Origin of the sequence: Pseudonocardia ailaonensis (assembly GCF_039531635.1) — a bacterium.
GTDB classification, from domain to species: Bacteria; Actinomycetota; Actinomycetes; order Mycobacteriales; family Pseudonocardiaceae; genus Pseudonocardia; species Pseudonocardia ailaonensis.
This window is the reverse complement of record NZ_BAAAQK010000011.1, coordinates 1-57,010: the sequence shown is the minus strand read 5'-3', so window position 1 is coordinate 57,010 and position 57,010 is coordinate 1. Positions and strand designations below refer to the sequence as shown.

General features: G+C 73.0%; 53 protein-coding genes, 1 tRNA gene and 1 pseudogene (1 of these 55 cut by a window edge). 34 read left to right on the top strand and 21 right to left on the bottom strand.

The window, feature by feature from the left end:
* Positions 1-547, bottom strand: the 5' portion of a protein-coding gene (locus ABD324_RS18695; RefSeq protein WP_344418401.1) for a hypothetical protein. Its footprint begins 20 nt before the window's first position; only the first 547 of its 567 coding nucleotides appear in the window; the start codon lies at positions 545-547; the stop codon falls past the left edge of the window.
* Positions 548-1,165: 618 nt separating this feature from the next.
* Here ABD324_RS18695 and ABD324_RS18690 point away from each other — a divergent pair.
* From ABD324_RS18690 to ABD324_RS18645, 10 genes are all read left to right on the top strand, one after another.
* A complete protein-coding gene (locus ABD324_RS18690) occupies positions 1,166-2,245 on the top strand; it encodes an ABC transporter substrate-binding protein (RefSeq protein WP_344418399.1) in 1,080 nt (359 codons plus the stop codon).
* 55 nt (positions 2,246-2,300) lie between these two features.
* Positions 2,301-3,281 carry an alpha/beta hydrolase gene (locus ABD324_RS18685; protein WP_344418397.1) on the top strand — a complete coding sequence of 327 codons (981 nt, stop codon included), beginning with the start codon at positions 2,301-2,303 and terminating at the stop codon, positions 3,279-3,281.
* 47 nt (positions 3,282-3,328) lie between these two features.
* On the top strand, positions 3,329-3,838 hold the full coding sequence (locus ABD324_RS18680) for a cupin domain-containing protein (protein ID WP_344418395.1): 510 nt from the start codon (positions 3,329-3,331) through the stop codon (positions 3,836-3,838).
* Positions 3,835-4,656 (top strand): ABC transporter ATP-binding protein, encoded by an 822-nt coding sequence (locus ABD324_RS18675; RefSeq protein WP_344418393.1) that lies wholly within the window; start codon positions 3,835-3,837, stop codon positions 4,654-4,656. Before ABD324_RS18680 ends, ABD324_RS18675 begins: the two co-directional genes overlap by 4 nt.
* A 42-nt stretch (positions 4,657-4,698) precedes the next feature.
* The gene (locus ABD324_RS18670; RefSeq protein WP_344418391.1) at positions 4,699-5,463 is read left to right on the top strand and encodes an ABC transporter permease; all 765 of its coding nucleotides are present in this window, start codon (positions 4,699-4,701) and stop codon (positions 5,461-5,463) included.
* Complete coding sequence (locus ABD324_RS18665; RefSeq protein ID WP_344418389.1) at positions 5,460-6,239, top strand: ABC transporter permease; 780 nt, start codon at positions 5,460-5,462, stop codon at positions 6,237-6,239. Before ABD324_RS18670 ends, ABD324_RS18665 begins: the two co-directional genes overlap by 4 nt.
* A 192-nt stretch (positions 6,240-6,431) precedes the next feature.
* Positions 6,432-7,604, top strand: a complete 1,173-nt coding sequence (locus tag ABD324_RS18660; protein WP_344418387.1) for an ABC transporter substrate-binding protein — start codon at positions 6,432-6,434, stop codon at positions 7,602-7,604.
* Positions 7,601-8,236, top strand: coding sequence for an ABC transporter ATP-binding protein (locus ABD324_RS18655; RefSeq protein WP_344418385.1), 636 nt, complete (start codon positions 7,601-7,603; stop codon positions 8,234-8,236). The genes ABD324_RS18660 and ABD324_RS18655 overlap by 4 nt, the downstream gene beginning before the upstream one ends.
* A gap of 42 nt (positions 8,237-8,278) precedes the next feature.
* Positions 8,279-9,154 carry a branched-chain amino acid ABC transporter permease gene (locus ABD324_RS18650; RefSeq protein WP_344418383.1) on the top strand — a complete coding sequence of 292 codons (876 nt, stop codon included), beginning with the start codon at positions 8,279-8,281 and terminating at the stop codon, positions 9,152-9,154.
* Positions 9,151-10,956: a branched-chain amino acid ABC transporter ATP-binding protein/permease gene (locus tag ABD324_RS18645; RefSeq protein WP_344418381.1), complete on the top strand. Its 1,806-nt coding sequence runs from the start codon at positions 9,151-9,153 to the stop codon at positions 10,954-10,956. The genes ABD324_RS18650 and ABD324_RS18645 overlap by 4 nt, the downstream gene beginning before the upstream one ends.
* Here the strand turns inward: ABD324_RS18645 and ABD324_RS18640 are convergent.
* The 10 genes from ABD324_RS18640 to ABD324_RS18595 form a co-directional block, all read right to left on the bottom strand.
* Positions 10,919-11,818 carry an amidohydrolase family protein gene (locus tag ABD324_RS18640; RefSeq protein WP_344418379.1) on the bottom strand — a complete coding sequence of 300 codons (900 nt, stop codon included), beginning with the start codon at positions 11,816-11,818 and terminating at the stop codon, positions 10,919-10,921. The genes ABD324_RS18645 and ABD324_RS18640 overlap by 38 nt on opposite strands.
* A 324-nt stretch (positions 11,819-12,142) precedes the next feature.
* Positions 12,143-13,345, bottom strand: coding sequence for an FAD-dependent monooxygenase (locus tag ABD324_RS18635; protein WP_344418377.1), 1,203 nt, complete (start codon positions 13,343-13,345; stop codon positions 12,143-12,145).
* Positions 13,342-13,833, bottom strand: a complete 492-nt coding sequence (locus ABD324_RS18630; protein ID WP_344418375.1) for a MarR family winged helix-turn-helix transcriptional regulator — start codon at positions 13,831-13,833, stop codon at positions 13,342-13,344. Before ABD324_RS18630 ends, ABD324_RS18635 begins: the two co-directional genes overlap by 4 nt.
* Before the next feature lie 53 nt (positions 13,834-13,886).
* A complete protein-coding gene (locus ABD324_RS18625; RefSeq protein ID WP_344418373.1) occupies positions 13,887-14,813 on the bottom strand; it encodes a nucleotidyl transferase AbiEii/AbiGii toxin family protein in 927 nt (308 codons plus the stop codon).
* Positions 14,813-15,970: a type IV toxin-antitoxin system AbiEi family antitoxin domain-containing protein gene (locus ABD324_RS18620; RefSeq protein ID WP_344418371.1), complete on the bottom strand. Its 1,158-nt coding sequence runs from the start codon at positions 15,968-15,970 to the stop codon at positions 14,813-14,815. Before ABD324_RS18620 ends, ABD324_RS18625 begins: the two co-directional genes overlap by 1 nt.
* Positions 15,971-16,375: 405 nt before the next feature.
* Positions 16,376-16,452 (bottom strand) — tRNA-Thr (locus ABD324_RS18615).
* A 176-nt stretch (positions 16,453-16,628) separates the two neighbouring features.
* A complete protein-coding gene (locus ABD324_RS18610) occupies positions 16,629-17,801 on the bottom strand; it encodes a DNA polymerase III subunit delta' (RefSeq protein ID WP_344418369.1) in 1,173 nt (390 codons plus the stop codon).
* Positions 17,802-17,825: 24 nt separating this feature from the next.
* Positions 17,826-19,787 (bottom strand): bifunctional MFS transporter/dTMP kinase, encoded by a 1,962-nt coding sequence (locus tag ABD324_RS18605; protein WP_344418367.1) that lies wholly within the window; start codon positions 19,785-19,787, stop codon positions 17,826-17,828.
* 231 nt (positions 19,788-20,018) lie between these two features.
* Entirely contained in the window at positions 20,019-20,663 is a 645-nt protein-coding gene (locus ABD324_RS18600; protein ID WP_344418365.1) for a hypothetical protein, read from the bottom strand.
* Positions 20,664-20,731: 68 nt separating this feature from the next.
* Complete coding sequence (locus ABD324_RS18595; protein ID WP_344418363.1) at positions 20,732-23,086, bottom strand: transglycosylase domain-containing protein; 2,355 nt, start codon at positions 23,084-23,086, stop codon at positions 20,732-20,734.
* Positions 23,087-23,254: 168 nt separating this feature from the next.
* On the opposite strand from ABD324_RS18595, the pseudogene ABD324_RS18590 reads away from it, so the two are divergent.
* Together ABD324_RS18590 and ABD324_RS18585 are read left to right on the top strand one after the other, a co-directional pair.
* Positions 23,255-23,524: pseudogene (locus tag ABD324_RS18590) on the top strand (WhiB family transcriptional regulator); the annotation flags it as partial.
* Positions 23,525-23,699: 175 nt separating this feature from the next.
* Positions 23,700-24,398, top strand: a complete 699-nt coding sequence (locus ABD324_RS18585; protein WP_344418361.1) for a class I SAM-dependent methyltransferase — start codon at positions 23,700-23,702, stop codon at positions 24,396-24,398.
* Here the strand turns inward: ABD324_RS18585 and ABD324_RS18580 are convergent.
* Complete coding sequence (locus ABD324_RS18580) at positions 24,395-25,045, bottom strand: FadR/GntR family transcriptional regulator (protein WP_344418420.1); 651 nt, start codon at positions 25,043-25,045, stop codon at positions 24,395-24,397. The genes ABD324_RS18585 and ABD324_RS18580 overlap by 4 nt on opposite strands.
* A gap of 47 nt (positions 25,046-25,092) precedes the next feature.
* Here ABD324_RS18580 and ABD324_RS18575 point away from each other — a divergent pair, with 47 nt between their 5' ends.
* A complete protein-coding gene (locus tag ABD324_RS18575; protein ID WP_344418359.1) occupies positions 25,093-26,322 on the top strand; it encodes an MFS transporter in 1,230 nt (409 codons plus the stop codon).
* Here ABD324_RS18575 and bagB read toward each other — a convergent pair.
* Together bagB and bagA are read right to left on the bottom strand one after the other, a co-directional pair.
* Positions 26,319-27,452: an ArsA family ATPase gene (gene bagB / locus ABD324_RS18570; RefSeq protein WP_344418357.1), complete on the bottom strand. Its 1,134-nt coding sequence runs from the start codon at positions 27,450-27,452 to the stop codon at positions 26,319-26,321. The genes ABD324_RS18575 and bagB overlap by 4 nt on opposite strands.
* Positions 27,449-28,432, bottom strand: coding sequence for an ATPase BagA (gene bagA, locus ABD324_RS18565; RefSeq protein ID WP_344418355.1), 984 nt, complete (start codon positions 28,430-28,432; stop codon positions 27,449-27,451). The genes bagB and bagA overlap by 4 nt, the downstream gene beginning before the upstream one ends.
* Before the next feature lie 145 nt (positions 28,433-28,577).
* On the opposite strand from bagA, the gene sp36 reads away from it, so the two are divergent.
* The 4 genes from sp36 to ABD324_RS18545 are packed head-to-tail and all read left to right on the top strand — an operon-like array spanning position 28,578 to position 34,533.
* Positions 28,578-28,751 (top strand): Sp36 family protein, encoded by a 174-nt coding sequence (gene sp36, locus ABD324_RS18560; protein ID WP_344418353.1) that lies wholly within the window; start codon positions 28,578-28,580, stop codon positions 28,749-28,751.
* Positions 28,748-29,206 carry a RidA family protein gene (locus ABD324_RS18555; RefSeq protein WP_344418351.1) on the top strand — a complete coding sequence of 153 codons (459 nt, stop codon included), beginning with the start codon at positions 28,748-28,750 and terminating at the stop codon, positions 29,204-29,206. Before sp36 ends, ABD324_RS18555 begins: the two co-directional genes overlap by 4 nt.
* Positions 29,207-29,788 (top strand): hypothetical protein, encoded by a 582-nt coding sequence (locus ABD324_RS18550; protein ID WP_344418349.1) that lies wholly within the window; start codon positions 29,207-29,209, stop codon positions 29,786-29,788.
* Positions 29,789-29,811: 23 nt separating this feature from the next.
* Complete coding sequence (locus ABD324_RS18545) at positions 29,812-34,533, top strand: hypothetical protein (RefSeq protein WP_344418347.1); 4,722 nt, start codon at positions 29,812-29,814, stop codon at positions 34,531-34,533.
* 38 nt (positions 34,534-34,571) lie between these two features.
* Here ABD324_RS18545 and ABD324_RS18540 read toward each other — a convergent pair whose 3' ends face one another.
* A complete protein-coding gene (locus ABD324_RS18540) occupies positions 34,572-35,456 on the bottom strand; it encodes a Gfo/Idh/MocA family protein (protein ID WP_344418345.1) in 885 nt (294 codons plus the stop codon).
* Positions 35,457-35,524: 68 nt separating this feature from the next.
* Between ABD324_RS18540 and ABD324_RS18535 the strand changes: the two genes are divergently transcribed.
* Entirely contained in the window at positions 35,525-36,361 is an 837-nt protein-coding gene (locus tag ABD324_RS18535; protein ID WP_344418344.1) for an NUDIX hydrolase, read from the top strand.
* Positions 36,358-37,149 (top strand): MBL fold metallo-hydrolase, encoded by a 792-nt coding sequence (locus ABD324_RS18530; protein WP_344418342.1) that lies wholly within the window; start codon positions 36,358-36,360, stop codon positions 37,147-37,149. The genes ABD324_RS18535 and ABD324_RS18530 overlap by 4 nt, the downstream gene beginning before the upstream one ends.
* Here ABD324_RS18530 and ABD324_RS18525 read toward each other — a convergent pair.
* Positions 37,146-38,108 (bottom strand): NADP-dependent oxidoreductase, encoded by a 963-nt coding sequence (locus ABD324_RS18525; protein WP_344418340.1) that lies wholly within the window; start codon positions 38,106-38,108, stop codon positions 37,146-37,148. The two genes, ABD324_RS18530 and ABD324_RS18525, sit on opposite strands and share 4 nt — an antisense overlap.
* Before the next feature lie 78 nt (positions 38,109-38,186).
* Here ABD324_RS18525 and ABD324_RS18520 point away from each other — a divergent pair, with 78 nt between their 5' ends.
* Positions 38,187-38,762, top strand: a complete 576-nt coding sequence (locus tag ABD324_RS18520; RefSeq protein ID WP_344418418.1) for a TetR/AcrR family transcriptional regulator — start codon at positions 38,187-38,189, stop codon at positions 38,760-38,762.
* On the opposite strand, the gene ABD324_RS18515 is transcribed toward ABD324_RS18520, so the two are convergent.
* The 3 genes from ABD324_RS18515 to ABD324_RS18505 form a co-directional block, all read right to left on the bottom strand.
* Positions 38,759-39,961: an MFS transporter gene (locus ABD324_RS18515; protein ID WP_344418338.1), complete on the bottom strand. Its 1,203-nt coding sequence runs from the start codon at positions 39,959-39,961 to the stop codon at positions 38,759-38,761. The two genes, ABD324_RS18520 and ABD324_RS18515, sit on opposite strands and share 4 nt — an antisense overlap.
* Positions 39,962-40,045: 84 nt before the next feature.
* Positions 40,046-40,720, bottom strand: coding sequence for a Crp/Fnr family transcriptional regulator (locus ABD324_RS18510; RefSeq protein WP_344418336.1), 675 nt, complete (start codon positions 40,718-40,720; stop codon positions 40,046-40,048).
* A 184-nt stretch (positions 40,721-40,904) separates the two neighbouring features.
* Positions 40,905-41,153 (bottom strand): hypothetical protein, encoded by a 249-nt coding sequence (locus ABD324_RS18505; RefSeq protein ID WP_344418333.1) that lies wholly within the window; start codon positions 41,151-41,153, stop codon positions 40,905-40,907.
* Positions 41,154-41,349: 196 nt separating this feature from the next.
* Between ABD324_RS18505 and nth the strand changes: the two genes are divergently transcribed.
* Genes nth through ABD324_RS18485 form a run of 4 tightly spaced genes read left to right on the top strand, consistent with a single transcriptional unit; the run spans position 41,350 to position 44,643 of the window.
* Positions 41,350-42,099 carry an endonuclease III gene (gene nth / locus ABD324_RS18500; protein ID WP_344418416.1) on the top strand — a complete coding sequence of 250 codons (750 nt, stop codon included), beginning with the start codon at positions 41,350-41,352 and terminating at the stop codon, positions 42,097-42,099.
* Positions 42,096-42,746 (top strand): TlpA family protein disulfide reductase, encoded by a 651-nt coding sequence (locus ABD324_RS18495; protein ID WP_344418331.1) that lies wholly within the window; start codon positions 42,096-42,098, stop codon positions 42,744-42,746. The genes nth and ABD324_RS18495 overlap by 4 nt, the downstream gene beginning before the upstream one ends.
* Positions 42,743-43,450, top strand: a complete 708-nt coding sequence (locus ABD324_RS18490) for an NUDIX hydrolase (protein ID WP_344418329.1) — start codon at positions 42,743-42,745, stop codon at positions 43,448-43,450. Before ABD324_RS18495 ends, ABD324_RS18490 begins: the two co-directional genes overlap by 4 nt.
* Positions 43,447-44,643 (top strand): MarP family serine protease, encoded by a 1,197-nt coding sequence (locus tag ABD324_RS18485; protein WP_344418327.1) that lies wholly within the window; start codon positions 43,447-43,449, stop codon positions 44,641-44,643. Before ABD324_RS18490 ends, ABD324_RS18485 begins: the two co-directional genes overlap by 4 nt.
* Positions 44,644-44,667: 24 nt before the next feature.
* Here the strand turns inward: ABD324_RS18485 and ABD324_RS18480 are convergent, their stop codons facing one another.
* A complete protein-coding gene (locus ABD324_RS18480) occupies positions 44,668-45,948 on the bottom strand; it encodes an adenylosuccinate synthase (protein WP_344418325.1) in 1,281 nt (426 codons plus the stop codon).
* A gap of 146 nt (positions 45,949-46,094) precedes the next feature.
* Between ABD324_RS18480 and ABD324_RS18475 the strand changes: the two genes are divergently transcribed.
* From ABD324_RS18475 to alc, 8 genes are all read left to right on the top strand, one after another.
* A complete protein-coding gene (locus tag ABD324_RS18475) occupies positions 46,095-46,679 on the top strand; it encodes a hypothetical protein (RefSeq protein WP_344418323.1) in 585 nt (194 codons plus the stop codon).
* Between the two features lie 66 nt (positions 46,680-46,745).
* Positions 46,746-47,048 carry an urease subunit gamma gene (locus ABD324_RS18470; RefSeq protein ID WP_344418321.1) on the top strand — a complete coding sequence of 101 codons (303 nt, stop codon included), beginning with the start codon at positions 46,746-46,748 and terminating at the stop codon, positions 47,046-47,048.
* A complete protein-coding gene (locus ABD324_RS18465; protein ID WP_344418319.1) occupies positions 47,045-47,362 on the top strand; it encodes an urease subunit beta in 318 nt (105 codons plus the stop codon). The genes ABD324_RS18470 and ABD324_RS18465 overlap by 4 nt, the downstream gene beginning before the upstream one ends.
* Complete coding sequence (locus tag ABD324_RS18460; protein WP_344418317.1) at positions 47,359-49,098, top strand: urease subunit alpha; 1,740 nt, start codon at positions 47,359-47,361, stop codon at positions 49,096-49,098. The genes ABD324_RS18465 and ABD324_RS18460 overlap by 4 nt, the downstream gene beginning before the upstream one ends.
* 13 nt (positions 49,099-49,111) lie before the next feature.
* A complete protein-coding gene (locus tag ABD324_RS18455) occupies positions 49,112-49,861 on the top strand; it encodes an urease accessory protein UreF (RefSeq protein WP_344418315.1) in 750 nt (249 codons plus the stop codon).
* Positions 49,862-49,881: 20 nt separating this feature from the next.
* A complete protein-coding gene (ureG, locus tag ABD324_RS18450) occupies positions 49,882-50,592 on the top strand; it encodes an urease accessory protein UreG (protein WP_344418313.1) in 711 nt (236 codons plus the stop codon).
* A complete protein-coding gene (locus ABD324_RS18445; RefSeq protein ID WP_344418311.1) occupies positions 50,571-51,494 on the top strand; it encodes an urease accessory protein UreD in 924 nt (307 codons plus the stop codon). The genes ureG and ABD324_RS18445 overlap by 22 nt, the downstream gene beginning before the upstream one ends.
* On the top strand, positions 51,491-52,714 hold the full coding sequence (gene alc, locus ABD324_RS18440; protein WP_344418309.1) for an allantoicase: 1,224 nt from the start codon (positions 51,491-51,493) through the stop codon (positions 52,712-52,714). The genes ABD324_RS18445 and alc overlap by 4 nt, the downstream gene beginning before the upstream one ends.
* A 96-nt stretch (positions 52,715-52,810) precedes the next feature.
* Here the strand turns inward: alc and ABD324_RS18435 are convergent, their stop codons facing one another.
* A complete protein-coding gene (locus ABD324_RS18435) occupies positions 52,811-54,127 on the bottom strand; it encodes a lysine N(6)-hydroxylase/L-ornithine N(5)-oxygenase family protein (RefSeq protein WP_344418307.1) in 1,317 nt (438 codons plus the stop codon).
* A 126-nt stretch (positions 54,128-54,253) separates the two neighbouring features.
* Between ABD324_RS18435 and ABD324_RS18430 the strand changes: the two genes are divergently transcribed.
* Positions 54,254-55,756 carry an amidohydrolase gene (locus ABD324_RS18430; RefSeq protein WP_344418305.1) on the top strand — a complete coding sequence of 501 codons (1,503 nt, stop codon included), beginning with the start codon at positions 54,254-54,256 and terminating at the stop codon, positions 55,754-55,756.
* Positions 55,757-56,108: 352 nt separating this feature from the next.
* Positions 56,109-56,951, top strand: coding sequence for a phytanoyl-CoA dioxygenase family protein (locus ABD324_RS18425; RefSeq protein ID WP_344418303.1), 843 nt, complete (start codon positions 56,109-56,111; stop codon positions 56,949-56,951).
* Positions 56,952-57,010 lie beyond the last annotated feature (59 nt).

The following is a 57,010-nucleotide window of genomic DNA, read 5'->3' as shown; positions in this document are numbered from 1 at the left end:
CCGGCTTCGTCCCCGCCGGGAGCTCGATGTAGATCGACTCGGACGGGTAGTAGTACTGGCGGACCGGCTGGAGCGCCCCCGGGATGATGTTCATGACCAGGGTGTCCTTGAGTGCCCGCAGGCCGTGGATGTCGTTCGGCGGCTCGGGCAGCACACTCACGTCCCCGTCGGTCATCAGCCGCTCCTCCCGGAGCGACAGCTCGGCCACATTGGGGACGTCACCGTTGTCCAGGCGGTTGTAGGTCCGGTACAGGATGCTGCCGCTGTACACCCCGACCACCTCGGGCAGGCCGTGGTTGTGGATCGGGATGATCGTCCCGCACTTCACCTCGTTGAACACCACCCCGAGGAACCCGTCGTAGTACAGGACGCGGGACCCGGAGGTGTGCGCGCTCTTGCGGAAGTAGGTCACCAGCGCCGGATCCTCGTCGGCGAGGAGCGGACGCAGGGCCGACATGCACGTCTTCATGGCGTCGGCGACCTCGTCGCCGTACCCACCGTGCTTCTTGGCCACGTCGACCAGTGCGAGGACCACGTCGTCATACATCGCGTATCTCCCTCGAGGGTGAACCGTCTGATCTGCCCGGGCACGAGAGCGCGGGCAGGGCATGCGTGACTTCATGAGGAGGTGTGCGCGGCCGGCGACCGCCCCGAACCACCCGACGACACGTCGGGCGACGCTCCGGCCTGCGCCTGATGCCGTCGATCGTGCATCGCCCGGGCGGTCGAGCAGCACCCGACGATCGTCGTCGATCTGCCGGACGAAGCGCGACGACCGTGCGCAGCCACCCGGCACGGCCGTGGCGAGGGCACGGAGAGCACACTCGTCGGTCTCCGATCCCGGGATCGCCGACGAGCGTCGGGTGCTCACCGTCGATCGCGTCCTGCCACCATTGATCCACCGCACGGGACCAGGACATCCCGGAGATCGCGGGGAACGGCCAGGGCGGCTGCACGACCCCGCCCGGTCCGCCTCGCCGAGCCGGACGCCGCCTCCCGGGTGGCACCGGCACGGCACCGGCCGCGCGACGACGCGTCGGCGCAGCCCGTCATTCTCTTCGGCCCCACGGCCGCAGCCGCACGCCAACGACGCCAGATGTGGAATGGAGAATCGATGCTGGGAAAGGCTGGAAGGAAAGCGAGAACGCACACTTCTGGACGGATCATGGGGGCGTGCGCCGCGCTCCTCGCGCTGACGGTCAGCGCATGCGGGAGCTCGGGCGCGGAATCGGCCGGAGGAAACGGCCAGAAGGCTCCCGAGACCGTCCGCATCGGCCTGTCCCAGGGCTTCATCCTCAACCAGATGACGACGATGCTGGCGCAGGGACTCGGCTACTACAAGGAGGTCGAGGACAAGTTCGGCACGAAGATCGACCTGGAGGTGCAGGCCACCAACACGGTCGGCCAGTCCGCGTTCTTCGGGGACAGCATCGACTTCTACCAGGGCAGCATCTCCGGCCTGCTCCCGCCGGCGGCCAAGGGCGAGGACGTGACCAGCATCTTCACCCATTACACGGGCACCGCCACGATCATGGTCGGCGCGACGAAGTACAAGGCCGACCGCGGCACGAACGTGGGCGCCTACGACCACGGCAACTGGTGCTTCACCACCCTCGGCAGCAACAGCGAGGTCACCTCCCGGTACGTCGCCAAGGATGCCGGGCTGGACTGGAGCAAGCAGTCGGCGATCGCCGTCGGCAACACGAGCGCCCTGCTGCCGACGCTGCAGGCAGGCCGCTGCGACATCGCCGCGATGGACACGGCCTCCGCGGCCGACGCGATCGACAAGGGAGTGGGCTACCTCGTGGAGAACCCGCTCACGCAGGCGAACCAGGAGCGCATCTTCGGTGGCTCGGTGCTCGGGCTGGTCACGTGGGCGTCGGCGAAGTTCACCTCGAAGTACCCCGAGCTGACCCAGGCGATCACCGAGGCCCAGCTGCGCGCCGTGCGGTTCCAGCAGGAACACGCGTCCGACCCGGGCCCGATCTATGCCGCTCTGCCGAAGACCTTCACGGAGCAGACCACCGCGGAACAGTTCGCCGCGGGCTGGAAGCTCTTCGCACCCGGCATCGACTCGAACACCGGTGGTGCCGACAAGACGCAGATCCAGACCTCCATCGCGCTCGGCAAGGCGATCGGGGCGGACGTCTCGTCCGTTCCGGACAAGACGTTCGACAACACCTACGTGCGGCAGGCATACGTGGACCTGAAGACTCAGGTGCCTGCCGCCATTGCTACCCAGTAGCGGACGAGTGGTGGGGCAGCAGCACGAGCGACCTCTGCTCTCGGAAGGGAATGGCATGAACCGGCGCTTCGACGGCCATCTGGCGGCGGCGATGAACTACGGGCTCGACGCGGAACTCGCAGCGGGACTGAGCTACATCGCCGATCTGGATTTCAACGACATCACCGCGGCGCGGGTACTCGAAGCGGAGATCATGGCCATGGCGCCGCCCGTCGACACGACCGGCGTCGACGTCCGCGATCTCCGGATTCCGCTGGACAACGGCGCCGGCACGATCGGCCTCCGGCTCACGACCCCGACGGCCGTCGAGCGACCGATGCCCGTGATCCTCAACCTGCACGGCGGAGGGTTCTGCTGCGGGAACGTCGACGCCGAGCACGGCCGGGACGTCGAGCTGGCCAAGGAGGTGGGCGCGATCGTGGCCACCGTCGCCTACCGGCTGGCGCCCGAACATCCCTATCCGGTCGCACTGGGCGACTGCTACACGGCCCTCTGCTGGATCGCCGAGAATGCCGACGAGATCGGCGCGGACACCGACCGGGTCGCCGTCCACGGCCGGTCGGCGGGCGGCGGCCTCGCCGCGGCACTCACCCTGCTGACGCGGGACCGCGGGGGGCCGCGGATCTGCTACCAGTTCCTCGCCGTTCCCGAGCTGGACGACCGGCTCGACACGCCGAGCATGCGGCGGTTCACCGACACGCCGCGCTGGAACCGGCCGAAGGCCATCCTCAGCTGGAAGTACTACCTGGCCGACTGCGGCACTCCGGGGTCCGCGGACATCCCGGCCTACGCGGCCCCCGCCCGGGAGACGAACTTCGCCGGGCTGCCCCCCACCTACATCTCGGTGATGCAGTTCGACCCGCTCCGGGACGAGGGTGTCGAGTACGCCCAGAAACTGCTGGCGGCCGATGTCGTCGTCGAGCTCCATCTGTATCCCGCGACGTTTCACGCGTCCCACATCATCACCGCCGCGGAAGTGTCACAGCGCGAGCTCGCCGAAGAGGTCGCCGTGCTGTCCCGGGCATTGAACGGGTAGTGCCCGCGGGGCCGGGGCCACCACACTCAATGGAGAGGAATGTTGACATGGCGACACACTGGAACGATTCCCAGGACGATGTCCGACCCGACCGCACCAGCTTCCGGCTCGCCGTCGGCAATGAATGCGCGCTCTACGCCATCCGCCGGGAGAGCGGTTACCACACGAAGCCGCACGCCCACGACTACGAGCAGATCAGCTACATCGTCGAGGGCGAGCTGTGGACGTTCGTGGGCGAGGAGCCGTACCACCTGAAGGCGGGTGACTTCCACCGCGTGCCCCGCAACGCCATCCACTGGTCGTGGAACCGGGGCGACGTGCCGTGCGTGACGATCGAGGCGGCGAGCCCGCCGCCCCCCACCGACATGCTCGACGACCAGGAGCTCGGCGCGAAGCTGGGGCTGGTCGCCAGGCGCCTCCACGGCGAGGACGAGATCCCGGCGGTGCGGCCGTCGAACGGGCTCTTCCAGATCGACGCGGCCCGGCACGGGATCGACGTGGCGAAGGTGGAGGAGCTGCCGCCGGTCAACCGTCCCCTTCCGGGCGAGGACACGTGACCCTCCGGGCCGACGGCCGCCTGCTCGAGTTCGACGGGGTGTCGCAGCGCTACCCGTCACCGACGGACCGGGCGGCGGACTTCGTCGCCGTCCGGGACATCACGCTGCAGATCCCGGCCGGCGAGTTCGTCTCGGTCGTGGGACCGACCGGGTGCGGGAAGTCGACGCTGCTGTCGGCGATCTCCGGCCTGCGACCGGCCTCCGAGGGCCAGGTCCGCATCGGCGGTGACGTGGTCACGGGGATCCGGAGCGACGTCGGGTTCATCTTCCAGCAGGACGCGCTCCTGCCCTGGCGGACCGCGCTGCAGAACGTCGAGCTGGGCCTGAGGTTCCGTGGACTCCCGCGGGCCGCAGCGCGCGACTGGCTCGCGCGGGTCGGGCTGGCGGAGTTCGAGGACCGGTATCCGCACCAGCTCTCCGGGGGTATGCGCAAACGGGTCGCCGTCGCGTCGACCCTGGTGTACGAGCCGGACATCCTGCTCATGGACGAGCCCTTCAGCGCACTCGACATCCAGACGCGGACGTTGATGGAGAACGACCTCCTGCACGTCTGGGAGGAGGCCGGGAAGAACACCGTGATCTTCGTGACGCACGACCTCGAGGAGGCGATCGGCATGTCCGACCGGATCCTGGTCATGACTGCGAGCCCGGGCCGGATCCTCGGCGACTACCGGGTCGATCTGCCGCGCCCGCGGGACCTGCTCGAGGTCAAGATGACGGACGAGTTCGCAGAGATCTACCGGGCCATCTGGAAGGACCTCTCGGGTGAGGTCATCGCGGCGAACAAGCTGCGGATCCCCGGCGCGGTCGGCACCTAGCCGCCGCCCCGTCGGAACGACGATGTCGACAGGGGACGAGAAATGCGGAAACCGTGGACGAGCCGTCTGGCCACGCTGGCCCTGGTGGCGGCCTTCTTCCTGGTCTGGCAGGTCGTCGGCTCCGCCGGCGTGACCAACGAGCTGACGATCGGGACTCCGGGCGACGTCTTCGCCTGGATCGGCGGCTGGGCGACCGGCCGGTACACCGCGGGCTGGTCGGACCTGGCGATCACCCTGCAGGAGGCCGTTCTGGGCTACCTGCTCGGCACCGTGCTCGGGGTGTGCCTGGCGGTGTTGATCGCCGGGTTCGAGCCCCTCGCGCGACTGGTGATGCCGTTCGTCGCCGCCGCGAACGCGGTACCGAAGATCGCGATGGCGCCGCTGTTCGTGCTGGCCTTCGGCACCACCGTCGCATGCAAGGCGTACTTCGTGTCGAGCCTGGTGGTCTTCATCAGCTTCTTCGCCGTCTTCAACGGGCTGCGGTCCATCGACCGGAAGTACCTGAACCACGTCCGCATCCTCGGGGCGAGCCGGATGTGGACGGTCCGGGAGGTGTACGTCCCGGCGATCACCGGCTGGCTGGTCACCAGTCTGCGCCTGAGCTGGTCGTGGTCGCTCGCCGCGGCCGTGTTCGTCGAGTACCTCAGCTCCAACAAGGGAATGGGCCACGTCGTGCAGGTCGGGCAGGAGAGCCTGGCCGCGGCGACGGTCATCGGGGCCCTCATGATCATCGCTGTCGTCGCGGTGTGCGTCGACGCCGGTCTCGTCCTCATGGAGAGGCGCGCCGAGGAATGGAGGCCGGCATGAGCACACGACGTTCTCGGGCGGGGAGCACGCGGCTGTTCCTCGCGCGGGCGCTCTTCGTCGTCGTCCTGGTGGGCCTGTGGCAGCTCGCCGCGGACCGGCGATGGGTCAACGCGAACTTCTTCTCCTCGCCGACCGACGTCTGGGACTCGCTGGGATCGCTGTCCGGGAGCGGCGAGCTGTGGCGCGGCCTGCAGAGCACCGTCCTGGTGCTGGTCGTCGGCTGGGTCATCGGCGAGCTGGCAGGTCTGGCACTCGGTATCGCGATCGGCCTGTCGAAGAGGCTCGACGACATCCTGGGGCCGATCATCGTCTTCGCCAACGCGGTCCCCCGGATCCTGCTCCTGCCGATCTTCGTCGTCTGGTACGGGTTCGGGCCCGAGCCGAAGGTGCTGCTCGTCGTCACGGTGATGGTGGTCTTCGTGGCACTCAACGTGGCGGCCGGGGTGCGCGACGTGGACGGCCTGCTCGTCCAGAACATGCGCGTCCACGGCGCGAACCGGCTCGACCTGATCCGCCACGTGTTCCTGCCGGCGGTGGCACTGTGGGTGACGAGCAGTGCGCGGGTGACGGTCGGGTACGCGCTGCAGGCGACGATCGGCTCCGAGCTGCTGGGCGCGGAGTCCGGGCTCGGTTCGCTGATCTCGCACGGTCAGGTCTCGTTCAAGTCCGACCAGATCATCGCCGTGCTCCTGGTCGCCGCCGTGCTCGCCGTGGCCATCGACCTGCTGCTCGCCGCGCTGGAGCGGCGCGCGGTCCGGTGGATGCCGGCGACGTAGGCAGTCTTCCGCGCGCTCGTCGTCCGCGCACCGGGGTATACCCGACAACTGTCGGGTGCTGTGGCCGGACGACGGCCGTGCATAGTTCTCCGCAGCGCGAAGAGGCGACAGCGAGGCCGTGGCCGCGCGCGGAGTCGGACCCACTCTATTCGGGCGGCGGTGCTCCGCCCCCTGTGGCTAAGGGGTAGGCAGATGAGGTCTCGAACATCACGCAGATCCGCCGTCGTCGCGGCCGCGCTCGCGCTCGCCACGCTGTCGGCGTGCGGCGCCGGCAGCGCGGGCGAGCCGGGCGGCGGCACGATCAAGATCGGCGAGCTGTACTCGCTCAGCGGATCGCTCGCCTCCCTCGGCGTACCGCTCGACCAGGGGTTCAGCCTCGCGATCGACGAGGTCAACACCGCCGGTGGCATCAACGGGAAGAAGCTGGAGCTGGTGCGCGCGGACTACAAGTCCGACACCACGCAGGCCGTGCCCAAGTTCCGGGAGCTCGTCGGCAAGGGCGTCGTCGCGATCGGTGGGCCGGAGTCGGCGGTCATCTCGAGCACGCTCGAACCGCTGGCCACCGCGACCAAGGTACCGATGGTCGCCGGTTCCGGTACCAGCCCGACGACCCCGTTCGCCTTCTCCGTCTATCCGACGACCGGATACTTCGACCTGATGGCGCAGTACGTGAAGGCGCAGGGCAAGGAACCGATGTGCGCCTTCGTGGTGCCGGGCGCCAGCCAGCAGATCCAGGAGAAGTCCGCGTTCCCCGTCTTCCAGCAGAACGGGGTCCCGGTCCGCAGCGTCATTCCCCACGAGCAGGCCGCGACGGATCTGACCCCGCAGATGTCGATCGTCCGGTCCGACGGGTGCAAGTCGGTCTACGAGGGATCCACCGGGGCGTCGGTCCTGGCGTCCGCGCAGGCCATGGCGAACCTGGGGATGAACGACTCCGTTCTCGTGACGGTGGGCTCCAATGCCAACTCCGAAGTGGTGAAGGCGTTGGGCGCCAACGCGAAGTACGTGTACTTCGCGCTCCCGAAGGCCGCGGTCGCCACGCAGCTGCCGGCGTCGGACCCGCAGCGGGCCCAGCTGATGCACTTCTACGACTCGTTCGTGGCGAAGTACCAGTCACCGCCGCCGCCCTCGAGCGTCATCGGCTACATCATCGGCACGCAGATCATCGCGGGGCTCCAGGCCGGCAACACGACGGGCGAGACCCTGCAGAAGTGGCTGGACACCGCGACGTTGCCGACGATCCTCGGCACCTACGCCCGCACCCCGCAGCAGCACAACGGCGCGGCGTCGGCCGGCTACTTCGTCATGGGCCGCTTCGATCCCGCGACGAGCACGTTCGTCCTGGGAGGGGCGTCGGCGCAGTGAGCCTGGTCGTGGAGGATCTCGCCGTCGGCCATCCCGGCCTGGCGCCCGTCCTGTCCGGTGTCGGCCTCACCGTCGAGCCCGGGACGATCGTCGGCGTCGTCGGCCCCAACGGCGCCGGCAAGACGACGCTGCTCGAGAGCATCGCCGGGCTGCTGGCCTGCCGCGGCGGGTCGATCACGCTCGACGGCAGGAAGGTCGACGGACGGTCCGCCGCCGACCGCCGCCACGACGGCATCGCCCTGGTGCGCGAAGGCCGGCGGATCTTCGCGAGCCTGTCGGTGGAGGAGAACCTGCTCGTCGCCCATCGCGGCCGCCGGAGCAGCCGCTCGCGGGAGCAGGTGCTCGAGCGTTCGTACGAGCAGTTCCCCCGGTTGACCGAACGCAAGCACCTGTCGGGGGCCCTGCTCAGCGGGGGCGAGCAGCAGATGCTGGCGATCGCCCGCGCCACCGCGGAGCCGGCGTCGGTGCTGCTGGCCGACGAGCCGTACATGGGGTTGTCCTGGAAGATCTGCGACGAGGTGACCCGGGCCCTGCATCGCATGCGCGAGCAGGGGATGGCGTTGCTCGTCGCGGACGAGAGCGAACGGTCGCTGCGCGATCTCGGAGTGGACCATGTCGTCCGGCTGCACTGAGCCGTCCCGCCGCCACAGCCCGTCACGAGGAAGGAGGGCGTCGTGCTCACGCTTCAGGCTCTGATCAACGGGCTGGCGATGGGAGTGACCTACGCGCTCATCGGCATCCCGGTCGTGTTGATCTACCGCTCCAGCAAGATCATCAATTTCGCCATCGGCGGGATGATGGTGTGGGCCGGCCTGATCGGCAACGTGCTGCCGGGCCTGCTGCCACTGCCGATCGCCTACATCCTGCTGCTGGTCATCTGCGTGGCCGCCAGCATCGGCTTCTCCCTGCTGGTGGCCAGGTTCGTCATCGGCGCCTCCGACGTGATCGGGGTGCTGGTCACCCTGGGTGTCGGCTTCGCGCTGAGCGGTCTGGCCGTCGTGTTCTTCGGTCCGGATCCGCGCACGATCGAGCGCGTGGTCCCGTTCGCGTCGTTCACCCTCGTCGACGGCAGGCTCTCGCTCAGCTCCGACGTCGTGGTGGCCCTCGCCATCCTGCTGGTCGTCGCCGCCGCGGTGGCCGTCGTCCTGACCAGGACGCAGTACGGACGCCGGGTGCGTGCCATCTCCGACGACCCGGTCACGGCGCGGTCGTTGGGGATCAGGATCGGCCCCGTCATGGTCGCCACGTACGTGATCCTCGGCGTCTGCATCTTCGCGGCCACGATCGCCGTCGTGCCCAGCCAGGGGATCAGCGGGGACAGCGGGCTGACGCTGCTGATCGGCACGATGACGGGCGTGACGATCGGCGGACCCGAGCGGATCGAGGGAGCCGTCGTGGGAGGGCTGATCGTGGGCATGATCGGATCATTGGGCACGACGCTGTTCTCGCCCTTCTACCAGGCGCTCGCCCTCGCCGTCCTGCTGATCCTCATCCTCATGGTGCGGCCGGCCGGGCTGTTCACCGGGCTCCGGGGCAGGGCCGTCGCGTGAGCACCACGTCGACCGAGGACGTCACCGCCGCCGCGGGGCCCGGGACCGGGGCGGGATCCGGCCGGGTCCACGGCCTGCTGCGCGACCGGCGCCTGCCGCTGTGGGTGCTCTGCGCGGTGCTGCTGGTCGGGGGCTCGCAGGTGGGCTCCAGCAGCCTCCAGCAGGCTCTCGTCCTCGCCGTGTTCTACGCGGCGATGGCGGGCACCTACTCGCTGGTGATCGGGCACGCCCGCATCCTGTCCTTCGGGCACGCGGCCTTCATCGGTCTCGGCGCGTACTCCTACGCGCTGCTCAACATGAGGGCCGGTTGGAGCGTGCCCGCGTCGATCGCCGGAGCACTGGTGATCACGTCCGTGGCCGCGGCGCTGCTCGGCCTGTTCACGATCCGGTTCGAGGGCTTCCAGTTCGCCATCATCTCGCTGTCGGTCGCGGTGGTGTTCAGCAGCGCGATCACCGGCTTCCCGTCGTTCACCGGCGGCGGCCTGGGACTGGTCGGCTACGACCTGCTGATCCCGGCCGCCTCGACGTTCGGGCCCCAGTACCTCATCGCGGTCGGCACGTGGGCGGTGGTCGCGGTCGTCGTCTGGGCGGTGTCGCGCAGCCGGCTCGGCGCACGCATCGTGGCGGTCGGCGACGACCCGTTCCTCGCCGCGGCCTCCGGGCTGAGCCCGGTCGTCGTCCGGATCCAGGCGCTGGCCATCTCCGGTGTGCTGGCCGGCCTCGTCGGCGCCGTCTACGCCTCGGTGCTGGTGGCCATCTCGCCGGAGAACTTCGACACCAACGTCGTGATCGACCTGCTCATCATCGTCTTCCTCGGTGGCTCGCGCTCCATCGTGGGCTGCCTGATCGCGGCGTTCCTGGTCCAGGGCATCCCGGCGGCGGTCGACGTCGACTCGAACTGGCTCCTGTTCGCCTTCGGGACGGCACTCGCGGCACTCCTCATCCTCCGGCCCGGGGGGCTGTACCCGGCGGCGTCGCGTCACCTCTCGCGGTGGACACAGCAGCTGCGGGACACGGCGGCGGCCGGGGCGGGCCGCGACCGGACACCGACGACGCTCCGCGCCGTCGGGCTGTCGAAGTCGTTCGGCGGCGTCCGGGCGCTCTCCGACGTGTCCACCGCCGTGCGGAGCGGCGAGATCCTGGGTGTGATCGGGCCGAACGGCTCCGGGAAGACGACCTTGCTCAACTGCCTGAGCGGCTATGTCCAGCCGACCTCGGGAGAGGTCGTCGTGAGCACGGACGGCCAGGAGCGCGGGCTGGGACGGCTGTCCGTGCACGGGAGGGCCCGAGCCGGTCTCGGCCGCGCGTTCCAGACTCCGCGGGCGTTCCACGGCCTGTCACTGTTGCAGAACATCGCGGTGGCCCGACGCGGCACGGCGGTTCCCGCGGCCGTCGGTCTCGACGACGTGGTGCGGCAGTACCCGTTGCCGGCCGAGGACAGCGCCGTGGACCGGCTGAGCCACGGGCAGCGGCGGTGGGTCGAGCTCGGCCGGCTGGAGTTCATGCAGTGCTCGGTCCTGCTGCTCGACGAGCCCGCGGCCGGACTGTCGGACGAGGAGCAGGAGGCCCTCGTGGCCAACCTGGTCCGCCTGCGCGCGACGGGGACCGCCATCGTCCTGGTCGAGCACAACCTGGAGCTCATCTCCAGGATCTGCGATCGCGTCGTCGTGATGAGCGAGGGCCGGGTCGTGGGCCAGGGCACGGGGCCCGAGCTGGCGGCGGACCCCGAGATCGTCTCGATCATCGGCGACCGGCTGGGCGACATCAGCCGCTTCGGGGAGGTCGAGCCGCGTCCCTCGTGACGCCGTCGTCGCCGGGAGGCAGGTCCAGCCCGTAGACCCGGGCGGCGGTGCCGCTCAGCACCTGCCGCAGGTTCTCGCCGGAGAGCGCCAGTGCGTCGAGCGTGGCGCGCAGGGTCTGCGCGTACGTCGCCCCGCTCGCGGTGGCCACCGGCCAGTTGCTGGCGACCATGATCCGCCGCGGTCCGAACGCACGGACGACGTGCTCGACGTAGGGCCGGACGAGCGCGGGATCGGGGGACGGCAGCCGGGTCGCCCAACCGCTGCACTTCACCACGACACGGGGGTGCTCGGCCATGACGTCGATCGCGGCACGCCACTCGCCGCACCGCGACGGCTCGAGGAGCTGGGGGTGAGCGAGGTGGTTGACCACGATCGAGAGCGTGGGGAAGGCCGTCGCGATGCGGACCACCTCCCCCGCGACGGCCGGATCGGACATGTGGACGTCGAGCACGAGACCGCGTTCGGCGAGCACCCCGGCCGAGTCCAGGGCCCCGCCGTCGGCCAGCACGGAGCCGTCGGGCTGCCAGCCGTGCAGATGCCGGATGCCGCACAGCAGGCTCGGCTCCGGCCAGCCGTCCAGGGCCTGCCGGGTGGCGGCCTCGGAGGTCATCGGCGCCCACCCCACGACCCCCAGCACCGACGGCGTGTGGTCGGCCAGGCGCAGGAGCGTCGCGGTCTCGCGGGAGTCCGTCGCCGCCTGGACGAGCACGGCGAAGGGAACGTCGTTGGCATCGAGCTGAGCCTGGAGATCCTCCACGAGGACATCGCGGTGGAGCCGGTGCAGGGTCTCGTCGGCCGTCAGCCACTCCATCCGCGGCTGATCGAGCTGCCAGATGTGCACATGGGAGTCGACGATCAGCATGTCGCGCGGTGCCCCTCTCCGGACGAGTCGCTCCGCGTCACCGGTGCGAGTTCTCCGTATCGTCCGCGCGGTGTCACCGCAGGGGCACCCGACGATCGTCGCCCATCAGCTGTCGGGCGAGCGACGATCGGGCGGGGCCCACGTCGCGGTGATCCGACCCGTGGGGCTGAGCCGCGGTGTGACCTGAGTCGGGACACCGCGTCGGACACCCTCGATCCCGACAAGGTGTCCGGCCACCGCCCGCAGCGCCGACCACCGGACTCGAGCCGTGCTCGGTGGCAGCACGGCAGCGGTCAGGGCTCGCGCCGGCGTTCGGCCGGCCGCTCAGCGCACCGTCGCGGGGTACTGGGGGAGCTCCAGCTTGTCGGCCGGGGGCGAGAACAGGGAGCCGCCCAGGCCGGCGAGGCGCTTCACCGGCGCGCTGCCCACCACCCTGATGCCCGCCCGCAGAAGGGCGACCCCGGCGCGCGTGCGGGGATGGGCGATGCGCGGCGTGCCCGGAGGAAGCTGCTGGGCGCCGTCGACGTAGGGGCGCATCACGGCCTCGTAGCGGGCGAAAGCCGCCCGGTGGTCGTCGTGCGTCGCCAGCTCACCCGCGAGCACGTACGCGCCGACCAGCGCGAGACTGGTGCCCATACCGCTCAGAGGAGAGGCGCAGTACGCGGCGTCGCCGACCATCACCCGCCGCCCGTTGCTCCAGGCGGGCAGCCGCATCTGACCGGTGAGGTCGAAGTAGAACGGCGTGCCGTCGAGCGCGTCCAGGATCCGGGGCGTCTCCCAGCCCGCGTCGGCGAAGGTGCGCCGCAGGACCCGCGCCTGATCGTCCGGCTCCAGGTCCTCGAGCCCGCCCACGTCGGACATGAACGACAGGGTGGCGCGCGTGGTGCCGAGGTTGTCGGGCCGCAGGGTGATGCTGCGTCCCCGGGGCGCGTTGTACCAGCGCCACCAGTCGGTGTCCGACGTGGACCGCGGGATCGTCAGGTAGGCCGTGTAGAGACCCAGCGAGGTGATCTCGGCCTGTGGGAACACCAGCGCACGCGTGCGCGAGGTGAGCCCCTCGGCGATGACGACCACGTCGAACGTCCGCTCCGGACCGTGCTCGAACGTCGCGGCCACCCCGTCGCCGTGGTCGTCGAGGGCCGTGATGCGGTCACCGAAGACGTACTCGGTCTCGCCGCAGGTGTGTTCGTACAGCAGCCGAGAGAGCTCACCGCGCAGGATCTCCATCTCGGCGGTGGCGCCGGAGGTGTCGGTCTCACCCGCCGGGAACTCGGCCAGCGCCCGTCCGTCCCGTCCGACGAACACTGTGCCCCGCTCGCCGGTCGTCGCCGCGAGCGCGGCGTCCTCCAGGCCCATCCGGCGCACCACCTCCCGGGCGGCGCCGCGGACGTCAATGTTCTGGCCGGTGTCGCGTAGCTCCCCGAACCGCTCGACGACCGTCGTGCGCCAGCCGGCCGCGTTCAGCCACCAGGCGAGGGCGGGTCCGGAGATGCTGGCTCCGGAGATCAGGACGCTGCGCGTGGTCATGTCACGCCTTCCGGGGCTGATGTGGTGTGGCGGTCGTAGATCGCGACCACGGTGTCGAGAAAGCTCTCGACCGCGCCGCGCTCCTGGTCGCCGAGCGCGCCGACGGCGGCCTCCAGCTCGTCGAGCAGGGGTCGGAGGAACTCGGTCGCCGCGGCCACCGACGCGGCCGACGGCGTGACGAGGATCTTGCGGCGGTCGGTGGCATGAGGGCGTCTGCTGGCGTGCCCCGCGCGTTCGAGGCGGTCGACGATCTGGGTGCCCGCAGCCGTCGAGACCTGCAGCCGGTCGGCCAGCTCGCGGGCCGTGAGAGCACCGTCGGTGCTGAGGTGCTCCATGGCGTGCAGGTCGGTGCCGTTGACCCCCAGCTCGGCGCCCAGCCTGCGTTCGACGAGCCGGGTCCGGACCGCGATGTCCTGGAGGCGCTGCAGCACGGCCGCGCGGTACGGACCCCCGCCGGGGCGCCGCTCGAAACCTGATCCCGATGACACACCACAACACTAACACACTTAGCAATCTAGAAACTTAGCGAGATGGTCCGACGCTAGCCCTCCCAGCGCAGGTTCGACGGACTCCACGTGGCGTCGTCGTTGATCTCGTTCGACAGGATCGGATTCAGGAACGCGCTCGCCAGTGCCGAGGCAGAGCTGAACGAGCGATGGTCACTGCACTCCACGACGTCGCGAGCGACCTTGGCATAGGAGGTGACCCACCCATCTGGGCAGCCCCACTGCCCGATCTCAGGGAGCGCGCGGTGCACGCGCTCGGCGTCGATGGCTACGCGAAGTGCGCCTGCGTCAACATGTTGGGTTCGAGCGATGACCACCAGGTCCACGAGATCACGAACGCGGCTGGATGGTAGCCGCGCGTGCCCGTAGAGCTCGAATGTCGCGCAGAGCTTGTCGGCGACATGGTCAGCGACCGGATAGATCAGGTAGGCGGGGCTCTCAATTCCGGCGAGCTCGATCGTCGGCTCGGGCTGCCGTGACTCGGGATCACCCGTGATCACCGCGTTGAGCACGATGTCCACGACGAACTCACTCACCAGCCTGACGCCCGCGTACGCGTCGATCTTCACCTTCGCCAGCTCGGTCCCCGGCTGGCCAGGACGCTCTTCGGCACGACTGGAAGCGCCCGGCACGAAGCGCAGGTGATCTCGAAGATCGACGGCCGCGGCTCGTTCCAGCTCATCGAGAGCGGAGTCGAGCGTCCCTCGCTCCCTCAGTAGGTCGATGTCGCGGCTGTGACGGGCGGTACGGACCCGCGCGAGCAGAGCGGTCCCTCCCTTGAGGACCCATTCTCCGCCGCCCGCGTGGGTGAACAGGCGCGCAAGGAAGCGGTCGTAGACGAACTGGCGAGTGAGGTTCGGGGCTGTAGATCCGGCCCTTTTCGCCGCTTTCTTGCTTCGAACTACGACGGCACTCCACATCGCGTCGGGAGTGGCGTATCCGGTCGGGTGGTCGCCACTCATCACTCGTCGCCCTCGTGGTCGTCGTCCTGCTGATCGTTGTCCTGGCTCTCGACGCCTGGCGACTGACGGATCCCGGCGAGCGCTCGGCGGGCGGCAGAGCTGATCCCTGCGGTGTGAGAGGCCAGCGCCTGCTCCACGATCGCACTTATGCCGCTAATCTCCGAAGCGCTGAGCTTGGGACCCACTGCAGCCAGGGTGCCCTGCGCAACAGCGGACATGTTGACGGTTTTCTGCAGTTCAGGATTCGACAGTGCCGTCGCCAGTGATTCGTAGGTAGCGGGGCCAAGAAGATTCGTCGGATCGACCTTGGGGACGGCTGCTGCGGCAAGCTTCTCGATCGCCGATGAGACCCCTGCGACCTCCAGGAGGTTCGCGGCTGCCTGGAGGTCGATCGCCTGCTGCGCAAGTCGCGCGTGGCCGGCCCGCGTCTCGCTCAGGGCATCAAGTATCGCGGAAACGGGCAGTCGAGCAGCTCGGGCGATCTCGGCGACCTTGTCGGCGTCAACCTGCTCACTGACACCCCCCAGCTCCTCGAGGTGTCGCATCAGAGCGTTCCCGTCACCTCGGGGTAGTCCGAACCGGGGCGCGAAGTGTCCGATCCGGCCGGCCAGTTCGTCAGGGTTGAGCATTCTCAGCCTCAGCGCGTCGGCAACCACGCCAGCGACATGCCCACCGTCGTGGCCGTCGGCGAGGAGATCCACGACGGTTCTGAGCGGGGTCGTGACCGGGAGCCCGCGGTACACAGTGACCTCGTCCGCCGCGAGAACCCCCCGGTGCAGTCTCAGGTCATCACGTCGGGTCTGCTTTCGCGACGGTGCGGTGAACTCGTGGCGATCTGCGTCGAGGTCACCCAGACCTCGGAATGCTGCAGCCGAGGCGTGGGACACGACGAGGCCGTGGGGACCATCGCCGAGACGGTCGGTGGCAAGCCGACGCGGGTCAAGCGCCAGCCAGGCAGCTCGCAGTTCGATGTTCTCGGTGCCCATCGCACCCCGAAGCGCGTACACACCATGAAGAAGCCTGATGAGCGCCCCGGCCTTGCAGAGCCGCGACAGCTGCACCCTGCTCAGACCAACCACAACGGCCTGCGGAGTGGTCACCAGCCCCCACTGACCGGCGGCGATGTCCGCGAGCGCTAGTTCTCCATCGCCAGTCATACTTCGATAGTATCACCTAGGCTGTAGCGATTGCAGTGCTTACCGCCATCGCCCGAGGCACATCTAGTACGATAGTCACACGTTAATTGCAACTATCGCAGCAGCATTTTCCTCCAGCACATCCCTGTCGATCGCTGACGCACACGACCAGACGGAGCTGGTTCGGGGCGCGACCCGCCCACCGCAAGACCCTCAGCCAGAAACGAGCCCGCCGGCGGAACGACGCTCGGCCCGGTCGCCATCGAGCGCCTGCGACCATGCCTCGACGTCGTGGTCAACACTGCTGGGCCACCGAACCGGATGCTTGCCCAGTCGACTCATGCCAGGGATGCACAGACTGAGCTACACGCAGAAGGCCGCAGGACTCTGACCAACTGCATGACACAAGGGCCTGACCTGCAAAAATGGAGCCGCCTTGGGGAGTCGAACCCCAGACCTACGCATTACGAGTGCGTCGCTCTAACCGACTGAGCTAAGGCGGCGTGGTGCGTGGCAAGCGTAGCAACCGCACCGCACCTTCCCGCTCACCCCCCACCCGTCGGACTGGCTGACCGCGATCCTGCGCTGAGCGCGCTCGGGGCGCCGAGATCAACGTGAGCCACGCGGGGACGGGGCCGAGGTTCATCTCGACCGGCGGGGCGGCGGGCGACTCGCGGGTTCAGCCTTGTTGGAGGGCGGTCATCATCGCCTCGACGGCGATTCTCGGCTTGACGTTGAGCTCCAGGGCCTCGCGGCAGGCCAGGACGGCCTCGAGGCGGCGGAGGGTGGATTCGGCGCTCCACTCCCGCGCGGCCTGGTGGATGTCCGCCTCGCGGTCCGGGTTGGACAGGGCGACCGGCGCCTGTGAGGCGGCGACGAGGACATCGCGATAGAAGCCGGCGAGGTCGACGAGGGCGCGGTCCAGGGCGTCGCGCTGGGTTCTCGTGTTGCGGGACTTCTGGCGGCGCTCGAGCTCGCGCTCGGCCGCCTTGGCGCCACGGGCCGCGGTGGCCGCGCCCTTGCCGGTGCCGCCGGCCCCCATCGCGACGGCGAGCTCCTCGCGTTCCGCGGCGTCCCGGGTCTCGCTGACGTCCGTGGCCTCGGCCTCGGCGGAGCGGACGATGTTGTCGGCGAATGCGAACGCGTCCCCGAGGTGGCGCAGGCGCAGCGGGACGCCAAGGATGCGCTCGCGACGGTCCCGGGCGTCGGAGTCCCTGGCCAGGCGGCGGGCCCGGCCGACGTGCCCGCCGGAGACCGCGGCGGCCCAGCTCGCCATGTCGGGCTCGATACCGTCCCGCTCGACCAGCACCGCGGCGACGGCCTCGGGGGCCGGGCTGCGGAGGGGCACGAGGCGGCAGCGGGACCGGATGGTGACGGGCACGTCCTCGGGATGGTCCGACGGCGCGCAGAGCAGGAAGACGGTCTGGGGCGCGGGCTCCTCCACCGCCTTGAGCAGCGCGTTCGCGGCGCCCTCGGTGAGCCGGTCCGCGTCCGTGATGATCAGGATCTGCCACTCGCCGGTGGAGGGACGGCGGGCGGCGAGCTGCACCAGGTTGCGCATCTCGGCCACGGAGATCGAGAGGCCCTCGGGGACGACCTCGCGGACATCCGCATGGGTGCGGTGCAGGACCGTGCGGCAGGCCTGGCACTCGCCGCAGCCACCGTCCGGGCACTGGAGCGCGGCGGCGAAGGCGCGGGCGGCGTTGGAGCGGCCGGAACCGGGCGGGCCTGTGAAGAGCCAGGCATGGGTCATCGCGGCCGGGTCCGCGGCGGCCTGGCTCAGCTCGGCGACGGCGGCGGGCTGGCCCACCACGTCCCGCCAGACACCACCGGCCAGGATCGGCGCGCTCACAGCTCGCCACTCACGGCTCGGTGCTCACGGCTCGGTCGCGGGCCGCGGGACGTCGACGGGCTGCTCGGGAGCCGGGGGGAGCTGGGGAAGCAGGCCCTCGAGGACCTTGCCGGCCACCGCCTCGGGCTCGCCGTCCGCCTCGACCACCACGTAGTCGTGGGGCTCGGCCGCGACCAGGCCCGTGAGCAGTCGCTGGACCCGCGCGTGCTCCTCGCCCGCGACCCCGCCGGAGTCGGCGGGCGCGCCCTCGCGGTCGAGCAGGATCGAGACGTCCGGGCGAAGGCCCCCGGTGGCCCACACCGCGAGCCGCTCCAGCTCACCGCGCTCGAGCTCGGCGTCCATCCGGTCCGCCGCCACCCCGAACTGGGCGATCGGGCTGGCCATGAAGCGGTCCACGACCACGACCGCGCCCTCGTCGAGCGCGGGGCGGATGACCCGCTCCACCAGGTCCGCCCGGATCGCGGCGGCCGCCAGCGCCTTGGCGCGCGCACCGGAGAGGTGCGCCTCGCGGGTGGCGGCGGCCCAGCGCAGCGCGTCCCGCTCGCCGTCCTCGGGCTGGACCACGACGTGACCCCGCGCCCGCAGCGCCTCGGCCAGCCGGCCGGCCTGGTCCGCGGTCTCCGCCGGAGTGGCGCCCTCGACGGCGACGAGCGTGCCGGAGCCCCGGCGCACCTCGCCCTGGCGCAGGGCGGACAGCAGGTCGCGCAGCAGCGGCTCGAGCCGGCGCTCGTCCATCTGCCGGTAGGCCAGCGTGCCGATCGCGGCCGCGATCACGCCGCCGCCCAGCAGGACGAAACGGGTGCCGTCGACCAGGAAGTGGGACTGGAAGAGGTTGATCTGCCGCGTGTTGACGAGCCCGACGACCAGCGGGACCAGCGACATCGAACCAAGCAGCACCACTCGCACGAGGGACTGGACGAAGGCGACGATGCGGCCGCGGATGTCGTCCGCCACCTGGGTGCCGATGATCGTGAGCCCGGTGAGGAACGCGATGCCCGCGAACCAGCCGACCAGTGCCACGGCCACGATCGCCATGAACAGGTGGGCGGACACGGCGACGATCAGCAGTGCGACGCCGGCGCCGACGATCGCGGTGCCGAAGAGCCGGTTGTGCGGGAGGCGATGGGCCAGCCGCGGCGCCGTGGCCATGCCGAGCGCGAGGCCGACGAACACCCCGATGAACAGGACGGAGTAGGCCGCATCGCCGCCGCCGAGGCTGACGGCGTACAGCCTGGCCGACGCGATCACGGCGCCACCCGCGGCGAAGGCGCCGATGATGCCCAGGACCAGGCCGCGGATCAGCGGGGTGGTCACCACGTAGGCGAAGCCCTCGCGCAGCAATGTCAGCAGGCTCGGGGACGCCTCGGCGGTGCGCGGCCCGGTGCGCCCCGAGATCTCCTTGATCCGGAACCACACGACGGCGGCGGAGAGGAGGAAGGCGCAGCCGTCGATCACCAGGGCGATGTAGACGGTGGTGAAGGTGTCCTGCTTCGGCAGGAGGTGTCCGATGCTCGACACCACGGCGAACAGGCCGGCCCCGGCGAGCACGGCGATGCCGTAGGTGACGACGAGGCCGAGCTGCTGCGCCGTCTCGATCTGGTCCTTGCGGCGCAGCAGGTTCGGGACCGAGGCCTCCTTGGCCGGGATCCAGAACAGCGCGCACACCTCGATCAGGAAGGTGGCGGCGAAGAGCCACCACAGCGACCCGACGATCGGGATGGAGATGAAGAGGCAGAAGCGCAGGATGTCGCACGTGACCATCACGCGGCGGCGGTCGAACCGGTCCGCCAGGGCACCGGCCAGCGGGCCCAGGAAGATCGCCGGCAGCAGCTTGGTGGCGACGACGCCGCCGAGCGCGAAGCTCTGCGCGGCGTACCCGGTGGTGAGCTGGGCGGCCAGCGAGCTGAGGGCGAGCAGGCTCAGCCACTCGCCGGTGGCGGTGATCGCGGTGACGCCCCAGAGCCGACGGAAGGCCGGGATGGCCATGACGCTGCGGACACGGTGCGACGTGGGGGCCGGGCTGCCCGTGGCGGAACCCGGCAGGGTCTCGGATCCGATCGCGGGTCACCTCCTCCCGGACGTGACCGGGCGCGAACGGTCACGAACAAGCTCCGACGAGCTCGGCGCCGGGACGGACCCGCGGGGAGCGACCGCCGCCGACCCGACCAGGGTAGCCGGGGGCACCGACAGTCTCCGCGCCGACGGTCCGCGGGGACCTCAGGACGTGATCAGCGCGACGATCAGCTGAACCAGGATCACCAGGTAGACGGCCACGCAGAGGAGCACGTACAGCCGCGTGCCGCGGCGCCCGGACAGCCGGCGGCCGAGTCCGGCCTGGTCCACCTCGGTGTGGACGGGTGGGCGGTGCTCGATCCCGTCGACGACCGCGCCGCGTCGCCGCGGGGGCGAGGGTGCGGGCGGGCGGGGGAAGAGCGGGCGCCGGGCCTCGGGAACCGCGACCGGGGCCTCGGCGGGGCGAGGCCCGGGCAGGGGCTCCGGGACGGGATGGAGCTCGCGGATCGGGACCCGGACGGCGCCGACGGTGCGGGGGCGGCGCGGCGCGGGCTCCGGTGGAGCGGGGGGTACAGGGCCAGCAGGTCCGGGGACAGAACCTCCGGGGACAGCAGGCTCAGGAACAGCGGCTTCAGGGGCGGGGCGCGGTTCCGCGTCCTCGGCGGGCTCCTCGCCGGACTCCGCATCCTCGGCGGGCTCCACGCCGGACTCCACGGCCTCGTCGGGGAGCGCCCGCCGCCGGCCCGCCTCCCACGGCCTGACCTCGCCCGGCCCGGGATCGGGCGAGGGCTCGGGGCTCCGGGTGAAGGGGAGCAGTCCCCGCCACCGGACGAGCTGCGCCTCCCCCATGACCCGTGATCGTAGGTGGCGGCGCGCCGGTGCACAGGGCCCGACGCGCCGTCACCCGGGCGGACGGGTCAGTTGGCGGGCGGAGGGGCGTTCGGGTCCGGCGGCGCGGACGGATCGCCCGGTGCGGGCGGCGGGGCCGGCACGGTACCGCTGCTGACCTGCAGGAGGATCGCCTCGCCGGGCAGCGCCGTGCCCCGCGGGTTCTGCCCCACGACCGTCCCGGCCTTCGCGAGGTTGTCCACCGTCCGCGTGCTGACCTGCCAGCCGCCCCGCTGCAGGACCGCTCGGGCGTCGTTCACGCCGCGCCCCACCACGTCCGGCACCCGGGTCTCGGCGCCGCCGGTGAGGTACCGGTCGTCCGTGGGCGGGAGCGGGAGCACCGGGGTGCCCTCGACCATCGGTTTCACCGCGCCGAACCAGGTCTCCGCCGGGGTCTTGCCGCCGAAGATGTTGCCGCTGCGGCAGGCGAACGGGGCGCCCGCGCCGTCGCACAGGGGCTTGGGCGAGCGGGAGTTGTCGAAGGTGATCACGGAGCCGGACAGGTTCGGCAGGATCCCGACGAAGGCGGCCGACTTGTGCTGCTGCGTGGTGCCGGTCTTGCCGCCCATCGGCCGGTCCCACCCGACCTGCCGGGCCGCGGAGGCGGACGTCCCGGACAGGTCGTCCTTGGACAGGCCGGTGAACAGCGTGTTCGCCAGTGCCGGCTCGACGGCCTGCTCGCAGGGCGCCTCGGTGACGGCGACCTTCTGCCCGGACGCGTCGGTGATCGAGTCGATCGGGGTGGGCGGGCACCATTTGCCGGCGCTCGCGATCGTGGCGCCGACGTTGGCCAGCTCGAGCACGCTCGTCGGCGACACGCCCAGGGTGAACGACGCCTGCTTCTGCGCCTTGGTGACCTCGGCGATGGAGCGGTCCGTGCGCCGGCCCGTCTGCGGGTCCACGAACGGCGTGGTGGCGAGGCTCTTCATGCCCATCCGGACCGCCATGTCGACGACGTCCGGGACGCCCGTGAACTCCTCCAGCTTGATGAACGCCGTGTTCGGGGACGTGGCGAGCGCGTCCTGCAGGCTCATCCGCTCGGGATAGTTGCCGGCGTTCTGCACCGGGATCGGGCGGCCAGCGCCGTCCAGGTAGATGGGCGACGCGTAGCCGCTCGGCGGCACCGACATCGTGTAGTTGATGCCGATGCCCTTCTCCAGGGCGGTGGCGGCGGTGAAGATCTTGTAGACGGACCCGGAGCCCAGGTTGACCGGCTCGTACGGCAGGCCGTAGCTCGTCTCCAGGGCCTCGGCGTTCAGCCCGAACGTGCGGCTGGAGGCCATCGCGAGCACCTTGTGCTTGTCCTGCCCCGGCTCGACCAGCGACATCACGTTCGCGACGTTGGGCTGGCCGGGCGGGACCTCCTCGTCGAGCGAGGCCTTCATCGCGGCGAGCTTGTCCCGGTCCAGCGTGGTGCGGATCGTGTAGCCGCCGCGGTTGAGCTGGTCCTGCGAGAACCCGGCCGTGTTCAGGTACTCCATGACGTACTTGCAGAAGTAGCCGGCGTCGCCCGCCCCGATGCAGCCGTTGGGCTGGGTGTTCAGCGGGCTGGCGATGCCGAGCGGCTGCGCCTGCGCCGCCCGGGCCTGCGCCGCGTCGATCATCCCCTGGTCCCGCATCTGGCCGATGACGACGTTGCGCCGGTCGAGCGCGGGCTGGGGGTTCTGCACCGGGTCCGTGGCCGTGGTGCTGCGGACCATGCCCGCGAGCAGGGCGGACTGGGCGACCGTCAGGTCCTTGGCCTGCACGCCGAAGTAGGTGCGTGCGGCGCTCTCGATGCCGTACGCGCCGTTGCCCCAGAAGACGATGTTGAGGTAGCGGGCGAGGATCTCCTCCTTGGTCAGCTGGCGTTCCAGCTGCAGGGCGATCCGCGCCTCCTTGAGCTTGCGCGCCGGCGTCTGCTCGGTGGCCTTGAGCCGCTCCGCCTCGGTCCGCGCCTCGACGTAGAGCGTGTAGTTCTTCACGTACTGCTGGGTGAGCGTGGAGGCGCCCTGCACCACGTCCCCGGACGCCGAGTTGGCCACGACCGCGCGGATCGTGCCCTGCCAGTCCACGCCCTGGTGCTCGTAGAAGCGCCGGTCCTCGATCGCGACCATCGCCGCCTTCATGGCGGGCGAGATCTGGTCCGCGGAGACCTGGGTGCGGTTCTGATCGAAGACCCAGGCGAAGGGCCGGCCGTTCGCGTCCGTGATCGTGGTGCGCAGCGGCAGGCCGCCCTCGACCAGGCTGCTCGACGTCGAGTTGACGCTGTCGCCCGCGTCGTTGCTGACCAGGCCCACGCCGGCGACGAACGGGAAGGCCATGCCCGCCCCGACCACACCGGCCAGCAGACACAGCCCGAGGAGCAGTCCGAGGGGCCGGGCCAGACGACGGGGAGGAGCCACGATCGAGGAGGGTACCGGGCGCTTCGTGAAGGTTGAGTAGTTCTGCGAGTGTCGCGACGGAACCGTGGGATCACAGAATCCGTCCCAGTTGTCGTGAGCGGGCCGCCGGGGCCCGCCGGGGGTGGAGGTGGAGCGGTGGGCGCGGTCGTCAGCACTGTCGTCAGCAGCATGTGGAACCGGTGGAACTGGCGGGTCGCCGCACGCTGCCGCACCACGGACGCGGACGCGCTGTTCGTCCGCGGCGCCGAGCAGCGGCAGGTCCGGGACTTCTGCGGATCGTGCCCGGTGCGCACGGAGTGCCTGGCGTACGCGCTCGACGAGCGCGTGGAGCACGGCGTGTGGGGCGGGATGACCGAGCGGGAGCGACGGGCGGTGCTGCGCTCCCGGCCGGACGTGGCCTCCTGGGCCGAGCTGCTCGGGGAGGCCCGCACCGAGCACTACTCGCGCTCGGCGGCCGAGCGGACCGCGGACGCCCTGCTCGACGTCGCCGAGCTGCACGCCAGGACGGACACCGGTATCGACGTGGTCGGGATGGCGCCCGAGGCCCGGCGCGACGCCTGCTGACGGCGGGGCACTAGCCTGGGTCACCGTCCGCGACCCCGGAGGAAGTCCCGTGATCTCGACCGGTCGGGTGGAGTACGTCTCCGCGCTGTACCGCAAGTACGGCAGCGAGCTCTCCGCCGTGATCGCGCAGCAGCGGGAGTTCCTCGCCGCGTCGAAGGGGTCGGTGACCCCACAGCTCGACGACCTCGAGGCCGAGATCACCTACCTGCTGGTGCGCGAGCTGCGCCCCGCGGACGTGGTGGAGATCGGCACGTTCTACGGCTGGTCCACGACGTGGCTGCTCAGCGCGCTGCGCGACAACGGCACCGGGCACCTGCACTCGTTCGACATGGTCGACCACGTGCGCACCACGGTGCCGGCGGAGCTGGCGGGCGACCGCTGGACCTTCACCCAGGGGGACGTCAAGGAGAAGCTCGACGAGCTCCCCCCGGCCACGGACTACCTGTTCATCGACGCGGACCACGGCAAGCGCTTCGGCGAGTGGTACACCGCGAACCTGTTCCCGCGCATGGCGTCCGGCACCCCGACCAGCGTGCACGACGTGTACCACGGGCGGAGCGCACGGATCTGGCACGAGGGCAAGGTCGTGGTCGGCTGGCTGGCCGAGCGCTCGGTCCCGCACTTCACGGTGGCCCGCAAGAACTCGCCGGAGGCCTTCGCCGCGGTCAACGAGGTGCGGGCGGAGCTGGGGATCGAGGGTGCGCGCGGGAGCACCACCAACCCGATGATCTGGTTCGAGCTGCCCTAACCGTTCAGGAGCGAGTCGAGGAAGTCCGCGGCGCGGGTGCCGGCCTCCTCCACGTCGCCCGCGTGGATGGCGGCGAGCAGGCCGGTGTGGCTCTCGCAGGCGCCGGCCTCGACCGCGGTCACCACGCTGGCGTGCACCACCTCGGTGAGGCCCCGGTAGAGCTCGGCGAGCACCGAGTTGTGGGCGGCGCGCAGGACCAGCTGATGGAACCGCAGGTCGGCGTCGACGAACGCCGCCCGGTCGGCGGCGGCCTCCGCGCGCTCGCACTCCGCCATCGCGGCGTCCAGGTCGGCGAGGTCCGCGGGCGTGCGGTTCCGGGCAGCCAGCCGGGCGCCCTCGCCCTCCACGAGCCGGCGGACCTCGAGGGTCTCGCGCAGCTCCGTGCCCGCCAGCCGGCGCAGGGCCCCGGAGATCTCGCTGGTGGCGCGGACGTAGGTGCCGTCGCCCTGGCGCACCTCGAGCAGGCCCGAGTGCGCGAGCGCCCGCACCGCCTCGCGCACCGTGTTGCGGCCGACCCCTAGCTGTTCGGACAGTTCGGGTTCGGGCGGGATCCGGGTGCCGACCGGCCACTCGCTCCCGACGGCGCCTCTGAGCTGCGCGATCACCTGATCGACCAGCCCGGTGCGGCGTGTGGTGGCCAACGGCATGTCTCGTCCCCTCATCCGAACATGGGATGTCTGTCAGAGTAGTGGGCATGGCAATGCGCGACGACGCGGCGGGGACCGCGCTGACGGCTCCGGTGTCCCGTCCAGGGACCAGCCGGGGGCCGTTGCTCGGGACGGCACTCCTGGCGGTCGCCGTGGTGCTCGTCGCGCTGAACCTGCGGGCCGCCGTGACCAGCGCGTCCTCCCTGCTGGGCGACGTCCGGCTGGGCGTCGGCGGATCGGCCGCCTGGGCGAGCGTGCTCACCACCGCCCCGACGCTGTGCTTCGCGGTGGCCGGGGTGGCGGCGCCGTGGCTCGCGCGGAAGGTCGGGCTGGCGCGGGCGATCGGGATCGCGCTGGCGGTGCTGGTCGCCGGGCTGCTGCTGCGGGTGCTCGGCGGCGCGGGCGTGATGCTGGGGCTGACCTTCGTGGCCTGCGCCGGCATCGCGGTGGCGAACGTGCTCGTGCCCGTCGTCGTCAAGGAGTCGTTCCCGCTGCGGATCGGGCTGATGACCGGGATCTACACGGCCGCCCTGCAGGGGTCCGGGGCGATCGGCTCGGCGCTCACCCCGCCGCTGGAGGGCCCGCTCGGCGGGTGGCGGCCGGTGCTCGCGCTGTGGGGCGGGGTGGCGCTGGTCGCGCTGCTGATCTGGGCGGTGGCCGCGCGCCACGGATCGCCGGTGGCCTCACGCGACGCGCGCCGGACCTCGTTCCGGACCGTGCTGCACAGCCGGACGGCCTGGGCCGTCATGGCGTTCATGGGGCTGCAGTCGTTCCTGGCCTACGTGGTGATGGGCTGGTTGCCGCAGGTCTACATCGGTGCCGGGCTCGACAAGGGCACCGCCGGACTGATGCTGAGCATCGCGACGCTGGTCCCGGTGCCGCTCAGCCTGGTCGTCCCCGCGATCGTCGCGCGCCGGCGCAGCCAGTCCGGCTGGATCGTGGTGCTCACCGTGCCGCCGATGCTCGGCGCGATCGGGCTGATGCTGGCCCCGGCGACGTTGCCCTGGCTGTGGGCGCTGCTGCTCGGCTCCGGTTTCGCGGCGTTCTCCGTGGCCATGACCCTGATCGCCCTGCGCTCGCGCGACCCGGAGACGGCGGCGACCCTGTCCGCGTTCGCCCAGGGCGCCGGGTACCTCATCGCGTCCTTCGGGCCGCTGCTGTTCGGCCTGCTCCACGACGCGACGGGCGGCTGGACGGTCTCGCTGCTCCTGCTGCTCGGGGCGCTCTGCGGGCAGCTGATCGCGGGATCTCTCGCGGGCCGGCCCCGCTTCGTCTAACGGAGCTGGTGGACGCTGCCCGCGGGCGGCGGCTCGGGCGCGGCGGCCAGGCGTTCGCCGACCTCCCGCAACCCGTCGAGATCGGCGATGTCCGCGGCCACCGCGGGCACCCGCACCACCGGCACCGTGGGGTGCGCGCCGGAGAACCGGGCGAGCAGCCGCTCCTCGCGTTCGGCCAGGTCCACGCGGTCCGCGTGCAGCCGCAGGACCGCCGCGGCCAGCCGCGACGAGCCGGCGTTCTCCGCCGCGGTGCGCGCCCGCGCCGCCGAGAGCGGCGCGAGCACGGGATGGGTCCGGTTGAGGACGAGCCCGGCGAGCGGCATCTTCTCCCCGGCCAGCCGGTCGACGAAGTAGGCGGCCTCGCGCAGCGCGTCCGGCTCCGGCGCGGCGACGACGAGGAACGCGGTGCCGGGCGAGCGCAGCAGCTCGTAGGTCTTGGTGGCGCGCTCGCGGAAACCGCCGAACATGGTGTCGAAGGCCTGCACGAAGGCGGACGCGTCGGCCAGCATCTGCCCGCCGAGGATCGTCGAGACGCCCTTCGCGAACAGCCCGAACCCGGCCCCGATGAGCTTGCGCAGCCCCGCGCCGCCGGCCCGCGCGGGCGAGCTGAGCAGCCGGATCATCCGGCCGTCGAGGAAGGTCGACATGCGCTGCGGGGCGTCGAGGAAGTCCAGCGCCGAGCGCGACGGCGGGGTGTCGACGACGATCAGGTCCCACTCGCCGCGGGCGCACAGCTGCCCCAGCTTCTCCATCGCCATGTACTCCTGCGTGCCGGAGAACGAAGTGGAGATCGTCTGGTAGAAGGGGTTGGCGATGATCTTCGCCGCCCGGTCCGGGGTCGAGTGCGCGTGCACCATCTCGTCGAAGGTTCGGCGCATGTCCAGCATCATCGCGTCGAGGCTCGTGCCGGGGACGGCGCTGGGCTCGTTCGAGAGCTCGTCGAGGCCGAGGGCCTGGGCGAGGCGGCGGGCGGGGTCGATCGTCAGCACCACCACGCGGCGGCCGCGCTCCGCCGCGCGCAGGGCCAGGGCGGCCGACGTGGTCGTCTTGCCCACACCGCCCGAGCCGCAGCAGACGACGATCCGGGTCGCCGGGTCGTCGATCACGGGATCGAGCTCGAGCGTGCTCACAGGTGCACCTTCAGCTGCTCGGCCAGCTCGTAGAGGGCACCGAGGTCCACGCCGCCGTTGCACTGGGGCAGCTCCAGGCGCGGGATGTCGCCGATCTCCTCGACGAGCCGCTCACCGGCCGCGGCCTCCGCGGCCACCCGGACCGCGTGCTCGACGGTCTCGGCCACCAGCCCGTCGATCACCTCGGGCGCCAGGTCCAGGCCCGCGGACAGCAGGCCGGTGCGGACCCGGCCGGCGTCCACCCGCCCGGACGCGGCCGACGCCACCGAACGGTCCGGCAGCCACTGCTCACGCACCCGGTTGACCAGTACCGATCCGACCCGGAGATCGGCCTCGCCGAGCTCGCGCACGGCGTCGAGGGTCTCGGTGACGGGCAGGTCCTCCAGCAGCGTGACGAGATGGACGAGCGTGCGCTCGGAGTGCAACAGCGCCACCACCCCCTCGGCCTGGCTGTGGATCGGGCCGGTGCGGGCCAGCTCGGACATCGCCTTCGTCACGTCGAGGAACCGGACGAGCCGGCCGGTGGGTGGGGCGTCGAGGATCACGGCGTCGTAGACCGGCGTGCCGTCCTCGGTGCGCGAGACGCACTCCTTGACCTTGCCGGTGAGCAGCACGTCCCGCAGGCCGGGGGCCAGGGTCGTGGCGAACTCGACCGCGCCCATCCGCTTGAGCGTGCGGCCCGCGACGCCCAGCTTGTAGAACATCTCGAAGTACTCGAGCAGCGCGGCCTCGGCGTCGACCGCCAGGGCGCGGACCTCGCCGCCACCGGGGGCGACGGCGATCCGGCGCTCCTCGTACGGCAGCGGCGCGGTGTCGAAGACCTGGGCGATGCCCTGGCGGCCCTCCACCTCGACCAGCAGCGTGCGCTTTCCGCCACGGGCCAGGGCCAGGGCCAGCGCGGCGGCGACGGTCGTCTTGCCGGTGCCACCCTTGCCGGAGACCACGTGCAGCCGGGCGGCACCGATTCCGGGGAGGGTCACTCGTCCAGGGTACGAACCGCGACGAACGGCCGCGCTCTCGCCCGTCCCGCCCGGCTCCCCACCGCTCGCACCTGCACGCCCGCTCGCCGCAGGGGCCCGCCTCCGGCACGCAATCGGGTGAGGGCGCCCGGTTACGCTCGCGGCCATGAGCACTCCCGGCGTCACCAGGTGGGAATACCTGAACGCACCCCTGTTGATCCACAACACGAAGGCGATCCTGGACAACTTCGGCCGGGACGGCTGGGAGCTGGTCTCCGTGGTGCCGGGAGCCACCGCCGAGAACCTGATCGCCTTCTTCAAGCGGCCGGTGCAGTCGTGACGACCCCCACCGAGCGGCTCGCCGAGCTCGGGCTCACGCTGCCCGCCGTCGCCACGCCGGCCGGGTCGTACATCCCGGCCAAGGCCTCCGGCTCGCTCGTGTTCACGGCCGGTCAGGTTCCGTTCGTCGACGGCAAGCTGGCCCGGACCGGCAAGGTCGGCGCCGAGGTCACGGCCGAGGAGGCGAAGGAGCTCGCGAAGATCTGCACGCTGAACGCGCTCGCCGCGATCGACGCGCTGGTCGGGCTGGACAACGTCAAGGGCGTGGTCAAGGTCGTCGGGTTCGTGGCGTCCGCGCCCGGGTTCGGCGGCCAGCCCGGTGTGGTCAACGGAGCGTCGGACCTGCTCGGCGAGGTGTTCGGCGAGTCCGGGGCGCACGCGCGGTCCGCCGTCGGCGTCGCGGAGCTGCCGATCGACGCGCCGGTCGAGGTCGAACTGGTCGTCGAGGTCGCCTAGATGTCCGAACCCGCGGCGGCGCACGAACTGCTCCTCCGGCTCGCCGGCCGGCTACCGGACGACGTCGTATGGCGGCTGCGGGACTGGCTCGCCGCGGGCGCGGCCGAGCAGAACCTCGCTCCGGTCGCCGCGCTGCTCCCCCGGGCCCTGCTCCGCAACCGGGTGGGGGTGACGGACGCCGAACGCGCCCTGCTCACCGCCACCTGCGGGGACAACCGCCTGGTCGACGCCGTCCTCCCGCTCCACACGCCGGACGCTCCCCATCCGGCGTTCGTGGCGGGGCCGGAGCTGCCGGATCTCGCGGTGCTCGGCGCGCTCGCGGTCGTCCGCGGGCACGCCGGCACCCTCGAGCTGCGGCACGCCCGCCGCGGGCCGCACGGCGAGCAGCGGATCCTGCTCGTCCACGGCGCCGAGCGGGCGTGGGAGCTCACCGGCACGCTGCAGCGGCTGCTGCGGGTGCACGGCGACCGCACCCCGTGCGTCGAGGTGCTCCCCGACGGGCTCGAACCGCCCACCTACCACCAGGCCGCCATCGTCGGCTCCCGGTCCGTGTGGACGCGGACCCCCGAATACGCGAGCTGAACTCCCGAGAAGGAGGGCCTCCCATGACGGCCCCACCTGCCCCGACCACCCACCATCTGCTGCTGGCGCTGGCCGGCCGGGTGGACGACGACCTGCTGGGCACGGCCCGGGAGCTCGTCGCCGTCGGTGAGGAGCCGCAGGCCGTCGAGCTGCTGCTCGCGACGCTCGTCGCCGACCGGACGCCGCTGCCGGCCCCGCTGCGCGCGGAGCTCGCGGACCTCGCCCGGGCCCGGCACGTGGAGCTCGACGCCGGGCTGCTCGCGCCGCCCGGACCGGAGGGTCCCCCACACGTCTTCGCAGCCGAGGCAGGGCCCGCGGCCGCCACGGCGCGGCTGGCCGAGCTGCTGGTCGCGCCCGAGCCGGGGGTCGGGGCGATCCGGCTGACCTGGCGGATCACGCCTGCCGGGGCCGCGCCGGGGCCTCTGCCGCACCCGATCGTGCTGGTGGAGCTCGCCGGGCCGGGGGTGGCGCCGGAGGTGCTGTCCTACCGGATCGCCGCGCACCTGGCCCGGGCCGGGCTGCCGGCGGCCGTCGAGGCGTACACGCCCGCCGACGCGCTGCCCGGCTACCAGGCCGCGGCGCTGGAGAAGGCGCGCGAGGTCGGCGCACTGACGCGGCGGGGGTTCGCGCCGGTGGGCGGTGTGCGGCCGCCGATGCCCGGACCGCAGGACCCGACGCCCCTGCGGCCGGGGTTCGAACCGGGGCGGTCCGCCGCCGCGGCGGGCCCGGGTCCCGAGGCGGCTCCGATCGGGTCGTCCCGGCACTCCGAGCCGCTCGCCGCAAGCGACCTCTCCGCTGGTCGCCGCCTGGATTCCGACGTCCGGAACGACGGTCGTCCCGCCGCGTCCGGATCCCCCGAGGGCGCTCCGTTCGATCCGGCGCCGCGCCCGCACGACGGGCCTCCGGCCGACGCGGATCCGTCGGCCTCCGGTCCCCGTCCCGCGGACCCGGGCGGGCCCTCGAACCGTTCCGGATCCGCCGCGCCGACGGCCGGACCGCCTCTGGCGGAGCAGGGCTCGTTCCCGCCTGCGGCACAAGGCTTGTCCACGCCCGCGACGCCTGGCGCCGTCCTGCCTGCGGAGCACGGCTCCTCCCACCCCGGGGAGCACGGCTCCGTCCAGCCCGCGGAGCACGGATCCCCTCTGCCCGGGGAGCACGGCTCCTTTCCGGCCACGGAACGGGGCTCCTTCCTGCCCGCCGACCCGGGCGCGGTCTCGTCCGGGGGCCCCGGCCACCGGCAGGCCGGCCCCACCGAGCCGTCCGGCCGGCCGGACGGCCAGGTGGGCCCGGGCACCGGGCAGGGGCTGCGGCCGGTCGGGCCCGGGCGGGCCGCGGACGGGCTCGGCCCGGATCCCTCCGGCGGTGTCCGCCCCGGGCAGCCGATCGATCCCCCCGGACGTCCTGCTCCGACCCCGTCCCCGCGGCCGGTGCCCGGCCACGGCGGGCCGCGTCCGCCGGCCGGCCCGGAGGCGTCCCGTCCCACGGGTTCCGGCTCGTTCCGGACGGGTGAGCGCGACGCGTCGTGGCCGACCGATCCCGACTCCTCGCGGCCGTCCGGCACGGGCGCACCTCGTCCGAATGGGGTCGACCGCCCCCGGCCGGCCGGGGGCGACCTGTCCCGGCCCGGCCCCGATCGGTTCGGAGCGCAGGCCGGCTCCGATCGGCTCGGTTCGACGGCCGGGCCCGATCAGCTCGGCACGCCCGCCCGGCCCGATCAGCTCGGCACGCCCGCGGGGCCCGGTCGGCTCGGCACGCCCGCCGGGTCCGATCAGCTCGGCCCCCACACCCACACCGGGCCGGATCAGCCCGGTTCAGCCGCCGGGCAGGACCAGCTCGGTCGGCCGGTGGAGGGGCGACGTCCCGGTCCGCTGCCCGTCCAGGGGCAGGGACCCGATCCTCGGGAGTCGTCCTCGGGGCCGCGGGCCGTGCGTCCCGCCGTCCCCGTCCAGCCCTCCGACCAGCGCGATCACCCCGGTTCCTTCGCGGGAGGCGATCCGCGCCGCCCCGACCAGAACGGTGCCTCCCGGCACCGGAGCGACCCGGACCAGGGCGCGTCCCTCCACGCATCCGGGGCGGACCCGTTCCACACTGCTCCCGGGCACGGTGGCGGGCCCGACCACGGTGCCGGAGACCATCGCGGTTCGCCCCTCGACCACGGCGCAGCCCCTCAGCACGGCGCAGCCCCTCAGCACGGCGCAGCCCCTCAGCACGGCGCAGCCCCTCAGCACGGCGCAGCCCCTCAGCACGGCGCAGCCCCTCAGCACGGCGCAGCCCCTCAGCACGGCGCCGCGCCCCGTCACGGCTTCATCTCCGACGACGAGGGTGGGCCCGAGCACGCGGCGCCCGACCAGCGGGAGCGTTCCGGCGGCGGCCGGGGCCCGTCGCCGGCCGCACCGCGCATGTCCGCCGTGCCGCTCGCCCCGGCACCGCTCCGACCGGCCGAGCCGCGCACGGCCCCGTTCGACCAGGCTGGGCGGCCGCCGCTGAAGGTCGTGCCGCCGCCCCCGGGCGAGGACCGGCCGCACCCCGGTCCGCGACCGACCCCGCTCACCCGGCCGACCCCCGTGGTCACGGGTGTGCCCACGCCGCAGTCCCCCTGGCCGGTCGCGGAGCCGGACGCCGCGGCGGCACGCCACGACGACCCGCCCGTCCTGGCCTCGATGCACGATCCCCTGAGCGGCCCCCTGCGCGAGCCGCTGCTGGGCACCCTCCTCGACCCCACCGACACCGGACCGTTGAACACCGACCGGCCCCTGTCCGACCGGCTCCCGCTCACCGGCGCCCCGGAGATCCCGATGTCGGAGGAGCCGCCGACGACCCCCGGCACCGGGCCCGACCAGGCGACGAGCGAGTCGTCCGCGGGCACCGGGAGTAGGGCGGACGCCGTCGGGGAGTCCGACGTCCCGCTCGACCTCGACCCGCCGACCCGCTCGGGCCCGCTCACCGAGGAGAACGCGGCATCGTCCGCGGACCCCGCCGCGAACGGCCAGCCGGAGAGCGCCGACAACCGTGTCGCCGTCGACCCGCTCGGTGAGCGCCGACCGGCGCGGGAGTGGCTGGACGACTGGTCGTCGGGCGCCTGGGCGATGCCCAAGGAGGAGACGCGGCCCGCCGCGCCCGGCTCGAACGGGTCCTACCCCGTCGGCCTTCCCGGGAGCAACGGCCACTCGGGCGGCCCGAACGGTTCGGGGCCGCTCTCCGGGGGTGCGCCGCCGAACGGTCTGCTCGGCTCCCGGTCGCCGTCCGAGGCGTCCGACCTCGCCGTTCCGGACGATCCGCTCGAGCCCCTCTCCGGTGCGCCCCGCCCAGCGCCGGCGGACGACCGGGTCACCGGCTCGAACGGCCGGACCTCGCCCGTCGGCGATCCGGTCACGGATCTCCCGGGCGCGCCCGGCACCGGAGCCGAGACCGATCGTGGCCCCGGCGGTCGCGAGCAGGCAGGGGACGCACCCGGCCTCCTCGGCCCGGCCGACAGCGACCCGCCCGCATCCACCTCCCTCGACGCCCCGCACCAGGCGGACGCCGGGGACCCGTTCGCACCGGCGCCGTCCGGCAGCGAGGATCGCGGCCCGGGCGATCCTGACGGTCATGATCCGAGCCCCTCGGAGCCGCGCAGCGACGCCGCGGCGAGCCCCGAGGAGCACGGGGGCGACCCGACCTGGTCGGACGAGCCCACCCCGCTCGGCCACGGCTCTCCCGCGCCGCGCCGGGACGGTGAGCACGCCTCCGCGCGGAGCATCTCCGATCACTCCAGCCCGACGAACTCCACTGTGGACGATCCCGAGCACCGGCCTCTCGACGGCTCGGCGCCGAGAGACACGCCACTCGACGGCCCGATGCCCGACAGCTCTGCGCCCGACAGCTCTGCGCCCGACAGCTCTGCGCCCGGCACCTCTGCGCCCGACACCTCTGCGCCCGTCGGCTCGGTGCTCGACGGCTCGGTGCTCGACGGCTCGGTGCTCGACGGCTCGGTGCTCGACGGCTCCGGGCTCGACAGCTCGCTCGACAGCTCCAGGCCCGCCGACATTTCCGGGCTCGACGACTCCGGGCTCGACGACTCCGGGCTCGACGACTCCGGGCTCGGCTCCCCCTCCCGGGCCCTCGATCCGGATCCGCTCGGGATCGGCCCGCTCGTCCACGATCCCGAGGCCGCCGGCCGCCACCTCGACGAGACCGACCCGGCGGACCGGCTCGCGGCGGACGCGGACCTCACGGTTCCCGATCTCCGGCCCCCGCCGGAGCCGGAGGCCGACGAGCCGGCACCCACCGGCCGCCGGGCCGCGCGCGACGGCGTCCCCACCTTCCGGCCCACCCCCGGGACCGGAGGGCGCCGGCGCGCCCGGCACCGCCCGGACGACGTCGGCGCCGGAGACGACGGGGACACCCGGTCGACGGCTGCCGACGAGCCGACCGACGATCCCGGCTCGTGGAGCTTCGGGGCCGACTCGGGCTCCGAGGGCCTCCCCCCGCCCCGCCCCGTGCCGCGGACCGTCGCGCGGGTGCGGCGGGACCGCGACCGCGAGCCCAGCGGCCTGTTCGGGGGCGCCGGCGACGTGCCGCCCGTCAGCGCCGACGGCCCGTTCGGCAGCACCACCGGCCTGGGCGAGCCCTCGCGGAACGCGGACCCGTCCCCGGAGGCGCTGGCGTCGCTGTCCAGCCGCGAACAGGACCTGCTGCGGATGCTGCTGCAGGAGCAGGCCGTCCGCGACGGCGGTCCGGGCCCGGACCGCCGCAACGGCTCCTGACCACCCGTGCCCGCCCGGGACCCGGGCGGGCGCGGTGGTCACCGGAGGCGGGCCTCCGCCTCGGCCAGCACCTTCTGCAGCCGCAGTCCTCGCGCGGCGGAGTACGGCCCGGTCGTCTCCCCGGCGGCGATCGCGGCGAGGAACTCGTCGAGGAGCACGCCGTAGCAGCGGGCCGGGTCCTCCGGCCGGTCCGTGAGGACGTGCCGACCGACCGTCCCGAAGGCGGCCACCTCCATCTCGGTGGGGTCGACCGGCAGGCCGATGGTGAGCACGAGTGTGCTGCGCGCCCCGCCGACGTGCCGCAGCCCGAGCTGCCACAGGTCGCCGTCACCCCTGCGGGCCCATTCGACCTCGGCGACCTCCCCGAGCGCCGCCTCCAGGAGGTCGATCAGGTGCGGACCGATGTCGAGCAGGGCGCCGCGGTCTCCGCGCCACGACGAGTCGGCGTACGGACCGCCGAGCGTCGCGCCGGAGAGCCAGCGGGCGGTGGCGGTCGTCCCGGCGTCCGCGGGGCCCTCCGGGAAGCCGGCCAGCCACTGCCGGGTCGCGGGGGCGAAGCGCAGGGTGAACATCGTCGTCGAGCAGACGCCGGCGGCCTCGACCGCGGCCGCCGCCCGTTCGGCCGCCGGGACCGAGTCCGCGAGCGGCTTGTCGAGGATCACGTGCCTGCCCGCCGCGACGACCTCCGGCAGGAGGGCCCCCTGCACCGAGGGTGGCACCGCGAACGCGACCGCGTCGACCGCCTCCACCAGCGCGGACAGGGACCCGAAGGCCTCTCCGCCGTACGAGGCGACGATGTCCCGGGCGGGTTCGGGACGGCGCGTCCACACCCCCACGAGATCGACGCCGCGGTGCGCGGCGAGGGCGGGCGCGTGCACCCCGCGCGCCCAGGGACCACCACCGACGAGTCCGATGCGAAGCATGCCGCCATCCTGCCGGGTGGCGCTCTTCACGTGAGCCTTCGCCGCCTCGATGACCTAGGGTCCGAAGGGTGAGCGTCGCCGAGGACAACACACCGCGGACCCCGGTGGAGCCGAAACCGGCGGCCACCGTCCTGCTGCTGCGTGACCACCCGTCGCCCCCGGAGGGCAGGTCCGCGCTGCAGGTCTTCCTGCAGCGCCGGGTGAAGCAGATGGCCTTCGCGGGCGGCATGACCGTGTTCCCCGGCGGCAGCGTCGATCCGTCGGACGTGCCGGACGCCGAGCGCTGGGCCGGCCCGGACCCGCAGGAATGGGCCGAGCGCATCGGCCTCTCCACCGCGCTGGCCGGGGCCGCAATTACCGCCGCCGTGCGCGAGGTGTTCGAGGAGACCGGCGTCCTCCTCGCCGGGCCGCCCGGGGGCCAGCCCGGATCGCTGACCGCGCAGGCCCCGCTGTGGCGCAAGCGCCTCACCGACCACTCGATCTCGATGACCGAGGTCCTCGCCACCTCCGGCTACGTGCTGCGCTCGGACCTGCTGCGCACCTGGGCCCGGTGGGTCACCCCGCCGATCGAGAAGCGTCGCTACGACACCGTGTTCCTGGTGGCGGCCATGCCCGCCGGTCAGGAGGCGGACGCCCAGACCACCGAGGCCGTCGAGGCCGAGTGGTGGTTCCCCGAGCAGGCCCTGGAGGCGCACGCCGAGAGCCGGATGGCGCTGATGCCGCCGACCCTGGTGTCCCTGCGCGAGCTCGCCGGGTTCGCCACCGCGGCCGAGGCGCTCGCCAGCTGCGCGGGCCGGGACATGACGGCCATCCATCCGACGCCACGCGTGACCGAGGACGGCATCCCCGAACTCGTGCTGCCGGACGGTTCGGTGCACCGGCTGCCGACGGAGCTGCTGGCGTGAGCGACCCGGCCTACGGGCTGCTCCGCCAGGTCACGCCGCTGGCGTCCGTCCTGCTGGAGAACAACCCGGGCCCGATGACCCTGGAGGGCACCAACACCTGGGTGCTGCGGGCGCCGGGCGTCGAGGAGTGCGTGATCGTCGATCCCGGCGAGGAGAAGGACGAGGAGCACCTCGAGCGCGTCGCCGCCCAGGGTCCCGTCGCCCAGATCCTGATCACCCACCACCACCTGGACCACTGCGGTTCCGCCCGGCGGCTCTCCGAGCTCACCGGCGCCCCGGTCCGGGCCCTGGACCCCACCCTGGTCCTGGGCTCCGAGGGCCTGGCGCCGGGTGAGGTCGTGGCGGCGGCCGGCGTGGAGCTGCGCGTCGTCGCCACGCCCGGGCACTCGTCGGACTCCACGTCGTTCCTTCTCGACGGGCCCGCCGACGGTCCGCCGCCGCTCCTGGCCGGCGACATGATCCTCGGCCACGGCACCACCGTGATCGCGCACCCGGACGGTTCGCTCGCCCCGTACCTGGAGTCGCTCGACTGGTACGCGGACCTGCCCGAGGGCACCGTGGTGCTCACCGGCCACGGCCCCGAGCACGCCGACGCCGCGACGATCGCGAAGCATTACCGCACCCACCGCCACGAGCGGCTCGACCAGGTCCGGGAGGCGCTGCGCACCATGCCGGAGGACGTCACACCGCGGCAGGTCGTCGAGGTCGTCTACGCGGACGTCGACGAGAAGCTGTGGGAGGCCGCCGAACGCAGCGTCCGCGCCCAGCTGGACTACCTGCGCGCCTAGGGAGCGTCTGACAGCTCCACGACGACCTTCCCCCGCACGTGCCGCCCGGCCTGCAGCTCGACCGCGGCGCGGACCTGCTCGACAGGGAAGCTCGCGGCGATGGGCACCTGCAGCCGGCCCGCCGCGACCAGGCCGGCGATCTCCTCGAGGGCCCCGGGGGCGGCGTGGGCTCCGTTCGCCGGCCGGACCCCGTCGACCTGGGTGGCGATGGTGCAGATCCGGCCGTCCGGGACGCCCAGTGCCCGGGCCGCGTGCACCGTCTCGGTGCCGTGGAGGTCCAGCGCCGCCGTCACGCCCCCGGGTGCGAGGGCGCGGACCCGATCGACCAGGCCGTCGCCGTAGGTGACCGGCTCGGCCCCGAGGCCGGCCAGGAAGCCGGACGACGACGCCGATCCCGTTCCGATCACCCGCGCCCCCGCGAGCCGGGCCAGCTGGACGGCGAACACCCCCACCCCACCACCCGCGCCGCCGACCAGCACCGTGTCGTCCGGGCCGAGGTCGAGAACGGCGAGGGCGGCGGCGGCCGTGGAGCCCGCGATGGCGAGGGTGGCGGCGGTGCGGTCGTCGCCGCCGTCGGGCGTGTGGTGGGCGACGCCGGAGGCGATGTGGCCGGGCACGTCGATCACCACGAAGTCGGCGACCGCGCGGGACAGGGCCCCGCCGAACACCCGGTCGCCGGCGGCGAACCCGGTGACACCCGTGCCGACCTGGTCCACCACCCCCGCGTAGTCGGTCGCGAACCCGGCCGGCAGGCTCAGGCCGAACCGGGCGGCGGTGTCCGCGTCGGCCGTCATGATCCAGTCCATCGGGTTCAGCCCGGACGCGGTGACCCGCACGCGGATCTGTCCGTCGCCGGCCTCCGGCGACGGCACCTCGCGGAGGTCCAGGACCTCGGGGCCGCCGAACGAGTCGAGCATTACCGCCCTGCTCGTCGCCGCCGGGCCGCTCTGTCCCTGCATCGCACGTCTCCTTCTCCGCGGCGAAACGGACTATGCTCCGTTTCATCCCGACACTATCACAACCGGAGCGTGATCCGTTTGGCCGGAGCGGAGGCCCGTGCACCGCGGGCGGACGCGGCCCGCAACCGCGAGCAGCTGCTGGCGGTCGCGACCCGCGTGTTCGCCTCGGCCGAGGCGGAGCCGTCGATGCGCGCCATCGCCCGCGAGGCCGGCGTCGGCATCGCGACGCTCTACCGGCACTTCCCCGACCGCGAGTCGCTCGTCGACGCCGTCTACCGGGACCAGGTCGAGCGGCTCACGGCCGGCGCCCGCGCGCTGCTCGACCGGCTGGAGCCGGCCGCGGCGATGCGACGCTGGATGGATCTGTTCGGGACCTGGATCGCGACGAAGAACGGCATGCTCGACACGCTGCTCGCGATGATCGAGTCCGGCGAGATCGCCCACGACGGGACCCGCACCGAGCTGCTGGCGGCGATCACCACGATCCTCGACGCCGGACGGACGAGCGGCGAGCTCCGCACCGACGTCACCGCCGACGACATCGCGGCCGCCCTCATCGGCATCTTCACGGTCGCCCCCCGGCTCGGAGAGGACCCCAGGACCGCGCGCCTGCTCGATCTCCTGATGGACGGCCTCCGGCCTCCGGCTCCTTAGGCCTCGAGCGTCCGGCGCCGCGCCCAGAGCAGCGCGCCGAGCGCGATCCCGGCCACGCCGCCGACCACGAACGCCGCCGGTGCGCCCGCCGCGTCGACCACCACGCCGGCCACGGACTGCCCGGCCGCGGCGCCGACCGTGATGGCGGTGACCACCCAGCCGAACGCCTCGGCCGCGGCACCGGGCGGCGCCACGGCCTCCACGAGCAGCGAGTGCCCGGTCGTCTGCGGCGTGATCAGCCCACCCGCCACCACCATGACGACGACGAGCAGGGCGAGCGACCCGACGGCCCCCGCCGCCCACATCACCAGGACGAGCGCACCGAACGCGGCCACCAGGACGGGCATCCGCACGTGCAGCGCCCGCGGCCAGGGCCGCATCCCGTAGAACACACCGACCAGCACGGACGTGACGGACCAGGCCGAGAGCAGCAGACCGCCGAGCGCCGGCGAGCCGGTTCCGGCGGTGAAGGCGGGCACCCCGACCTCGACCGCACCGACGACGACGCCGAAGCCGAGCCCGGCCAGCGCCACGGACCGCATGCCCGGGGTACCGAGCGCCCCGAGCAGCGAGCTCCGCCGCTCGGCGGGAGCGCCGCGGTCCGCCCGGGCGGCCCCGCTCAGCGCGAACCCGACGGCCCCGACGACCGCCGCCACCACGGCGACGGCGGTGCCCGTCCCCGGCCACGGTGCGGCCGCCAGGAGCGCGGCCAGGCCCGGCCCGAGCACGAAGAAGACCTCGAGACTGATCGCCTCGTAGCCGTACGCGGCCTCGCGGCGCGGGCCGGCGGGCACCAGCCGCGCCCACAGGGCCCGGGACGCGCCGGGCATGGCCGGCATCGCCGCGCCCGTCAACAGGGCGGCGAGCACGATCCACGGCAGCCCCGCGCCCGTCTCGACCGCCGCGACCAGGGCCAGGGCGAACAGCGCGAACAGCGCCGCCGCCACGACCAGCACCCGGGTGGGCCCGCGCCGGTCCATCACGCGGCCCTGCCCCACCGAACCGACGGCGACACCGATCAGCGTCCCCGCCGACACCGCACCCGCCACCGCGAACGAGCCGCTGGCCCGCTGCACGTAGAGCAGCGTGGCCAGGCTGAACATCGCGACCGGCAGCCGGCCCACCGCGGAGGCGAGCACGGGCACGGTCGCGCCGGGCGCGGAGACGGCAGCGCGGTAGTCGGAGAGCGTGACGGACACGCCTCCGAGAGTCGCACACTCTGGTACGGGCGTACCAGTTATTTCGTGGAGACCGCAGTCACCGCGCGCGGCGCACTCCCCCGATCACCGCGCGCGGCGCGCCAGCCGCTCCGGCTCCAGGATCAGCACGCTCTTGCCCTCGAGCCGCAGCCAGCCCCGGTGCGCGAAGTCCGCGAGGGCCTTGTTGACGGTCTCGCGGGAGGCGCCCACGAGCTGGGCGATCTCCTCCTGGGTCAGGTCGTGCGTCACCCGCAGCAGGCCGGACTCCTGCGACCCGAACTGGCGGGCCAGCTGGAGCAGCGACTTCGCGACGCGGCCGGGCACGTCCGTGAAGATCAGGTCGGCCAGCATGTTGTTGGTCCGGCGCAGCCGCCGGGCCAGCACGCGCAGCAGCTGCTCCGCGATCTCGGGGCGCTTGCCGATCCACTCACGCAGCGCGGCCCGGTCCATCGAGAAGGCCCGCACCTCGGTGACGGTGGTGGCCGACGACGTGCGCGGACCCGGGTCGAAGATGGACAGCTCGCCGAACATGTCCGACGGGCCCGCGACCATCAGCAGGTTCTCGCGGCCGTCCGGGGACTTGCGGCCGATCTTCACCTTGCCGCTCGCGATGATGTACAGGCGATCCCCGGGCTCACCCTCACTGAAGATGACGTGCCCACGCGGGAAGTCCACGGGCTCCAGGGCCTGGGCCAGCACCTCGGCGGCGTGCGGCTCCACTCCCTGGAAAATCCCGGCCCGAATCAGAACATCGTCCACAACAACTGCTCCTCGTCCACCCCGCCGCGGCCCCGCGGCGGATCATCGGCGCGCCAGTCTAGGGGGTTGCTCCGCACAATGTGACGAGACAAAGCGTGAACAGCAAGCCCGAATGGAGCATCCGTGCTCGCCGGACCGACACGTTCGGCCCCCTACCCGGTCGGCCAGGGGAGCCGATCGGGGGTCAGCTCGACACTTTACTCCGCCGTTGCGCGCGCCTGCTCCCCCGGTTGCGCAGCCGGAAGAGCTCGAGGGCGCGGACCGTTCCCTGACGGAACAGCGCACGCACCTCGTCGGGACGCGGACGCTCGAGCAGCTCGTCGAGCTCGTCCTGACGCACGGTGGACTCCTGCAGGCGGGCCTCGACGCGCTCCATACCCAGCGCGAAGAACATCACCAGCAGCGGCACGAGAACAGCTAACCAGGCAGTCATGACCGCCGGATCATCTCGCACGGGGCCCCGGGATCACCCACCGGGGGCCCGGCGCGGCGGCACCGATACCCGTTCGTGATCTCGGACGGGTCAGCGCGGCCCGCGGGCGTGCGGCGGAACTGTCGGACCCCGGTCGTAGTCTCGCGGGGTGACCACCACACCCCTGCGGCGCCCCACCCGCCGTGAGGTCGCGAAGCTGAGCGCCCGGATCGGCGCCGGCGAGAGCGACATCGGCCGCGCCCGCCGGGTCGGGCGGATCCTGCGGGCCCTCGCGGAGGCGTACCCGGACGCGCACTGCGAGCTCGACTTCCGCGATCCCCTCGAGCTCGCCGTCGCCACCATCCTGTCGGCGCAGTCCACCGACAAGAAGGTCAACGAGATCAGCCCGGCCCTGTTCGCCCGCTACCGCACGGCGGCGGACTACGCGGGGGCCGACCGCGCCGAGCTCGAGGAGTACGTGCGGCAGACCGGCTTCTACCGCAACAAGTCGAGCTCCCTGATGGGGCTGGGCGCGGCACTGGTCGAGCGGTTCGGCGGCGAGCTCCCCGGCAACCTGGACGATCTCGTCACGCTGCCGGGAATCGGCCGCAAGACGGCGAACGTCATCCTCGGGAACGCGTTCGGCGTCCCCGGCATCACGGTCGACACGCACTTCGGTCGGCTGGTCCGCCGCTGGGGCTGGACGACCGAGGAGGACCCGGTCAAGGTCGAGCACGAGATCGGCGCCCTGATCCCGAAGAAGGACTGGACCATGGCGTCGCACTACGTGATCTTCCACGGGCGCCGGGTCTGCCACGCCAAGAAGCCCGCCTGCGGCGCCTGCACCCTCGCGATGGACTGCCCGTCGTTCGGCCTCGGCCCGGAGGACCCGGCCGCGGCCGCCGCGCTGGTCAAGGGCCCGGAGCGGCCCCACCTCCTCGAGCTGGCGGGGCTGGGCGGGGCGTGAACCTCGCCGGGCTGCGGGAGCACCGCGCCGAGCTGGTCAGCACGGTCGTGGTGCTGGCGCTCGTCGTCGTCGGGGTCGTGGCCCTGTGGCCGCGCGATCCCGCGCCGCGCACCGGCACCAGCACCGGATCCACCGCCGGATCCACCGCCGCCCCGGCGGACGCGGCGCAGCTCGCGCCGCTGCGCGAGGCGGCCGCCCTGCCCGCGTGTCCCTCCGGTTCCGGGGGGAGCGCGCCGCTGGCGGGCGTGGCGGTGCCCTGCCTGGCCGGCGGCCCGACGGTCGATGTCGGGGCGGCGCTGGCCGGGAAACCCGCGCTGGTGAACGTGTGGGCCTCGTGGTGCGTCCCGTGCCGCACCGAGCTGCCCGCGATCGCCGAGTACGCGGCCCGGCCCGGCGCGGTCCCCGTGCTGCTGGTCGACGTGCAGGACACCGACGCGGCGGCGCTGCGCCTGCTCACCGACCTGCGGGTGCGGCTGCCCGCCGTCACGGATCCGGACGGGGCGCTGCGGTCCGCGCTCGCCGTCCCCCCGGCGCTGCCGGCGAGCTTCGTGATCCGGGCGGACGGCGGCGTCCGGCGCGTCGACCCGCCCACGCCGTTCGCCTCGGCGGACGAGGTCGCGGCCGCGGTGGGGAGACTGGTCCCGTGAGCATTCCCGGGCTCCGTCCCGAACGCACCCCTCCGTTCCTGCGACCCCTGCTCGCGCGGGTCGAGGCCGGGGACGGCATCGACATGTTCCCGCGCCGGACCCCGCCGCCCACCGGTGGCCGCCGCGCCGCGGTGCTCATGCTCTTCGCCGAGGGCCCGTCGGGGCCGGATGTCCTGCTCGTCGAGCGTGCCTCGACCCTGCGCAACCATGCCGGTCAGATCGCCTTCCCCGGTGGCGGGACGGACCCGGAGGACGGCGGCAGCCCGATCACGACGGCGCTGCGCGAGGCCGAGGAGGAGACCGGCCTCGATCCCGCCGGCGTCGTCCCGCTGGCCACGCTGCCGGAGCTGTTCCTGCCGCCGTCCGGGTTCGTGGTCACCCCGGTGCTCGCCCACTGGGCCCGGCCGAGCCCCGTGCGGGCCGTGGACCTGGCCGAGACGGCGCGCGTCGGGAGGACCCCGGTCGCCGCGCTCGCCGACCCCGCGAACCGGATCAACGTGTCCGGCCCCAGCGGGCACATCGGCCACGGCTTCCTCGTGTCGGGGGTGCTCGTGTGGGGTTTCACGGGGGGCATATTGTCCGCGCTGTTGGATCGCGCGGGTTGGGCGCATCCCTGGGACGAGTCCCGGGTCATGGACCTGGGTGAGGCGTGGTCGGCCGCCCGTTCCGCGTACACGGACGAGCAGGAGGCTTCGGGCACGTGAGCTGGGTCGATGTCGTGGTCGTCGTGCTGGCGCTGATCGCGGCGGTGTCCGGCTGGCGGCACGGCCTGGCGGTGGCGCTGCTGTCCTTCGTGGGTGTGCTCGGCGGCGCGATCATCGGCGTCCGGGTGGCCCCGCTGCTGGTCAGCGGCATCGAGGCGCCCACCACCCGGATCATCGTCAGCATCGTCGTGGTGGTGCTGCTGGTCGCCCTGGGCGAGACGCTGGGGGTGTACCTCGGCCGCAAGATCCGGGACCGGATCCACGGCGAGCGCTTCCTCGCCGTGGACTCCACACTCGGCGCGATCGTGCAGGCCGTCACGGTGGTGGTGGCGGCCTGGCTGGTCGCGCTGCCGCTGGCCTCGGCGAGCTTCCCCGGGCTGGCCGCCAGCGTGCGCGGTTCGGAGGTGCTCAAGGGCGTCGACTCGGTGATGCCGGGCGGCGCCCGCTCGCTCCCCGAGGACCTGCGCACCCTGCTCGACCGCTCCGGCTTCCCGGACGTGCTGAGCCCCTTCCAGGCCACCCCGATCCAGCAGGTCGGCCCGCCGGACCCGGCGCTGCTCAACCTGCCGATCGTCTCCGAGGTGCGGGACAGCGTGCTGAAGGTCCACGGCCGCGCACCCTCGTGCCAGCGCCAGCTGGAGGGCACCGGGTTCGTGATCGCCCCCCAGCGCGTGATGACGAACGCGCACGTCGTCGCCGGCACCACGGACACGACCGTCGAGGTCGTCACCTCGTCGAACCGCATCCGCCAGCTCGACGCCAAGGTGATCAGCTACGACCCCGAGGTCGACGTCGCGATCCTCTCGGTGCCCCAGCTCGACGCCCCGCCGCTGCGGTTCGCGCAGAAGCCGGCCTCCCCGGGGGACGACGCGATCATCCTGGGCTACCCGCTCGACGGCCCGTACACGATCGCGGCCGGCAAGGTCCGGGACCGGATCCAGCTGCGCGGCCCGGACATCTACGACGCCACCACCGTCACCCGGGACGTCTACACCGTGCGCGCCCAGGTCCGCTCGGGGAACTCCGGCGGCCCGATGATCGCCCCGGACGGCCAGGTCCTCGGCGTGGTCTTCGGCGCGGCCCTGGACGACTCCGAGACGGGCTTCGTCCTCACCGCCCCGCAGGTGGCCCAGGCCCTGGCGAACGCGCCCGGCCTCACCCGCGGCGTCGACACCGGCGCCTGTGCGGCCTGACCGCGCCCCCTTCGGCGGGCGGGGTCAGACCTCGCGGGTGATCGTCTGGTCCCGGCCGGGGCCGACGCCGATCGCGGAGACCGGCGCGCCGGTGAGCTCCTCGATGCGGTGCACGTAGGCCTGGGCGTTGGCCGGCAGCTCCTCGAAGGTGCGGCAGTGCGAGATGTCCTCGAACCAGCCCGGCAGCTCCTCGTAGACCGGGACGGCGTGGTGGATCTCGGTCTGCGTCATCGGCATGTCCTCGACGCGCTTGCCGTCGACCTCGTAGGCCACGCAGACCGGCACCCGCTCCAGCGACGACAGCACGTCGAGCTTGGTGAGGAAGTAGTCCGTGATGCCGTTGACGCGCTGCGCGTAGCGCCCGATCACCGCGTCGAACCAGCCGCAGCGGCGCGGGCGGCCGGTGGTCACGCCGACCTCGCCGCCGGTCTTGCGCAGGTACTCGCCCGAGGCGTCCAACAGCTCCGTCGGGAAGGGGCCGGAGCCCACCCGCGTGGTGTACGCCTTGAGGATCCCGATGACCCGGTCGATCTTGTTGGGCCCGATGCCGGACCCGACGGCGGCACCACCCGATGTCGGGTTCGAGCTGGTCACGAAGGGATAGGTGCCGTGGTCGACGTCGAGCAACGTGCCCTGCGAACCCTCGAGCAGGATCGTCTCGCCGGCCTCGAGGGCCTGGTTGAGCAGCAGCCGGGTGTCCGCGATGCGGTGCTTGAAGCCCTCGGCCTGCGCGAGCACGGTGTCCACGACCTCGGCGGGATCCAGCGCGCGCCGGTTGTAGACCTTGACGAGCACCTGGTTCTTGAAGTCGAGGGCGGCCTCGACCTTCTGGTGCAGGATCTTCTCGTCCAGCACGTCCGCCACCCGGACGCCGACGCGGGCCACCTTGTCCTGGTAGGCCGGGCCGATGCCGCGGCCGGTGGTGCCGATCTTGGCCTTGCCCAGGAAGCGCTCGGTCACCTTGTCGATGGCCACGTGGTACGGCATGATCAAGTGCGCGTCCGCGCTGATCAGCAGGCCCGTGGTGTCCACACCGCGGTTCTCGAGGCCCTTGAGCTCGTCGAGCAGCACGCCCGGGTCGACGACCACGCCGTTGCCGATGACGTTCTTGGCGCCCGGCGTGAGGATCCCGGAGGGAATCAGGTGCAGCGCGAAGTCCTGCCCGTCGGGCAGCACGACGGTGTGGCCGGCGTTGTTGCCGCCCTGGTAGCGCACCACCCACTGCACGGACCCGCCGAGCAGGTCGGTGGCCTTGCCCTTGCCCTCGTCGCCCCACTGGGCACCGATCAGCACGATCGCCGGCATGTGAAACTCCAGTCCTGGCTTGCGGCGGGAGGGTAACCGATCAGGTGGCTTCGATCGATCAGGAACTGGTGCTGGTGACCTGTGGCGTCAGGCCGGTGCGCCGTTTCCCGTCATACGGTATCCGTCCGGCGGGCGGGCCCCGAAGGGTGCCCGCCGTCCTCGCCGCGGTCCCGGCCGTCGCGCTGCCCTCGCGACCGGGCAAGGACGACGTCGATCCGGTGCTCGAGGAGCGGGACCCGCGGCGGCTGATCGTCCTCGGCGAGGACGCGGACCTGGCGTCCGTGCTGGTCAGGCTGCTGCGCCGGGACCGTCTCGACGTCGAGGTGGCGTTCGTGCCGACCGTCCGCCGGTCGGCCGCGGCGGCCGCCTGGGGTCTGCCGCGGGATGCCGCCGCCCTCGCCCTGGACGGTGTCGCGCGCCCGGCCCCGCTGATCAGGGACGACTCGGGCGGGGTGCTCGTGGGCCGCGGGGTGGTCCGCGACCTGGAGGGCGAGGCGTACTGCGACAACACGCGGGTGCTGCGGGGCCGGGTCCGGCGTCTGGTGGCCGTGCCCGGGGAGGCGGGGATCTCCGCCCTGCCCGGACGGGCGGTGCGGGCGGCGAGCGGCCGGGCCCTGCAGATCGGGTGCGTGGACTCACCGGTGGAGCTCGACGGCGTCGCGCATCCGCGCAGCGTGCCGCGCTGGACCTGGTACCGGCACACGGCGGACTGGCTGCTCGTCCGGCCGTGACCTGTGCGGCAGGACACGGGGCGGCAGGAAACGGGCCGGAAACATCCGCGCCGTAGAACTGTCGCCATGCACCTGAGCCCCCAGGAGCGGGACAAGCTGCTCGTCCACGTCGCGGCCGACGTGGCGCGCGGCCGGCAGGCCCGTGGCCTGCGCCTGAACTACCCCGAGGCCGTGGCCCTGATCACGGACCACGTCGTGGAGGGCGCCCGGGACGGGCGCAGCGTGGTGGAGCTCATGGACTCCGGCCGCGCCGTGCTCACCCGCGAGCAGGTGCTCGAGGGCATCCCGGAGATGATCGACTCGGTGCAGGTCGAGGCCACGTTCCCGGACGGCACCAAGCTCGTCACCGTCCACAGCCCGATCGCATGAGCGAGCACTGGGCCCCGGGGCAGATCATTCCCGGCTCCGAGCCGGTCGAGCTGAACGCCGGCCGCGAGCGGACCACGCTGGTCGTCACGAACACCGGCGACCGTCCGGTGCAGGTCGGCTCGCACTACCACTTCGCCGCGGTGAACCCCGGGCTGGAGTACGACCGCGAGGCCGCCCGCGGCACCCACCTGGACATCCCCGCGGGGACCTCGGTGCGGTTCGAGCCGGGCGTCGAGAAGGAGGTCGTGCTCGTGCCACTGGCCGGTGCACGCAAGGTTCCGGGTCTTCGCCCCGAATGGGCGGGTGACCTGTGAACGGCTCACCCACCCCGCCGACTCCGTCGGCTGCCGTCCCCCGGATCGACAGGGCCCGCTACGCGGACCTCTTCGGCCCCACCACGGGCGACCGGATCCGCCTCGCCGACACCGACCTCCTCATCGAGGTCACCGACGACCTGAGCCGCGGCCCCGCGTCGGGGGACGAGGTGCTGTTCGGCGGCGGCAAGGTGATCCGCGAGTCCATGGGCCAGTCCCTGGTCACCTCGGCCGAGGGCGCCCCGGACCTGGTCGTCACCGGCGCGGTGATCCTGGACCACTGGGGGATCGTCAAGGCGGACATCGGCATCACGGACGGCCGGATCACGGGCATCGGCAAGGCCGGCAACCCGGACACCATGGACGGCGTCGACATCGTCATCGGCCCGTCCACCGAGATCATCTCCGGCAACGGCAAGATCCTGACGGCCGGCGGCATCGACGTCCACGTCCACTTCATCACCCCGGGCCTGGTCGACACCGCGCTCGCCGCCGGCCTCACCACGCTGGGCGGCGGCGGCACCGGTCCCGCGGAGGGCACCAAGGCCACGACGGTCACGCCCGGCCCGCGCAACCTGCACCGGATGTTCCAGGCGCTCGACCACCTCCCGATCAACGTCCTGCTGATGGGCAAGGGCAACACCGTGTCCGCGGACGCGCTGTGGGAGCAGCTGCGCGCCGGCGCCGGCGGGTTCAAGCTGCACGAGGACTGGGGCACCACGCCCGCCGCGATCGACGCCTGCCTGCGGGTGTGCGACGAGTCCGGGGTCCAGGCCGCGATCCACACGGACACCCTCAACGAGGCCGGATTCCTGGAGTCCACCCTCGCCGCGATCGCCGGCCGCTCCATCAACGCCTTCCACACCGAGGGCGCCGGCGGCGGGCACGCCCCGGACATCATCGAGGTCGTCTCGCAGGCCAACGTGCTGCCGTCGTCGACCAACCCGACCCGGCCGCACACCGTCAACACGCTCGACGAGCACCTCGACATGCTGATGGTCTGCCATCACCTCAACGCCAACGTGCCCGAGGACCTGGCCTTCGCCGAGAGCCGCATCCGCCCCACGACGATCGCCGCCGAGGACCACCTGCACGATCTCGGCGCCATCTCGATGATGAGCTCGGACAGCCAGGCCATGGGCCGGATCGGCGAGGTGATCATCCGGACCTGGCAGACCGCGCACGTGATGAAGGCGGCGCGGGGCTCCCTGGAGGGCCCGGCGGACAACCTGCGCGCGCAGCGGTACGTCGCGAAGTACACGATCAACCCGGCGATCGCGCACGGCATGGCGAGCCAGATCGGGTCGGTCGAGGTGGGCAAGCTCGCGGACCTGGTGCTGTGGGAGCCGAAGTTCTTCGGGGTCCGGCCGGAGCTCGTGCTCAAGGGCGGCTTCATCGCCTGGTCCCAGATGGGAGATGCGAACGCCTCGATCCCCACGCCGCAGCCGGTGTTCATGCGTCCCCAGTTCGGGGCGGCACCGCTGGTGGCGAGCGCGACCTCCCTCAACTTCGTGGCCCCGATCGCGTTGGAGTCGGGGTTCGGTGCCGGGCTCGCGAAGGGGGCCGTGGCCTGCGACGACACCCGCTCGGTCACCAAGGCGTCCATGCTGCTGAACGATGCGACGCCCGAGGTGAAGGTGGATCCGGACTCCTTCGAGGTGCGGATCGACGGCAGCGTCGTCGAACCCGCCCCGGTCGCCGAGCTGCCCATGGCCCAGCGGTACTTCCTGTTCTGATGGGCGACGTCTGATGGGCCTGGCGACCCTGGTCCTGGCCGACGCCCGCTTCCCGGGCGGCGGCCATGTCCACTCCGGCGGTCTCGAGGAGGCGGTGGCCCGTGGGCTGGTCTCCGACGTGCCGTCGCTGGAGACCTTCCTCCTGGGACGACTGCGCACCTCGGGAGTCGTGGCCGCCGGTTTCGCTGCTGCCGCCGCCGTTCCTGACGCCACGGCCGTCTCCCCCACGTCCGACAACCACCCGCTGACCAGGCCTTCTCCCCTCGTGAGTGGCGATGGTCGCTATAGCGACCATCGCCACTCACAGGAGTGGTGGGCCGAGCTCGACGCGGAGCTGGACGCGCGGACCCCGTCGACGGCGCAGCGGGAGGCCTCGCGGGCCCAGGGGCGGGGGACCCTGCGGGCGGTCCGGGCCGCCTGGCCCTCCCCCGTGCTCGACGAGCTCGTCGCCGTGAACCCGCGCCCCCACCATCCGCTGCTGGTCGGGGCGGTGTGCGGGATCGCCGGGGAGCCTCCCGAGGAGGCCGCGCGGTGCGTCGCCTACCTGGCGGTCTCCGGGCCGGCGTCCGCCGCGGTGCGACTGCTCGGGCTCGATCCCTTCGCGGTCAACGCCGTGCTCGTCCGGCTCGGCCCGGTCCTCGACGCCGTCGTGGAGAAGGCCGTCACCGACCACCTGCCCGCGCCGAGCGCCCCCGTGCTCGACCTCATGGCGCAGGCCCACGTCCACCACCACCGAGAGCGGGTGCGTCTCTTTGTCTCATGAACGGAGCCTGCGGAGTGAACATGAACGCTGACCAGCACGGCCACGGACACGGCCACCTGATCTCCTTCGACCCCACCGAGACCGACCACGACCACCACGAGGCCGCCCCGCAGAGCGGCCGCGCGGTGCGGATCGGCATCGGCGGGCCCGTCGGCTCGGGCAAGACGGCGCTGGTCGCGGCGCTCGCGCGCAGCCTCGGCGACCGGGTGCGGCTCGCCGTCGTCACCAACGACATCTACACGACGGAGGACGCGGACTTCCTGCGCCGCAACGCCGTCCTGCCCCCGGAGCGGGTCGAGGCCGTGCAGACCGGCTGCTGCCCGCACACCGCGATCCGCGACGACATCACCGCCAACCTCGACGCGATCGAGACCCTGGAGTCCCGGTTCGGCGACCTGGAGCTCGTGCTCGTGGAGTCCGGCGGCGACAACCTGACGGCCGTGTTCTCCCGCGGCCTCGTCGACGCCCAGATCTTCGTGGTCGACGTCGCCGGCGGGGACAAGGTGCCCCGCAAGGGCGGGCCCGGCGTCACCACCGCGGACCTGCTCGTGATCAACAAGACCGACCTCGCGCCGCTGGTCGGGGCGGACATGGACGTGATGACGGGCGACGCCACGCGCATCCGCGGCGCGCTGCCGGTGATCACGCAGTCCCTCGTGGAGGACCCGGCCGCCACCGAGGTCGGCGCCTGGGTGCTGGAGCAGCTGGCGTGCGCGCCCGTGCCCTCCTGACGGTCGAGCGCCACGGCGACCGCAGCGTCGTACGGGAGCTGCGGTCGCAGTCGCCGCTCTCGCTCGTCCCCCGGCGCGGGACGGCCGCGGCGCTCGACAGCGCCGTGACCGTCCATCTCGTCGGCTCCGCCAGCACCCCCCTGACCGGAGACGACGTCGAGCTCGACGTCCGCGTCGGCCCCGGCGCCGACCTGGTCCTGACGGGTGTGGCCGCGGCCGTCGCCCTCGCCGGACCCAGCACGCTGACCATGCGGTTCACGCTCGACGAGGGCGCGAGCCTGCAGTACCTGCCCGAGCCCACGGTGATCACCTCCCGCGCCGACCACGAGACGCTGCTCCACGCGACCCTGCACCCCACCGCCCGCCTGCGCGCCCGTGAGGTCCTGGTCGCGGGCCGCCACGGCGAGCCGAGCGGCCAGTACCGCGGCACCACCCGCGTCGAGCAGCGGAGCGAACGGCACTCTCGCTCACTAGGTGTGAACGAAGGGGCCGCTCGCTCATCCGGGGACAGTGCGCCCGCCGCTCCGAGTCCGATGAGCGAACGGGCCCCTCGCTCACTAGGTATGAGCGACGGCGCCGTTCGCTCATCGACGCCTCTGCTGCACCAGACCCAGGAGCTCGGCGATCCCCTGCTCCAGGCCTCCCCCGCGCACCTCGCCGGCAACCGCGTGCTGGGCACCGAGGTGCTCGTCTGGGGCGAGGACGCCGACGCGACCGGGCAGCTCTGGGCCCTGAGCCGGCTCGCGGTGCGCGGGAGCCTGGCCACCGCGGTCGGAGCCGACGCCGTCACCACCCAACGGGCCCTCGCCGAGGCGGTGGCCGCCCACCCCGGCTGGACCGCCGCGACCCTGCAGGCGAGCCGCCTCCCGCACGAGAGTGCGATCCGACGAGGAGAACGATGACCCGCCCCGACACCCGTGCGCGCGCCGCCGACAAGTCCCGCCTCGACGGCCCGGACCTCGACGCGGACTTCGTCCAGCTCCCGGACCTCGCCGCCCGCCGGCTCGGCGGGGCGGTCGTGGCCGCCAACGACGACTTCTTCGCCGACCGCGCCGCACTCGTCATGCCCGGCCCCGTGCAGCCGCGCACCGAGTTCGGCTACCGCGGCAAGGTCTACGACGGCTGGGAGACCCGCCGGCGCCGCGAGCCCGGCTCGGACCACGCGATCGTCCGGCTGGGCATCCCGGGGATCGTGCACGGCGTCGTCGTGGACACCTCGTACTTCCGCGGCAACTACCCGCCGGAGATCTCCGTCGAGGCGACGGCGCTGGAGGACCACCCCGGCGAGGCCGAGCTGGCGGCGGCCGAGTGGGAGGCGATCGTGCCCCGCTCGCCCGCGAAGGGCGACCGCGCCAACGTCTACGAGGTCGCGAGCCGGCACCGCTGGACGCACGTGCGCCTCACCATCCACCCGGACGGCGGGGTGGCCCGGTTCCGCGTGCACGGCGAGGCGGTCGTGGACCCGCGCCTGCTCCACGGCACGATCGACCTGCTCGCCCAGGACCGCGGCGGGCTCGTCGTGTCCTGTTCGGACATGTTCTTCTCCGCGCCCTCGAACCTGCTGCTCCCCGGCCCGGCGCGGAGCATGGGCGAGGGCTGGGAGACCGCGCGGCGGCGCGACGACGGCAACGACTGGGTGATCACGAAGCTGGCCGGGCCGAGCCGGCTGCGCGACATCGAGTTCGACACCAGCCACTTCGTGGGCAACGCGCCGGGCGAGGTCCAGATCTCCGGCGCGCGGATCGACACCCCGAACCCCGACCCGGCGGGGCTCGCCGCCCGGTTGTGGACGCCCCTGGTGCCGCGGCGCCCCGTCCGCCCGGACACCCCGCACCGCTTCCGCATCGGGGCCGGCGCCCCGACCGTCACCCATCTGCGGGTCGACATCTTCCCGGACGGCGGGTTCGCGCGGCTGCGCGCCAACGGCGAGCTGACGGACGCGGCGGTGGAGACCGCCGCCGCCCGCTGGCTCGACAAGCTGCCCCCGATGCACCTGCGGGCGGCGCTCACCGGCGCCGGCGTGCATCCCGCGCTGGTGTCGGGGGCGATGCGGGTGGCCCGCCAGCCGGGCCTGGAGTGGTCGCAGGAGCTGCTTGACGCCTTCGCCCCGCGCCGCCCCTGATCGACTCCTCGTGAGTGCCGATAGTCGCTCTCGCGACTCTGCTCACCCACCCCGCCGGCTCCGCCGGCGTCCGTCCCCCGGCGGCCACTCACGGGATCAGCGGGCCGAGAGCACCCCCGAGGTCACGACCGACGCCCGGTGGTCCAGGACCGAGTCCAGGATCTCCCCGCTGCGGGTCGCGATGTTGGACAGCAGCGTCGACGCCAAGCCGTGGGTGTGCTCGGTCGCGCCCTGCACGTAGATCGCCGCCGCCGTGCCCTCGACGTCCATCCGGTAGTCCGCGCCGAGCCGCACCCTGCCCTGGTCGTCGCGGGCCGGGGTGATGCCGCGCAGGAACCGGGTGGGGTCGCCGGAGCGGTAGCCGGTGGCGTAGACGATCACGTCCGCGTCGAGCACCGTACGGGTGCCCTCCACACCGGAGGCGACGGTCACCGCAAGCCCGCCACCGGTGTCGGCGACGTCCGCGACCTCGCTCATCGGGTGGAACCGCAGCCGCTCGGCCCCCGAGACGCGCTCGGCGTAGTGCTTCTCGTACAGCGCGTCGATCAGGTCCGGGTCGACCACCGAGTAGTTCGTGTTGCGGTGCCGCTCCACGATCCGCGTGCGGACCTCGGGCGGGCTGCGGTGGAAGGCGTGCGCGGCGTCCGGGTCGAACACCCGGTTGGCGAAGGCGCTGTCGTCCGCCGGGCTGTAACCCCACCGCTGGAACACCGCGTGGACCTCGGCGTCGGTGAACGTCCGGTGCAGGTACTCGACGGACTCGGCGGCGCTCTGCCCGGCCCCGACGACCACGAACCGCCGGCCACCGCCCTCGCCGTCGAGGCGCGCGACGTTGGGCACCAGCTCGCGGTTGTGCCAGATCCGGTCGCCGAGGACGACCCCCGGCGGCAGGTGCGGCGTCAGCCCCGTGGCGACGACGACCGCGCGCGTCCGGTACCGGACCTCACGTCCGTCGCGGCGGGCCAGGACCTCCAGCAGCGGGCCGTCGCCGTTCGCCTCGGCGGGCCGGATCTCGGCGACCTCGGTGCCGTAGTCGACCAGGCCGTCGAGCCGCCCGGCCGCCCAGCTCAGGTAGTCGTGGTACTCCAGCCGGGTCGGGAAGAACGTCTGGCGGTTCAGGAAGTCGATCAGCCGGCCGCGTTCGCCCAGGTAGTTGAGGAAGCCGAAGCTGCTGGTGGGGTTGCGCACCGTGGCCAGGTCCTTGACGAAGGAGACCTGCATCCGCGCGTCCGGGATCAGCATCCCGCGGTGCCAGCCGAAGCACGCCTGCCGCTCGAGGAACCGCGCCCGCACCGGCTCCGGATGCTCACCGGCCGCGATGGCGAGCCCCAGATTGCCCGGGCCGAATCCGACACCGAGGATATCCAGGACAGGGCCGGGATCAGTCGAGCCTGCAGAAGCGGTCGGGGGCACCGGCGCACCTTCCAGTCGGGACGGGCGACCGCCGAGTGCGGTCATGTAAGCCTAAGCTAAGCAAAAGCCACCATTACTTCTGCCGAACGAGGCACGATCACGTGGGAAGGGTCACGGAGCGAGACCATGGATACGGCCGAACGGGTGAGTGGTGGTGAGTCAGGGCAGGCGCGGGCCGTCCTGCGGGACGCACGGATCGACGGGCACCGGACCGACGTCGTCGTCGAGGACGGCCGGATCGCGGGCCTGACGCCGCACGAGGCCGGCCCGGGCGTCGATCTCGGAGGCCGCCCGGTCCTGCCGGGGCTGTGGGACAACCATGTCCACTTCGACCAGTGGGCGCTCGCGCGCAGCCGCCTCGACCTCGCACCCGCCCGGTCGGCGGCCGAGGCGGTGGCCCTGGTGGCGGAGCGGCTGCGCGAGACGCCCTCGCCGAGGCTGATCGGTTTCGGTTTCCGGGACGGCCTGTGGCCCGACCGCCCGGATCGGGCCCTGCTCGACGTCGTGTCCCCCGGCACCGAGATCGTCCTCGTGGCGGCGGACCTGCACTGCTGCTGGCTGAACTCCGCCGCGGCCCGCCGCTACGGTCACGCGGAGCATCCGACCGGGATCATCCGGGAGGCGGACTGGCACCCGATCATGGAGGACGTCCGGCGGGTCCCGGAGGCCGAGGGCGACGCCCTGGCGGACGCGGCGGCCCGCGCGGCCGCGGCCCGCGGGGTGGTCGGGATCGTCGACTTCGAGGCACCCTTCCCGCTCGACGGCTGGGCGCGGCGGATCCGCGGCGGCACGGACGTGCTGCGGGTCGTCTCCTCGGTGTGGCCGGGGAGCCTGGCCGAGGCGGTCGCGCGCGGGCTGCCCACCGGCGCGGCGGTTCCCGGCACCGGCGGCCTGCTCACCATGGGCCCGCTCAAGATCGTCACGGACGGGTCGCTGAACACCCGCACCGCCTTCTGCACCGACCCCTACCCCGGCCTGCACGAGCACCCGTACGGGATGTTGCTGGTGCCGCCGGAGGAGCTGCGGCCGCTGCTGGAGACCGCCCGTGCGGCCGGCATCGAGGCCGCCGTCCACGCCATCGGGGACGCGGCCAACACCCTGGTCCTCGACGCGTTCGCCGCCACCGGGATCCGCGGCCGGATCGAGCACGCCCAGCTCCTGGCCCCGGGCGACGCGGCCCGCTTCGCCGAGCTCGGCATCGTCGCCAGCATCCAGCCCGAGCACGCCCTCGACGACCGGGACGTCGCCGACCGCTACTGGGCCGGCCGCACCGACCGCGCCTTCCCCTACCGTGCCCTGCTCGACGCCGGCGTCGAGCTCGTCCTCGGCTCGGACGCGCCGGTCTCCCCGCTCGACCCGTGGCGCGGGATCGCCGCGGCCGTGCACCGCAGCGGCGACGACCGCGCGCCGTGGCATCCCGAGCAGCACCTGCCACGGGAGGTCGCCCTCGCCGGGACCTTCGGACCCGACGGCCCGCTCCGGCCGGGGCGGCGCGCCGACCTGGTGGTCCTCGACGCCGACCCGGCCGACCTCGATCCCGCGGCGTTGCGCGGGCTGCCCGTCGCGGCGACCATGCTGGGCGGCCGCTGGACGCACACGGCGGGCCTCCGATCCACCCTGCCGCTGTGATCACCGGGGGCCGCGCTGCGGCGCGGGACGATCCGGGAGAACCGGACACGGGTCGGGCGGCCGTGCGGCCACCTGGTCGCCCGCCGGCTGACCCGGGCCGCCGCGGCCGACCGGATCGTGGTGCTCGACACGGACCGGATCGCGGACCCACGCGGAGCTGGTCGCCGCCGGCGGTCGCCACGCTGAGCTCCGGGCGGCCCGGGCAACCTCGCGCCGAGCCGTCACGCCGCCGTAACCGGCCGCCGACGCAGCCGGGTCATGCTGCGGAGATCCCACGGAGGACCCGGTGTCAGGGTCCGGCCCGTCCGCGCCCGGACCGCGGGTCCGGCGACCCGGCGAACAGGAGTTCCCGATGCTCGACCTCGGCGCCCTCCACGAGATCGGCGTGTACCGCGCCGGCGAGCGCGAGGCGGCGGCCGCCTTCTACCGCCGCTGGGGCTTCGTCCTGCTCCGCGACCTCCTCCGGTCGGACCTGCTGGCCGCGCTGGAAGAGGAATGCGGTGCGGCACAACAGGGCGTCCTCGCCGGCTCCGTCCCGGAGCGGCACGGCTCCACCAAGTACCTCGACGACGCCGGCAAGGCCGCGCGCTTCGTGAACTACGTCGAGCACGTGGAGGAGATCGCCCCCACCGTCGGCGCCGCCCTCGCCCCGCTGCGGGAGCTGGTCGCGGAGCTGCTCGGCGAGGGCTTCTGGCCGAGCCGCAACGGCGTCGTCTACCAGGACGCCCGCCCGGGCCGGGAGTCCGGCTACAGCCGGATCGGCTGGCACGCAGACTGGCAGGCGATCCCGCACCTGGACATCTGGCCCGGGACCGCGTTCACGATCCACCTCGACGCCACCAGCCCCGCCAACGGTTTCCTGCGCGTCGTCCCCGGCAGCCACCTCTGGGCCACCCCGACGCCCTACGAGAACGTCAACGGCGCAGTGGTCCCCGAGGGCGCGGTCGCCGCCAACGGCTACACCGACACCCCGCCGCCCTTCCCGATGCCGCTGGGCTTCGAGAAGATCCCCGGCGAGTTCGGTGTCTACGCCGAGCGCGGGGACGTGATCCTGCACGACGCCTACCTCTGGCACTCCGCCGCCCGCGCCACGGACGACAGCACGGTCCGCCGGCACGTCCGCGGCGGTTGGCAGGGCGGCGACGAGTCCCTCCGCGACACGGAGACCGGCTTCGTGAAGAACGCCGCCCGCTGACTGTGAGGCTGGCGTAGCCGGTCCGTTGTTGGTGGGCTGGTGATCGACGGTGGTGGGTG

Excerpts from the sequence above, each read along its gene's own strand:
- ABD324_RS18690 (WP_344418399.1), top strand. The coding sequence starts at position 1,166 with ATGGGGGCGTGCGCCGCGCTCCTCGCGCTGACGGTCAGCGCATGCGGG.
- ABD324_RS18685 (WP_344418397.1), top strand. The coding sequence starts at position 2,301 with ATGAACCGGCGCTTCGACGGCCATCTGGCGGCGGCGATGAACTACGGG.
- ABD324_RS18680 (WP_344418395.1), top strand. The coding sequence starts at position 3,329 with ATGGCGACACACTGGAACGATTCCCAGGACGATGTCCGACCCGACCGC.
- ABD324_RS18670 (WP_344418391.1), top strand. The coding sequence starts at position 4,699 with ATGCGGAAACCGTGGACGAGCCGTCTGGCCACGCTGGCCCTGGTGGCG.
- ABD324_RS18665 (WP_344418389.1), top strand. The coding sequence starts at position 5,460 with ATGAGCACACGACGTTCTCGGGCGGGGAGCACGCGGCTGTTCCTCGCG.
- ABD324_RS18660 (WP_344418387.1), top strand. The coding sequence starts at position 6,432 with ATGAGGTCTCGAACATCACGCAGATCCGCCGTCGTCGCGGCCGCGCTC.
- ABD324_RS18640 (WP_344418379.1), bottom strand. The coding sequence starts at position 11,818 with ATGCTGATCGTCGACTCCCATGTGCACATCTGGCAGCTCGATCAGCCG.
- ABD324_RS18635 (WP_344418377.1), bottom strand. The coding sequence starts at position 13,345 with ATGACCACGCGCAGCGTCCTGATCTCCGGAGCCAGCATCTCCGGACCC.
- ABD324_RS18625 (WP_344418373.1), bottom strand. The coding sequence starts at position 14,813 with ATGAGTGGCGACCACCCGACCGGATACGCCACTCCCGACGCGATGTGG.
- ABD324_RS18620 (WP_344418371.1), bottom strand. The coding sequence starts at position 15,970 with ATGACTGGCGATGGAGAACTAGCGCTCGCGGACATCGCCGCCGGTCAG.
- ABD324_RS18605 (WP_344418367.1), bottom strand. The coding sequence starts at position 19,787 with ATGGCCATCCCGGCCTTCCGTCGGCTCTGGGGCGTCACCGCGATCACC.
- ABD324_RS18600 (WP_344418365.1), bottom strand. The coding sequence starts at position 20,663 with ATGGGGGAGGCGCAGCTCGTCCGGTGGCGGGGACTGCTCCCCTTCACC.
- ABD324_RS18580 (WP_344418420.1), bottom strand. The coding sequence starts at position 25,045 with ATGCCGTTGGCCACCACACGCCGCACCGGGCTGGTCGATCAGGTGATC.
- ABD324_RS18575 (WP_344418359.1), top strand. The coding sequence starts at position 25,093 with ATGGCAATGCGCGACGACGCGGCGGGGACCGCGCTGACGGCTCCGGTG.
- sp36 (WP_344418353.1), top strand. The coding sequence starts at position 28,578 with ATGAGCACTCCCGGCGTCACCAGGTGGGAATACCTGAACGCACCCCTG.
- ABD324_RS18550 (WP_344418349.1), top strand. The coding sequence starts at position 29,207 with ATGTCCGAACCCGCGGCGGCGCACGAACTGCTCCTCCGGCTCGCCGGC.
- ABD324_RS18545 (WP_344418347.1), top strand. The coding sequence starts at position 29,812 with ATGACGGCCCCACCTGCCCCGACCACCCACCATCTGCTGCTGGCGCTG.
- ABD324_RS18540 (WP_344418345.1), bottom strand. The coding sequence starts at position 35,456 with ATGCTTCGCATCGGACTCGTCGGTGGTGGTCCCTGGGCGCGCGGGGTG.
- ABD324_RS18525 (WP_344418340.1), bottom strand. The coding sequence starts at position 38,108 with ATGCAGGGACAGAGCGGCCCGGCGGCGACGAGCAGGGCGGTAATGCTC.
- ABD324_RS18505 (WP_344418333.1), bottom strand. The coding sequence starts at position 41,153 with ATGACTGCCTGGTTAGCTGTTCTCGTGCCGCTGCTGGTGATGTTCTTC.
- ABD324_RS18480 (WP_344418325.1), bottom strand. The coding sequence starts at position 45,948 with ATGCCGGCGATCGTGCTGATCGGTGCCCAGTGGGGCGACGAGGGCAAG.
- ABD324_RS18470 (WP_344418321.1), top strand. The coding sequence starts at position 46,746 with ATGCACCTGAGCCCCCAGGAGCGGGACAAGCTGCTCGTCCACGTCGCG.
- ABD324_RS18465 (WP_344418319.1), top strand. The coding sequence starts at position 47,045 with ATGAGCGAGCACTGGGCCCCGGGGCAGATCATTCCCGGCTCCGAGCCG.
- ABD324_RS18455 (WP_344418315.1), top strand. The coding sequence starts at position 49,112 with ATGGGCCTGGCGACCCTGGTCCTGGCCGACGCCCGCTTCCCGGGCGGC.
- ureG (WP_344418313.1), top strand. The coding sequence starts at position 49,882 with ATGAACGCTGACCAGCACGGCCACGGACACGGCCACCTGATCTCCTTC.
- alc (WP_344418309.1), top strand. The coding sequence starts at position 51,491 with ATGACCCGCCCCGACACCCGTGCGCGCGCCGCCGACAAGTCCCGCCTC.
- ABD324_RS18430 (WP_344418305.1), top strand. The coding sequence starts at position 54,254 with ATGGATACGGCCGAACGGGTGAGTGGTGGTGAGTCAGGGCAGGCGCGG.
- ABD324_RS18425 (WP_344418303.1), top strand. The coding sequence starts at position 56,109 with ATGCTCGACCTCGGCGCCCTCCACGAGATCGGCGTGTACCGCGCCGGC.